General features: G+C 41.9%; 51 protein-coding genes, 1 tRNA gene and 7 pseudogenes (2 of these 59 only partly in view). 25 read left to right on the forward strand and 34 right to left on the reverse strand.

What is annotated here, in order from left to right:
* The 3 genes from KSMBR1_RS19330 to KSMBR1_RS22165 form a co-directional block, all read right to left on the reverse strand.
* On the reverse strand, nucleotides 1–788 hold the 5' portion of the coding sequence (locus KSMBR1_RS19330) for an HlyD family secretion protein (RefSeq protein WP_099326762.1). It extends 211 nt beyond the left edge of the window; only the first 788 of its 999 coding nucleotides appear in the window; the start codon lies at nucleotides 786–788; its stop codon lies beyond the left edge, outside the window.
* 552 nt (nucleotides 789–1,340) lie between these two features.
* Nucleotides 1,341–1,574 (reverse strand): DUF2281 domain-containing protein, encoded by a 234-nt coding sequence (locus KSMBR1_RS19340; protein ID WP_099326764.1) that lies wholly within the window; start codon nucleotides 1,572–1,574, stop codon nucleotides 1,341–1,343.
* Between the two features lie 468 nt (nucleotides 1,575–2,042).
* Entirely contained in the window at nucleotides 2,043–2,165 is a 123-nt protein-coding gene (locus KSMBR1_RS22165) for a type II toxin-antitoxin system HicA family toxin (RefSeq protein ID WP_197705266.1), read from the reverse strand.
* 338 nt (nucleotides 2,166–2,503) lie between these two features.
* Between KSMBR1_RS22165 and KSMBR1_RS19350 the strand changes: the two genes are divergently transcribed.
* From KSMBR1_RS19350 to KSMBR1_RS19385, 7 genes and pseudogenes are all read left to right on the forward strand, one after another.
* On the forward strand, nucleotides 2,504–4,273 hold the full coding sequence (locus tag KSMBR1_RS19350) for a transposase (protein WP_099326695.1): 1,770 nt from the start codon (nucleotides 2,504–2,506) through the stop codon (nucleotides 4,271–4,273).
* Nucleotides 4,274–4,348: 75 nt separating this feature from the next.
* On the forward strand, nucleotides 4,349–4,954 hold the full coding sequence (locus KSMBR1_RS19355; RefSeq protein WP_261341072.1) for an ISAs1 family transposase: 606 nt from the start codon (nucleotides 4,349–4,351) through the stop codon (nucleotides 4,952–4,954).
* A gap of 149 nt (nucleotides 4,955–5,103) precedes the next feature.
* Nucleotides 5,104–5,376, forward strand: a complete 273-nt coding sequence (locus KSMBR1_RS23770) for a transposase (protein ID WP_420886574.1) — start codon at nucleotides 5,104–5,106, stop codon at nucleotides 5,374–5,376.
* A gap of 253 nt (nucleotides 5,377–5,629) precedes the next feature.
* Entirely contained in the window at nucleotides 5,630–6,130 is a 501-nt protein-coding gene (locus KSMBR1_RS19365) for a COG3415 family protein (RefSeq protein WP_099325925.1), read from the forward strand.
* Nucleotides 6,131–6,147: 17 nt separating this feature from the next.
* Nucleotides 6,148–6,957, forward strand: a complete 810-nt coding sequence (locus KSMBR1_RS19370; RefSeq protein WP_099326767.1) for a putative transposase — start codon at nucleotides 6,148–6,150, stop codon at nucleotides 6,955–6,957.
* Nucleotides 6,958–7,206: 249 nt separating this feature from the next.
* Nucleotides 7,207–7,860, forward strand: a pseudogene (locus tag KSMBR1_RS19380) (IS66-like element ISCku5 family transposase); the annotation flags it as partial.
* A gap of 103 nt (nucleotides 7,861–7,963) precedes the next feature.
* Nucleotides 7,964–9,067, forward strand: a complete 1,104-nt coding sequence (locus KSMBR1_RS19385; protein ID WP_099323638.1) for an IS4-like element ISCku3 family transposase — start codon at nucleotides 7,964–7,966, stop codon at nucleotides 9,065–9,067.
* A 226-nt stretch (nucleotides 9,068–9,293) separates the two neighbouring features.
* Here the strand turns inward: KSMBR1_RS19385 and KSMBR1_RS23775 are convergent, their stop codons facing one another.
* The 6 genes from KSMBR1_RS23775 to KSMBR1_RS21350 all read right to left on the reverse strand — a co-directional run bounded on the left by KSMBR1_RS23775 (nucleotide 9,294) and on the right by KSMBR1_RS21350 (nucleotide 12,273).
* Nucleotides 9,294–9,596 carry a CHC2 zinc finger domain-containing protein gene (locus tag KSMBR1_RS23775; protein ID WP_099323524.1) on the reverse strand — a complete coding sequence of 101 codons (303 nt, stop codon included), beginning with the start codon at nucleotides 9,594–9,596 and terminating at the stop codon, nucleotides 9,294–9,296.
* Between the two features lie 11 nt (nucleotides 9,597–9,607).
* Entirely contained in the window at nucleotides 9,608–10,399 is a 792-nt protein-coding gene (locus tag KSMBR1_RS19395; protein ID WP_099323525.1) for an ExeA family protein, read from the reverse strand.
* A 2-nt stretch (nucleotides 10,400–10,401) separates the two neighbouring features.
* Nucleotides 10,402–10,986 (reverse strand): Mu transposase C-terminal domain-containing protein, encoded by a 585-nt coding sequence (locus KSMBR1_RS19400; protein ID WP_099323532.1) that lies wholly within the window; start codon nucleotides 10,984–10,986, stop codon nucleotides 10,402–10,404.
* 165 nt (nucleotides 10,987–11,151) lie between these two features.
* Nucleotides 11,152–11,457 (reverse strand): DDE-type integrase/transposase/recombinase, encoded by a 306-nt coding sequence (locus KSMBR1_RS19405; protein ID WP_230408017.1) that lies wholly within the window; start codon nucleotides 11,455–11,457, stop codon nucleotides 11,152–11,154.
* Between the two features lie 52 nt (nucleotides 11,458–11,509).
* Nucleotides 11,510–11,962, reverse strand: coding sequence for a helix-turn-helix domain-containing protein (locus KSMBR1_RS23780; protein ID WP_164994994.1), 453 nt, complete (start codon nucleotides 11,960–11,962; stop codon nucleotides 11,510–11,512).
* A 38-nt stretch (nucleotides 11,963–12,000) separates the two neighbouring features.
* Nucleotides 12,001–12,273, reverse strand: a complete 273-nt coding sequence (locus KSMBR1_RS21350; RefSeq protein WP_131493604.1) for a hypothetical protein — start codon at nucleotides 12,271–12,273, stop codon at nucleotides 12,001–12,003.
* Nucleotides 12,274–12,378: 105 nt separating this feature from the next.
* Here KSMBR1_RS21350 and KSMBR1_RS19420 point away from each other — a divergent pair, with 105 nt between their 5' ends.
* The 3 genes and pseudogenes from KSMBR1_RS19420 to KSMBR1_RS23785 form a co-directional block, all read left to right on the forward strand.
* Nucleotides 12,379–12,789, forward strand: coding sequence for a hypothetical protein (locus KSMBR1_RS19420; RefSeq protein WP_099323529.1), 411 nt, complete (start codon nucleotides 12,379–12,381; stop codon nucleotides 12,787–12,789).
* A 258-nt stretch (nucleotides 12,790–13,047) separates the two neighbouring features.
* Nucleotides 13,048–13,818 (forward strand): annotated as a pseudogene (tnpC, locus tag KSMBR1_RS19425) (IS66 family transposase); the annotation flags it as partial.
* Nucleotides 13,819–13,861: 43 nt separating this feature from the next.
* Nucleotides 13,862–13,972 (forward strand): annotated as a pseudogene (locus KSMBR1_RS23785) (putative transposase); the annotation flags it as partial.
* 4 nt (nucleotides 13,973–13,976) lie between these two features.
* On the opposite strand, the pseudogene KSMBR1_RS19435 reads toward KSMBR1_RS23785, so the two are convergent.
* From KSMBR1_RS19435 to KSMBR1_RS19450, 4 genes and pseudogenes are all read right to left on the reverse strand, one after another.
* Nucleotides 13,977–15,941 (reverse strand): annotated as a pseudogene (locus KSMBR1_RS19435) (IS1634 family transposase).
* Nucleotides 15,942–16,240: 299 nt separating this feature from the next.
* Entirely contained in the window at nucleotides 16,241–16,606 is a 366-nt protein-coding gene (locus KSMBR1_RS19440; protein WP_099326770.1) for a helix-turn-helix domain-containing protein, read from the reverse strand.
* A gap of 411 nt (nucleotides 16,607–17,017) precedes the next feature.
* A complete protein-coding gene (locus KSMBR1_RS19445; protein WP_099326771.1) occupies nucleotides 17,018–17,755 on the reverse strand; it encodes a SagB/ThcOx family dehydrogenase in 738 nt (245 codons plus the stop codon).
* Nucleotides 17,756–18,284: 529 nt separating this feature from the next.
* A pseudogene (locus KSMBR1_RS19450) lies at nucleotides 18,285–19,007 on the reverse strand (IS4-like element ISCku3 family transposase); the annotation flags it as partial.
* A gap of 71 nt (nucleotides 19,008–19,078) precedes the next feature.
* Here KSMBR1_RS19450 and KSMBR1_RS19455 point away from each other — a divergent pair.
* Nucleotides 19,079–20,116: an IS630 family transposase gene (locus KSMBR1_RS19455; RefSeq protein ID WP_099324671.1), complete on the forward strand. Its 1,038-nt coding sequence runs from the start codon at nucleotides 19,079–19,081 to the stop codon at nucleotides 20,114–20,116.
* 4 nt (nucleotides 20,117–20,120) lie between these two features.
* Here KSMBR1_RS19455 and KSMBR1_RS19460 read toward each other — a convergent pair.
* A pseudogene (locus tag KSMBR1_RS19460) lies at nucleotides 20,121–20,516 on the reverse strand (IS4-like element ISCku3 family transposase); the annotation flags it as partial.
* A 258-nt stretch (nucleotides 20,517–20,774) separates the two neighbouring features.
* Between KSMBR1_RS19460 and amt the strand changes: the two are divergent.
* Nucleotides 20,775–22,814 (forward strand): ammonium transporter, encoded by a 2,040-nt coding sequence (amt, locus tag KSMBR1_RS19465; RefSeq protein ID WP_099326772.1) that lies wholly within the window; start codon nucleotides 20,775–20,777, stop codon nucleotides 22,812–22,814.
* 346 nt (nucleotides 22,815–23,160) lie between these two features.
* Here amt and KSMBR1_RS21355 read toward each other — a convergent pair whose 3' ends face one another.
* Nucleotides 23,161–23,361, reverse strand: coding sequence for a hypothetical protein (locus KSMBR1_RS21355; RefSeq protein ID WP_157820741.1), 201 nt, complete (start codon nucleotides 23,359–23,361; stop codon nucleotides 23,161–23,163).
* Between the two features lie 258 nt (nucleotides 23,362–23,619).
* Nucleotides 23,620–23,796 (reverse strand): hypothetical protein, encoded by a 177-nt coding sequence (locus KSMBR1_RS22550; RefSeq protein WP_230405831.1) that lies wholly within the window; start codon nucleotides 23,794–23,796, stop codon nucleotides 23,620–23,622.
* Between KSMBR1_RS22550 and KSMBR1_RS19470 the strand changes: the two genes are divergently transcribed.
* Complete coding sequence (locus KSMBR1_RS19470) at nucleotides 23,771–24,733, forward strand: O-antigen ligase family protein (protein ID WP_230405798.1); 963 nt, start codon at nucleotides 23,771–23,773, stop codon at nucleotides 24,731–24,733. The two genes, KSMBR1_RS22550 and KSMBR1_RS19470, sit on opposite strands and share 26 nt — an antisense overlap.
* Before the next feature lie 347 nt (nucleotides 24,734–25,080).
* Here the strand turns inward: KSMBR1_RS19470 and KSMBR1_RS23790 are convergent, their stop codons facing one another.
* Together KSMBR1_RS23790 and KSMBR1_RS19480 are read right to left on the reverse strand one after the other, a co-directional pair.
* Nucleotides 25,081–25,416, reverse strand: coding sequence for a transposase (locus KSMBR1_RS23790; protein ID WP_099326467.1), 336 nt, complete (start codon nucleotides 25,414–25,416; stop codon nucleotides 25,081–25,083).
* A gap of 41 nt (nucleotides 25,417–25,457) precedes the next feature.
* Entirely contained in the window at nucleotides 25,458–26,840 is a 1,383-nt protein-coding gene (locus KSMBR1_RS19480) for an ISAs1 family transposase (RefSeq protein ID WP_099326687.1), read from the reverse strand.
* Between the two features lie 414 nt (nucleotides 26,841–27,254).
* Between KSMBR1_RS19480 and KSMBR1_RS19485 the strand changes: the two genes are divergently transcribed.
* From KSMBR1_RS19485 to KSMBR1_RS19495, 3 genes are all read left to right on the forward strand, one after another.
* Entirely contained in the window at nucleotides 27,255–27,455 is a 201-nt protein-coding gene (locus tag KSMBR1_RS19485) for a hypothetical protein (RefSeq protein ID WP_099326774.1), read from the forward strand.
* A complete protein-coding gene (locus KSMBR1_RS23795; RefSeq protein WP_099326775.1) occupies nucleotides 27,456–27,716 on the forward strand; it encodes a type II toxin-antitoxin system RelE family toxin in 261 nt (86 codons plus the stop codon).
* Between the two features lie 434 nt (nucleotides 27,717–28,150).
* On the forward strand, nucleotides 28,151–28,459 hold the full coding sequence (locus KSMBR1_RS19495) for a hypothetical protein (RefSeq protein ID WP_099326776.1): 309 nt from the start codon (nucleotides 28,151–28,153) through the stop codon (nucleotides 28,457–28,459).
* A 204-nt stretch (nucleotides 28,460–28,663) separates the two neighbouring features.
* On the opposite strand, the gene polX is transcribed toward KSMBR1_RS19495, so the two are convergent.
* The 5 genes from polX to KSMBR1_RS19520 form a co-directional block, all read right to left on the reverse strand.
* Nucleotides 28,664–30,400 carry a DNA polymerase/3'-5' exonuclease PolX gene (gene polX, locus KSMBR1_RS19500; protein ID WP_099326777.1) on the reverse strand — a complete coding sequence of 579 codons (1,737 nt, stop codon included), beginning with the start codon at nucleotides 30,398–30,400 and terminating at the stop codon, nucleotides 28,664–28,666.
* A gap of 410 nt (nucleotides 30,401–30,810) precedes the next feature.
* Nucleotides 30,811–30,884 (reverse strand) — tRNA-Asp (locus KSMBR1_RS19505).
* A gap of 167 nt (nucleotides 30,885–31,051) precedes the next feature.
* Nucleotides 31,052–32,221, reverse strand: a complete 1,170-nt coding sequence (sat, locus tag KSMBR1_RS19510) for a sulfate adenylyltransferase (RefSeq protein WP_099326778.1) — start codon at nucleotides 32,219–32,221, stop codon at nucleotides 31,052–31,054.
* Between the two features lie 95 nt (nucleotides 32,222–32,316).
* Nucleotides 32,317–32,634, reverse strand: coding sequence for an adenylylsulfate reductase (locus tag KSMBR1_RS19515; protein WP_099326779.1), 318 nt, complete (start codon nucleotides 32,632–32,634; stop codon nucleotides 32,317–32,319).
* Entirely contained in the window at nucleotides 32,634–34,307 is a 1,674-nt protein-coding gene (locus KSMBR1_RS19520; RefSeq protein WP_099326780.1) for an adenylyl-sulfate reductase subunit alpha, read from the reverse strand. Before KSMBR1_RS19520 ends, KSMBR1_RS19515 begins: the two co-directional genes overlap by 1 nt.
* Nucleotides 34,308–34,727: 420 nt before the next feature.
* Between KSMBR1_RS19520 and KSMBR1_RS19525 the strand changes: the two genes are divergently transcribed.
* Complete coding sequence (locus tag KSMBR1_RS19525; protein ID WP_157820743.1) at nucleotides 34,728–35,201, forward strand: hypothetical protein; 474 nt, start codon at nucleotides 34,728–34,730, stop codon at nucleotides 35,199–35,201.
* A 41-nt stretch (nucleotides 35,202–35,242) separates the two neighbouring features.
* On the opposite strand, the gene KSMBR1_RS19530 is transcribed toward KSMBR1_RS19525, so the two are convergent.
* From KSMBR1_RS19530 to KSMBR1_RS19550, 5 genes are all read right to left on the reverse strand, one after another.
* Nucleotides 35,243–35,581 (reverse strand): rhodanese-like domain-containing protein, encoded by a 339-nt coding sequence (locus tag KSMBR1_RS19530; protein ID WP_230408023.1) that lies wholly within the window; start codon nucleotides 35,579–35,581, stop codon nucleotides 35,243–35,245.
* Nucleotides 35,582–35,761: 180 nt separating this feature from the next.
* Nucleotides 35,762–37,048: a nucleotidyltransferase domain-containing protein gene (locus KSMBR1_RS19535; protein WP_099326782.1), complete on the reverse strand. Its 1,287-nt coding sequence runs from the start codon at nucleotides 37,046–37,048 to the stop codon at nucleotides 35,762–35,764.
* Between the two features lie 32 nt (nucleotides 37,049–37,080).
* The gene (locus tag KSMBR1_RS19540; RefSeq protein WP_099326783.1) at nucleotides 37,081–37,569 is read right to left on the reverse strand and encodes a lasso peptide biosynthesis B2 protein; all 489 of its coding nucleotides are present in this window, start codon (nucleotides 37,567–37,569) and stop codon (nucleotides 37,081–37,083) included.
* Nucleotides 37,562–37,846 carry a PqqD family protein gene (locus KSMBR1_RS19545; RefSeq protein ID WP_099326784.1) on the reverse strand — a complete coding sequence of 95 codons (285 nt, stop codon included), beginning with the start codon at nucleotides 37,844–37,846 and terminating at the stop codon, nucleotides 37,562–37,564. Before KSMBR1_RS19545 ends, KSMBR1_RS19540 begins: the two co-directional genes overlap by 8 nt.
* 145 nt (nucleotides 37,847–37,991) lie before the next feature.
* Nucleotides 37,992–39,023, reverse strand: a complete 1,032-nt coding sequence (locus KSMBR1_RS19550; RefSeq protein WP_099323534.1) for a radical SAM/SPASM domain-containing protein — start codon at nucleotides 39,021–39,023, stop codon at nucleotides 37,992–37,994.
* Nucleotides 39,024–39,290: 267 nt separating this feature from the next.
* Here KSMBR1_RS19550 and KSMBR1_RS19555 point away from each other — a divergent pair, with 267 nt between their 5' ends.
* Entirely contained in the window at nucleotides 39,291–40,307 is a 1,017-nt protein-coding gene (locus KSMBR1_RS19555) for an IS110 family RNA-guided transposase (RefSeq protein WP_099323925.1), read from the forward strand.
* Nucleotides 40,308–41,451: 1,144 nt separating this feature from the next.
* Here KSMBR1_RS19555 and KSMBR1_RS19560 read toward each other — a convergent pair.
* From KSMBR1_RS19560 to KSMBR1_RS19570, 4 genes are all read right to left on the reverse strand, one after another.
* Complete coding sequence (locus tag KSMBR1_RS19560) at nucleotides 41,452–42,438, reverse strand: hypothetical protein (protein ID WP_099326785.1); 987 nt, start codon at nucleotides 42,436–42,438, stop codon at nucleotides 41,452–41,454.
* Nucleotides 42,439–42,658: 220 nt separating this feature from the next.
* A complete protein-coding gene (locus KSMBR1_RS21360) occupies nucleotides 42,659–42,835 on the reverse strand; it encodes a hypothetical protein (protein ID WP_157820744.1) in 177 nt (58 codons plus the stop codon).
* Between the two features lie 96 nt (nucleotides 42,836–42,931).
* On the reverse strand, nucleotides 42,932–44,857 hold the full coding sequence (locus KSMBR1_RS19565; protein WP_099326786.1) for a right-handed parallel beta-helix repeat-containing protein: 1,926 nt from the start codon (nucleotides 44,855–44,857) through the stop codon (nucleotides 42,932–42,934).
* Nucleotides 44,858–44,917: 60 nt separating this feature from the next.
* A complete protein-coding gene (locus KSMBR1_RS19570) occupies nucleotides 44,918–49,612 on the reverse strand; it encodes an SBBP repeat-containing protein (protein WP_172953502.1) in 4,695 nt (1,564 codons plus the stop codon).
* Between the two features lie 813 nt (nucleotides 49,613–50,425).
* Here KSMBR1_RS19570 and KSMBR1_RS19575 point away from each other — a divergent pair.
* A complete protein-coding gene (locus KSMBR1_RS19575) occupies nucleotides 50,426–51,799 on the forward strand; it encodes an IS701 family transposase (protein WP_099326788.1) in 1,374 nt (457 codons plus the stop codon).
* Between the two features lie 157 nt (nucleotides 51,800–51,956).
* Here KSMBR1_RS19575 and KSMBR1_RS19580 read toward each other — a convergent pair.
* Nucleotides 51,957–53,225, reverse strand: a pseudogene (locus tag KSMBR1_RS19580) (IS1380-like element ISCku8 family transposase); the annotation flags it as partial.
* A gap of 257 nt (nucleotides 53,226–53,482) precedes the next feature.
* Nucleotides 53,483–53,893, reverse strand: a complete 411-nt coding sequence (locus KSMBR1_RS19585; RefSeq protein ID WP_099323529.1) for a hypothetical protein — start codon at nucleotides 53,891–53,893, stop codon at nucleotides 53,483–53,485.
* Nucleotides 53,894–53,998: 105 nt separating this feature from the next.
* On the opposite strand from KSMBR1_RS19585, the gene KSMBR1_RS21365 reads away from it, so the two are divergent.
* The 6 genes from KSMBR1_RS21365 to KSMBR1_RS19610 form a co-directional block, all read left to right on the forward strand.
* Nucleotides 53,999–54,271: a hypothetical protein gene (locus KSMBR1_RS21365; protein ID WP_131493604.1), complete on the forward strand. Its 273-nt coding sequence runs from the start codon at nucleotides 53,999–54,001 to the stop codon at nucleotides 54,269–54,271.
* A gap of 38 nt (nucleotides 54,272–54,309) precedes the next feature.
* Nucleotides 54,310–54,762, forward strand: a complete 453-nt coding sequence (locus tag KSMBR1_RS23800) for a helix-turn-helix domain-containing protein (protein WP_164994994.1) — start codon at nucleotides 54,310–54,312, stop codon at nucleotides 54,760–54,762.
* A gap of 52 nt (nucleotides 54,763–54,814) precedes the next feature.
* Complete coding sequence (locus tag KSMBR1_RS19595; protein WP_230408024.1) at nucleotides 54,815–55,870, forward strand: Mu transposase C-terminal domain-containing protein; 1,056 nt, start codon at nucleotides 54,815–54,817, stop codon at nucleotides 55,868–55,870.
* 2 nt (nucleotides 55,871–55,872) lie between these two features.
* On the forward strand, nucleotides 55,873–56,664 hold the full coding sequence (locus KSMBR1_RS19600) for an ExeA family protein (RefSeq protein WP_099323525.1): 792 nt from the start codon (nucleotides 55,873–55,875) through the stop codon (nucleotides 56,662–56,664).
* An 11-nt stretch (nucleotides 56,665–56,675) separates the two neighbouring features.
* Nucleotides 56,676–56,978: a CHC2 zinc finger domain-containing protein gene (locus KSMBR1_RS23805; RefSeq protein WP_099323524.1), complete on the forward strand. Its 303-nt coding sequence runs from the start codon at nucleotides 56,676–56,678 to the stop codon at nucleotides 56,976–56,978.
* Nucleotides 56,979–57,110: 132 nt separating this feature from the next.
* Nucleotides 57,111–57,671, forward strand: the 5' portion of a protein-coding gene (locus KSMBR1_RS19610; RefSeq protein ID WP_099323638.1) for an IS4-like element ISCku3 family transposase. 543 nt of this gene lie beyond the right edge of the window; 561 of the gene's 1,104 nt are visible here — the first part of the coding sequence; its start codon is at nucleotides 57,111–57,113; the stop codon falls past the right edge of the window.

A 57,671-nucleotide genomic window follows, 5' to 3' on the forward strand; every position in this document is an offset into this window, starting at 1 on the left:
ACTTTTTGACCAACTTTAATCCTTCCCAGATCCGTTTCGTTTATATATGCCCTAAGCCAGATATCATTCAGGTTGCCAATGATTACAACAGGTGTGCCGGGAGATACGTATTCACCCGGTTCTACGTTTTTGGACAGGACAATACCGGAAATCGATGATTTAATGGTTGTGTATCCCAGCCGTGTTTTCGCCAATCTCAGTGCCGCTCTAGTCCGCTGCAGATCTGCCCTTGCCTTATCAATTTTTTCCTTGCGAGGCCCTTTTTTAAAGAGTACGAGTCTTTTATTAACCTCACGATACCTTGCTTCTTCCGCATCATAATCCGCTTTTGCAGCATCAAATTCACTTGTAGAAATTATTTTTTCTGCATATAGCCTTTCCTGACGTTTATAATCAGCAGCAAGCCGGTCTAAATCAACCCTTGTTCTTCTGACTACCGCCTCCCACTCCTCGATTTCCTCAGTTCTGTAACCGGTTTCCAGCTCTTCAAAGACGGCCCTGGCAGCATTTACTTCTGCTCTGTAAAGTAAAACTTCCTGTGCTAATTCAGTACTCTCCAATCTGGCAATTATCTGACCAGCACTAACTGTTTCTCCCTCATCAACCAGTCGTTCTTCGACCCAGCCGGAGATTCTAAAACTCACAGCAACATCAGTAACCTCAATATTCCCTGACACGTCAATTTCGTCTTTAACCCTGCCCATCCAGCTCTCAGCATACAAATAAATTACAATCCCTATTACAATTGGTAACAGCATCAATAGCACTATTTTCTTTTTGACTTTCATTAAAACACTCAATTAAATAATTTTTTGGAATCGGATATATTCAATATGTTTATCACTACAGTGACATTTTATTCTTAAGTCCTGATTGTAAAATCCTGATTTCAAACTATGTCCCCCGCTGGCGGGGGTGCAGGGGGTGGACCGGATTTCTCCAGCAATTCAACTACCCCTTTATTATGAAAACAAATTTGCCCCTCTTTCCCACGCTCCGCAGACTGGGTCAAAAGGACAATTTTATCCTGTTTCGCAACATGCATTTCCACGCAGAGCGTAGGAATGAGAAGAAAAACTTATGGCTATTCATGTTATAAGCCTCCCAGATTCCCTACGCAGACAATTCCACCCCCTTAATCCCCCGCCAGCGGTGAACAGGCTTGTCACATCCCTTGCAGCTTTCATGCCCTTGTGGGGTTGTTCCGGGTACATTCCCGGTTTTTTGTGACTTCTGCCATGTTTTAATGAAACGTACAACAGTATTAACCCCTGGCAGTGTTGTTTTGCCCCAATCACATAAACGGTTACAAAAAATCGGGAATGCTCCTATCCTGATCGCTAAAGGGGAAAAGGGACAACGACAATATCCCCTTTATTATAGTTGTCATATATTGTATCCTCTTCGTTATCCCAAATTTTTTGAAATGCTGAAGCGGATAAATCCTGAGAAGCTTTTATAAGGATATTTTTTTCTCTTTTACTTTCTAAAAATTGGATAAAGTCAAAAACTTCTGAGAGAAGATTTTCCGGGAGTTTATCGATCTCCCTTTTTATCATTTCTTTTACCGTCATTTTTCGTCACATCCGCTTCAATAATATTGTTATTTTGCCAGACTCTATTTATTGGATAAATTTTATCACAGAATTGCTACAATTATACCTGATTTTGATAATTATAATAGACTTCACCAAGATACCACGCCTTTAACAACCTTAATTTCTTCTGCTAATCCATACAGCCTATACACAATTTCATCTATTAATTCATCCGTTGCTTTAATTCTGGTTTTTAACGGTTCGAGGATTGGCAGGCTTTCAGCAAATTGCCTTTCCAGCAGTTCCTGCTTCTTTCGGTCTGATGGGTTTATGGATACCTTGTTTTTGTTCTTCCTGAGGACTTCGAGGAGTTGATTGAAGTCGTGTTCGTGATATTCCTTTTCTATAACAACCTTTTAAATTCATAAACGGATAAATGTGCTTGTTTAATGATGTGAGACAGAGTAAACCTTTTGATAGGATTGTGCGTTGGGACTGTGAGTTTTAGTGTTCTTTCTGCCGTATGCTTTTTTGCAGACGTATATGACTGTCTTTTTGCCGGACAATTACCCATCCATCACGATGTAAAGCTTTAACACCGATTTTCACACACACATAAACCATCATAATACACCCCTTAAAGTCGTCTGTGTTTGAAGGCTGCAGAGCGATGAATTTATTTTGCCCTTACCTTGTAAACTTATATTACAAAATAGTCTATGCCTTGTATTTCATTACTTGCCTGTTAGTAGTAACAAATTACATTTTTAAATCAGGGCATTTTTGCATTATTCGGGAATTTCAGCAAATTTTGGGATTTTAGGGTGATAATATGATGAACAAAATGCTTGATTGATGATTATAAGTGTGCTACAATTCTGAATATTAACCAATTAGCAAGCGCAAATACCTCTCAAATAGAAGGTATTTGACGGTATTATCAGTATTCAGCAAGAATATTACAAATGCATAATCATCATAATAACACCCTAATACATGGCAAACTTAATCTAGTTTCATATTTCAATAATCCTGTTTCACAAAGACAAAAACAATATGAAGCAGTAAGGGCCATTGTAATTGACAAACAGGCAGTTGAGACTGTAGCAACAAAATTTGGTTACAAGCCAGGCACGGTTTATTCTTTAATGAGAGACGTTAATGCAGGGAAAATAGAACTTTTCCCTATCGTGCGAAAGGGCCCTAAAAAGAAAAGGACTACTTGTGATGTTCAGGATAAAATTATCAAATACAGGAAACAGGGACTATCGACAACCGACATCCATAGCCGCCTTGCGGAAGAGGAGATCAATATATCTGCAATCACAGTAGAACGTATTCTGAAAACCGCAGGGTTCGGCAAACTAAAACGCAGAACGAATAATGAACTTGGAAAAACTCTTAAAAACAAAATCATACCGGAACGTTCGGAACACCTGGATTTTGAGATACTCGAATATCTTAATGTGGATTGCCCCACGGCCGGGGTTTTCTTTTTTATCCCTTATATCATAGAATCCGGTATCCTTGATTTGTTGCAGGAATGTAAGTTGCCTGAATCAAGCGATATTGGATCGACGCAAGCCTGTCTTTCCATGTTACTGCTGAAATTAATAGGCGAGAGGAGGCTGACCCATATTTGTGCTTATGACCAGGAACCTGGCTTTGGAGTTTTTGCCGGATTAAACGTTCTTCCGAAGCCTACATACATGAACACCTATTCATGCCGTTGCTCTGAAACTCAGTTGATGAATTTGCAAAGCAAAGTTGTTTCGCTTTTCAGGAAAAAGTATCCGGACTTTTATAGTAGCGACTATATAAATCTTGATTTTCACTCGATCCCGCATTATGGGGATGAATCCGAAATGGAAAAGATCTGGTGTGGGTCTAAGGGTAAGACCATGAAAGGCGCTAATACCATCATTGCGTCTGATAGTAAAAGCAATGCAGTTTTATATACAAGAGCTGATATACTACGGCGCGAAGAGTCGCAAGAGGTTAAAAAGTTTGTAAGTTACTGGAAAAATATAAAAGGCAATGTTAGCGAAACACTTGTTTTTGATTGCAAGTTTACGGCTTACAATATCCTTGACGATCTTGAAAATGACAAGGTAAAGTTCATAACGCTTCGTAAACGTTATGCCGGCCTTGTGAAGGAAACATTGGTACTTCCAAAGGAGGTATGGAAAAAAGTTTATATTCCGGTTCCAAAGCGAAAGTATAAAAACGTCTCAGTTTATGAAAGCGAAGTCAGGCTTAAAGATTGTAAAAACATTTTCAGGCAAATAGTGGTGAAAGATCACGGACGGGAGAACCCTACATTTATTTTAACCAATAGCAAAGAGCTGTCCTTACAAAGGGTATTGGAAGTTTACGCTAAACGATGGCGGATAGAAAACAAAATAGCCGAACTGGTAATGTTTTTCAATCTGAACTCTCTGTCTTCACCTATTATGATCCGTATTCATTTTGACATTCTATGGACAATGATTGCTGATACCCTGTATCATCGATTCGCATGCGACCTGAGACGTTTTGAAAATAATCTTGCCCCTGCAATATTCAGGAAGTTTATTGATATGCCGGGGAGGGTCGTTTATGACGGTGGTAAGTTTTTTGTGAAAATAAGAAAAAGAGCACATACTCCGGTTTTGATGGAAGTAAAAAAATTACAAACTCCATTCGCTGTTCCATGGCTTGGAGGAAAATCTATTGAAATTGTCTGGACGGCATGATTAGGGTGTTTTTATGATGGTTTTCATGCCTGTGAAAATCGGTGTTTAAAAGATGCGGAATTTCTTGACGAATTATTGCAGCAAATCCCTGAACATCGCATGCCCAGAGGCGTTCGCCACAGGAAACGTTCTATCCTGGCAATTTCTATCTGTGCTATCATCTGCAATGCCTGGAGCTTTGCCGCCATTGCAGAGTGGGCAAAGCGTTGTCCGCAAAATATGCTAAAACGTCTCTCCTGCCGTTATAATACAAAAACGAAACGATACGAACCACCGAGTGAACCTACCATCAGGCGTTTCTTACAGCAGGTGGATGCAGAAGCAGTTGATAAAGTCCTCTCGCGTTGGTTTCAATCTGTAGGTGATAAAAGCCTGCCCATTGCGGTTGACGGGAAAACCCTTTGCGGTGCAAGACAGCCTGACGGCAAACAGGTACATTTGCTTGCCGCTTTTCTTCATAAACAGGGTATAGTTCTCGCACAAACTCAGGTAGACCGCAAAACAAACGAAATACCGATGGTTCCGGTATTGTTTGATGATTTAGACATAAAAGACCGTGTCGTTACTTTCGATGCCTTACATGCGCAAAAGGAAACCGCCCGTTATCTGGTAGAAGACAAAAAGGCAGAATATATATTCACGGTGAAAGATAATCAAAAAACCATAAAACAAGCCATCTAGGAACTGAATCTCAGTTCTTTTCCCCCCCTCAGCACGAAACAATTGAAAAAGGCCATGGCCGCATTGAAATCCGCAGGATTTGGACCAGCACCGAATTAAACGAATAACTTGATTTCCCCTACGTTAAGCAGGTATTTTGCATTCATAGAATATTTACAAAAGTCAAGACCGGCAAAAAGACCGAGGAAATTGTTTACGGTATTACCAGCCTGACACAACAAAAAGCAAGTCCCAAAACCATTCTTAAGTTTTCCCGCGGACACTGGTCAATAGAAAATGGACTTCATTATGTGCGTGATACCTCCTTCCGTGAAGACCATTCTCAAATACGCACACAAAATGCCCCAAGGGCAATGGCTTCTTTGAAGAACCTTGTGGTTGGGCTGTTTCATTTTCTCAATGTACCAAATATTACCGAGTAGAAAACAGGCGCATTGCTAAACGTTTGAAACCTCTTTCATACTGAAGCGGAGGTATTTACTCAATCTCTTTTTAGTATGTTTCCTGTTCCCTCTCTAAAATTCCTTACGGTCAGAACCCAGGAAGTGCCTTTTTGGTCAAAAAGCATGTAAGCTATTGAATTGTGTAGAGATAGGTGTATATAGAGAGAAGGCATTGCCATACGTGGGTGGAAAATGATATGATCCCTTTTTTTCGGAGAAAGGGCGGGTACTCATGCCACAGTTAGTATTACCCCTATTTTCCCCTGACTGCAAACTGATAAATAATCAGGTAGGTTTTGAGAAAATAGGTAGCAAGATATATTATTTTCACGGAAGACTTCCTGTGTTTAGTCATGAGGAAGACGACCTGGAATCATTTCGGTTCATCACCAGTCAATTAGTAGTCGGCGGTAATGTCAAGCAACAACAAATAGTGAAGGCCTTCGGTGTTTCGGCAATAAGTGTTAAGCGTAGTGTAAAGCGGCTAAGAGAACATGGGCCTAAGGGATTTTTCCGTCAGTCAGCGCGAACAAGGTCAGCCCATGTGCTTACGCCAGAGGTAAAAGCGAAGGTGCAAAAGTGCCTGGAAAGAGGGCAGAGTGTTTCAGAAACAGGTAAGAAGTTCAATATCAAATCAAGTACGATTCACAAGGCAATCCAAAGCGGTCAGTTAGAGAAAAAAAAACGGCAGAAAGCGCTCCGGAGCAAAGAAACAAAAGTGAGCGTGCCGTAACCGATAGTCGTGCTGGTATGGGTCTTGGATGTACACGGGAACAAGAACGTGTAGAAGCCGCATTAGGTGGGCTTAATGAGGCAGTTCCGGCATTTGTTCCCGATCAGGACGTCAAATCGGCAGGGGTATTGTTTGCACTGCCGGCATTATTATTAAATGGTTTGCTAAAGTATGCAAACAACTATCTCTCATTTCCCAAAGGGTACTATGGATTACAATCGTTTCTGCTGCTACTGTCGTTTGCAGCCCTCTTAAGGATCAAATCACTGGAGGCAATTCGCTATTGTGAAGCTGGGGAATTGGGCAAGGCAATCGGGTTAGACCGTATACCTGAAATACGAACACTGCGCAAAAAAGTGAAATATATAACAAACCATGGCGAACCTGAGCAGTGGAGCAAAGAGTTATCAAAATACTGGATGGAAGAGGATCCGGAATTGGCCTGGATCCTTTACGTGGACGGCCATGTACGGGTATATAGCGGAAGCAAGACACCGTTACCGAAGCGGTATGTATCGAGGCAAAAGCTATGTTTAAGGGGTTTAACCGACTATTGGGTAAATGATGCAGTAGGTAAGCCATTTTTCGTGGTAAGCAAAGCGGTAAATCCCGGCTTGCTTTCGGTAATGAGAGAACAGATCATACCCCGGTTGCTCCGAGACATACCAAAGCAGCCTACCGGGGAAGAATTAAAAGCCAATCGTCATCTCTATCGCTTTGGTGTAGTATTTGACCGTGAGGGTTACAGTCCTGAGTTTTTCAAAGAAATGTGGGAGAAACGCATAGCGTGTTATACCTACAAAAAGGTAACTATTCAGCGAAAATAATTTAGAATTTACTTGACAGCAGAAATGTTACAAACAAGCAATTTACCTGGTAGTGTATGTATATGTTTGTAAATGCGTTAAAAACAGGCAGCAAGATGCCGTGCATAGAGACGTGTGTGGGGTCTGTTCAGTTATAGAATTTCGAGCCCTTGTGGTGTGTTATAGAGCGAAAGAAAAGGGTGAAAAAACCTGCAGTATAATAGATGCAGTAGATAATTTCAGGCTAATTATATATACAGGTATCATCCATTGACGATAGAGAATATAGACGTAGACGCAACACTCCAAAAAGTAGAGAAGCTGCTTTCAGAAGAGAAAGGGCTGTCACCGGCGGTGAGGTCAATGATAGAGTTGTTGGTATTATTGATAACACTGCTGGTAGGACGTCTGAACCGGAACAGCCGCAACAGCAGCAAGCCTCCCTCAAGCGATCCGAATCGCAAGAAAGAAAGCAAGGCGAAGGGTGAAAGGAAGGCAGGCGGGCAAAAGGGCCGTGATGGAGTAACGCTCAAAAAGGTAGACAATCCTGATGAGGTGGAAGTAATAAAAGTAGACCGGAGGAAGTATCCGCGCAGCAAATACAAGGTGGTAGGTTACGAAGCACGCCAGGTGTTTGATATAAAGATTTCGCGTGTAGTGACGGAGTATCGTGCAGAGGTAGTAGAGGATGCGAAAGGGAATCGGATTGTAGCGTCATTTCCGGAAGGGGTAACAAAGGCGGTGCAGTATGGTCCGGATTTGAAAGCACATGCAGTCTATATGTCGCAGTATCAATTGATACCCTACAAGAGGATACAGGAGTATTTTGAAGGGCAGATTGGGATACCGCTGAGTGAAGGTTCTATTTACAACTTTAACAGGGAAGCCTACGAGTCATTGGAACCCTTCGATGTGAGAGCCAGGTGCTAAGCCCCATAAGCGCTAACTTGTTTTATTGACAAATTTTATTCATCATGGTATTTTTATGTTAATTATCCCGCTAATCACTCTATAGGAGGATAAAGCCATGATGAGAGAAGATTGGGATCTTCTAAGAACTTTCTTCCCAAACGATTGGAAAAGTTTAGCCGTTGATACAAATGCTTTAAAAGGCTTGCGCAAGGATAAATCTGAAGAAAAGCTTCTTCGAACATTATTAATTCATTTAGGATGTGGCTATTCATTGCGTGAAACAGTAGTTCGAGCCAAGCGTGCTAACTTAGCAGATTTATCCGATGTTGCCTTATTAAAGCGATTAAAAAAGAGCAAAGAATGGCTATATAAATTATGTTTATCTTTATTCCGTGAGCGTGGCCTCCAAATTAATAAACGGAATAATTTTCATCTTCGCTTATTTGATGCAACAACAGTAAAGGAACCTGGGAAAACAGGAAGTCTTTGGCGCATTCATTATAGTATTGAGGTTCCTTCATTATCTTGCGATTTCTTTAAACTTACGGGAACTGAAGGAGAAGGCACAGGAGAATCTTTTCGGCAGTTTCCGATGAAAAAAGATGATTATATTATAGCTGACAGAGGTTACTGTACTGGCCAAGGAATTCATCATGCAACAAGGAAAGGCGCTTATCTTAGCGTTAGAGTTAATTCGCAATCTCTACGGATATTCGGCGAAGAAAAGAAACCCTTTCCTTTATTGAAAGAAATCCAATATTTAAAAAGACCCCTTGCTATAAAATCATGGAACGTTTTTATTCCAAACGTTGATAATACTGAATATGTCAAAGGTCGTCTTTGTATAATACACAAAACAGAAGAAGCCATTAAAATAGCTCATAAAAAACTTAAAAGACATGCAAGCAAAAAGGGCATTGAACTAAAACCGGAGACCCTTATTTATGCCAAGTACGTAATAGTATTCACAACGTTTCCTGAAAATCAATTTACCGCTTTTGATATCTTAGAATGGTATCGAGTTCGATGGCAAATTGAACTGGTCTTTAAAAGATTTAAACAAATAGCACAATTTGGACACTTACCTAAATACGATGATGATAGCTCAAAAGCTTGGCTTTATGGCAAACTATTCGTTGCTCTTTTGACAGAAAAACTAATAGATTTTGCTACGTCTTTTTCCCCCTGGGGATACTTCATTGTCAAGCAAGAAGACTAAAAGCAAATGGCGTGAATTTGCTTTTATGCTTAATCAAGTAAAACGGGCTATAGAACCAGCGTTATCATTACAGGAAGTTCTTAAGTGCTGGAATGACATTGCTTGTTCTTTAGCAGAAAATACAAGAATCCGAAAAACACAGATATCAAAATACTTCGAGCATACCTAAAACAAGTTAGCGCTTATGGTGCTAAGCCCCACAATAAATGAACCTGGAATTCTCAGATTAAGTGGAATTAATATATTGAGGTAAAACGGATTTTAGCAGATAGACAGCATCTGGGAAAGAGGAGTTGGAATCTACCATGACGATGTCGATGGTATTAAAGTTTTTTTTACAACGGAAACACCTGGCGAGGTTCGTATTTGGGTTGGTGGCGGAATTAAATTCAGAACAGAGAGGGCAGAGGAAGCGGAAATAGCCTTCGGAGTATTTATGAGGTATGGAGAGGACATCAGCGATGAGTCGATCGATGGGGATATCGTTTCGTAATGAGCGCAAGAGTTGAGGGGAAAAGAGACGGGCCATGGTAGACCTCCTTAAAAAGATTGAATTTCAGCAAGAGCCTGATGGAAGATATCCTGGGTAATTTTCTGTGATTGTCTGATGGAAGCGTTAATCAGGCAGGCGGTGGAAATGGCGTTGATTTGCCTTGGGATGCCGGCGGAGAACTCATGGATCAGGTCTTTGACGTCTGAGTCAAAGATTTTATCGGATGCGCCGGAAGATTTCAGATGGAAGTCTATGTATGCAGCGGTTTGAGTTTTAGTAAGGGGATGAATGTGGTAATGTACCGAGATGCGTTGTGCGAAGTCGGCATGGATGTCTCTTTTGAGGATATATTTGAGGTGTTCCTGTCCCGAGAGGATGATTTTGAGATGAGTGGAAGAATCAAGCGGAGAGCTGACAAGGAGTCTGAGGTCTGTGATGGCGTCGGTTTTCAGGAGATGAGCCTCGTCGATAACGATAATGGGAGTGAGATTTGAGCGCAAGGATTTATCCATAATTTGGAGGAAGAGCCGGTCTTTGGTGTGTTTTGGTATTTCACCGAGCTGGGAGACGATTAAGGAGAGAAGGCTGGATGATTTTAGGTGGGTAAAATGGAGGTAGATGGGGAGAAACAGGTTTTGGGGGATTTGTGAGAGGAAGAGTTTGAGGAGTGTGGATTTTCCGACTCCCGTCTGTCCGTAGAGGACGGCGATAGAGCCTGAGTGTAAGAGGTATTGGAGTCGTGCAAGCCCCTGGGTAAAGCGTTCGTCTTTCATGATAAGGCTGGTGTTGATTCTTTCAGAGAACGGCTGAGTAGTCATGGAAAAATGAGAAGTAAACATGGTTAAGAGACCTCCTTTTTCGAGTAAGCGATTTGTAATTCACGAATGATATAGGGTAAGGTTTTCACGGAGGCATTTTGGAATGCCTCCGTGAGCAATGATTCGTTGAGAGCGGGGATACGGTTGTAGCATTTTTTAAGCGATTCGAGTTCATGAGAGCTGAAGGCGGAGAGAGAGCCTTTGTGTCCCATGAGGAGTGCGAGTTTCTGGACGAATGCCATGAATGGCCAGGGTCGTTCGGAGATGATTTGGTGGTAATCAATGCCTTTGGCCTGAGCCTGGAGAATGGATTTGTGTTTCTGAGTGATAAGGTCGAGGTAATTATGTTTTGGTTTTGAAGGTGAGGCGGCTGGAGTTTCAGCGCCCTGGTCGCGCAGGTAGAGATTTCCCGAGCCGAGGTATTCACCGTTTGCGGAATAGATCAAGACCTTTTTGAGATCGCCGTATGGGTCGTAACGGACTTCTACTTTATCGCCTCTGAGTTTGGGGTCAACACGGTAAAAGCGGTTATCAATGCGGACATCGGCAAAGGTTCTGTCAACGGTTCTGGGGATGCGTTTCATGAAGAAGGCAAGAGCGGCGTCCATATCGACGTGTCGGATGACGGTAAGCCCCTCGTCGTAGCGTTGTTTTGGAGATTGATTGGTTTCGGAGTGGATTCTTGCGTGATAGACAACGGCAAGGTAAGCGGAGAAGGCCTGGTTAATGGCATCAAGGGTGATAATGTCGCCGGAGCGGACTTCCGACTCGAACTATGTCTGGCTGGTGCCGAAGAAACGTTCGACCAGTCCGCCGGGAGCAGGGTCGCGTGGTGGTCTGTGGATGAGTTTAATGCCGAGGTTGTAACAGGCAGAGCGCAGGGCGTCAGAGTGGTAGACCTTGGCATTGTCGAGGTAGAGTTCTTTGGGCGAGCCGTGGATAGTCCAGGCCCTGATGAGAGAATCGATAAGGATATCGAGGGTTTGTTTGAGATAATACCGTCCTTCGACCACATAACGGCTGTAGCAGTCGATAAAGAGACAGAGGTTTGTGGGAAGCGCCTCGCCGTCAACGAGCACGAAAGGGCCTTCCTGGAAGTCGCCAATCCAGAGGTCGTGGGTATGCTCACGGCTAAGAGCGTATACGCACCTTTTGCTGTGAGACGCCGAGTTTGAGCCGGGTCGCCCCTGCGAGTCTGAGATGGCGGTAGAGGGTGGATTTGGGGATCGTTTTCCCATAGTATTTCTCAAGAAAGCGGTTGAGGCAATCGTCGCTGCGGCGTGGTTGTTCTTTTTTGAGTTCAACGGCTTTGTCGATAATTTCAGGAGAAAACCTTCTGGATGCGCCACGGTCGCTCCTCGCCTTTCTTGCAAGAGATTGAAATCCATCTTTGCGGTAGCGGTTGAGTTTTCTCCTGAGGGTAGAGATAGTGGGTCTTTTCCGCTTTCCGTTGGGGAATACGACCTCCTGAAGGCAGAGTTTTTTCAGAAAAAGGTTGGTCTGCTCCTTCTCAATCTCACCGAAGATGACAGGATGCAGAAGATTGCACCAGAATAAAGCCCATTTTTCGTCTTTCGATTTCATAATTCACCTCCTTTTTTAAGTGTGGAGGTGATTGTAACTCAAGACCAGCCGCTTTTTGTTGCCAGTTCGGGGAAAAATGAATGCCCAAAAATTCGGTGATATTCCGGCTCGGCGCTGAACAATTGAATCGATTGATCGAGGGAGGTTTTTCGTTGTTTGCTTTTATACTTTCCGTGGTAAATGGGAAACATTTGGCGAAAAACCGGAGAGTTGGGGTCGGCCTGCCTGATGAGGTCAAAGGCGTTGCGGAGTGTGTATTTCAGTGAGCCAAAGAAACGCAGCCACCTCCAAACGGTTGACCAGGCAAGCATGCGGTTGTCTATTTCCTGTGTTCGGGTAGTATATCCGATGGCAGAGGAGACACTCCGGTAGGTTTCTGTATCATCTTTGACATAAGCCTGACTGAAGGAGAGACAGTGATCCTTTACGTACCGCTTGTAAGGGAGCGCATACTCAGGATAGGAAGTAAACGTCTTCTTGCACAAGGAACATTTCCAACGTCCCAGGAAAGATTCTATCGTATGAACAAGGGAGTCGATAATAACGTGAAACAACCGATATCTGCATTCATGAAGGGTGAAATTGACATGGGTACTCTTGCACTTTGGACAAAAGCATGGCTTCTGTTTTGTCGCAATAAGCTTTTCATGCTTGTGGATTTTTTCTATAATATTCACGCACTGCCTCCTTTGTATAGGGGGGAAATGGGCAGGAGGATGAAGTTTCCCAACGTTCGGTCCTCCTGCCCTGAGTTTTTTATGTTCCGGAAAAATCTTACAAAACTTGTCCTCGTGAAAACGGGGAACTGGGAAGTAAACCGCCGTTAGGAAGTTTGGAAGTGGTTTTAACCCCTTCCAAACTATTTAATGAGGCTTTACTCCGCCTTACGGACGTAACTTCTTTCTAACGGGGTAAACGATGTATTTTTCTTAACGTGAACAAAAAATCAAGTGAAATACTTACGCAGGATAAAAAAAAGGCGGGGTAGCTGGGTAAGATTTTTCAAATCATTTGCTGGGTATTAGACTCAAATATTCTGAGACTAATTGGGCATTTTTGGAGCATTTATTCTAAGACGTAGCACCAGGGAAGAACTTGCAAAATCAGAGGTGATGCATGTGGATGAAACTAGTATCAACAAGAATGGAGACAGGTATTGGTTGCACAGTGCATCCAATAGTTTGTGGACGTACTTTTTCCCGCATGAAAGACGTGGAACAGAAGCGATAAATAGTATCGGGATATTACCTGAATTTAAGGGGATTCTTTGCCACGACCATTTGAAGTCGTATTACACCTATAGCAACTGTACGCATGCGTTGTGTAATGCACACCACTTGAGGGAATTGGATGGTGTGTGGGAAGATGATAATAAGCAGGAGTGGGCGAAAGAGATGAAAGCATTACTTAAAGAGATAAACCGTGCGACGAGTGATGCCGGGGGAATGCTGGGAACTGATGAGTCAGAAAAATACCGGCAAAGGTATAGGAAGATACCCCAAAACGCAGAAGCCGAAAGCCCTCCTCCTGATGAAACGAACCGTAAGGGAAAAAGGGGGAGGGTAAAAAGGACAAAGGCACGGAATCTTCTGGAACGATTGAGGACGTATGAGGGTGATGTGCTGAGGTTTATGGACAATAAAAATGTCCCCTTTACGAACAATTTAGCAGAAAACGATATCAGGATGACGAAGGTTCAGCAGAAGATATCTGGTTGTTTTCGTTCTTTGGAGGGAGCGAAAATTTTCTGCCGCATCCGGAGTTATCTCTCGACCTGTCGAAAGCAAGGGGTAAATTTGAGTCGGGCATTACAGATGCTATTCCGTGGCGAATTGCCTGATTTTGCTAGCTCGTAGCGACAGTGGGTGAAAATACGCTGAATAGTTACACAAAAAGTATGTAAATGATGTTTGGCCGGAATCAGAATTTATAGAGAAAGAGGTGGTTCTTAACCCAACTTCGACAAGCAGAAATCGTATCTCTTTTATTGCCAATGTGATACGACTTTAGTCCTTCATTTTTCGGCACTACATCTTTGAGTTTTCATGGGTGATTTTATATTTTTTCTGCCTAATGGTGTATGTTTAATTTGTAGTTTATTGTAAATCGTGTGCTGCTTTTCCGTGGGCGCTGTGCAGGTTCTGACGGCAATAACGCAGCCGTCCTTTGTGTTCATGGTCGTTGTTACCCTTATATGGGTGGCAAGGATATTACGAATCGTATTCCAATTATAATGAACCCCTGCGGTTCTTAGCTTTTTTAATATCCCGGCAAGTATGTGATAGGCCAATACAGTGACATGCACGTGGGCAATGGTTGGGGTATCTGTGTGGTGAAAGTTTGGCCGTAAACCAAGGTTGCCTTTCATTGTTTTAAAACTTTCCTCAACAGTACTCAACGACCTATGGAGCTTTGATATCTCTTCCCCGCTAAGATCAAGTCGGTTTGTCCGTAATATAGTCAAACAAGTCAGGTTTTTGAAACTTAAACCGGCAAATGCAGGCGATTCGCACTACATTTTTAGAAAATCAGAAGCTTTTGGCTATACATACGTGCCTATGGCTTCTTCCTTTGCTTGCGCCTGAGCATTTTTCTTAAATTTGATATCGGTCGCTTTGCCATCCGTCTGTTCCACTTTGATCGTATATAAATTGCCCACCTTGTAGCGTTCTTTTAACCGGCCTATCCTCTCTATGATCGTATCATATTTTTTCTGTCTTTTTGGCTTCTCTAATCCTTCTTTTATTGCCGAGAGCGCCTCTTCAAACCTTTGTTCTTTCAGGGAAAGGATGGACTTCTCTTTTGCCTCTTTTGCCTCTTTTGCCTCGCTGTGGCATAAAAGGAATGCCTCTTCTTCAGTACGGACTAATTTCATGCCCAACGTTGTTTTCCCGTCTGATAACATAATCTTCTCTTCGTCCGTTTCAGGCCAAAAAGTATCTTCAAAAGATTTCTTGCGCGAGACGACCACATATTTATAGCCACTCTTCCTGATAAGCGCAATGTTCTCTTCCGTTGCTATCCCCGCGTCCATAACAATCGTTCTATCATTTGAAAACATACCGTCTTCTTTTTTTAATCCATCCAAAATATCTTTTAGGGTACCAGGCTCCGACACATTGCCCTCAAAAACCTTGCTCTGCTTGGGAAATCCCTCTTCATCAACGGTAAGGGATAGCGTAATTAACGGACAATCATTACGGCTCTCTTTTGATTTGTAGCGCCGGGCCACCTTACTCCCTCTTTTGCTACCCTCAAAATAGGTATTTGTTAAATCATATAAAATCACCGTCTCTTTAAGGGAAAATATCTCTCGCGCCCGCTTTGACAACTCTTGCTCTATGGCGGCATGATTCTCCCAAAGCAAGACTGCCGCGCGATGCAGCGCTTTATCATACAGTTTAACCCCGGAGTCCAACAGCTCTCCCGCCCCGCTTGTTTCAGAAAGCCATCGCACGGTATCACGCTCGCTGCCGGGATGAACCATTCTCCCCACAATGAGCATCTTGGAATAGGCAATCTGGTCATCTGTAAAATCAAGCCCTTGCAATATCTTATCAAACCCGTATTCATTCATTTGGCTTATGGCCACGTGTTCGGCGCCTACGGTCTTTGCATCATTTGTTATCAGGGAATTAATATTCACGTGCTCGTATTGAGCAGGTTCTTCCCCTGCTGATTCACCGCCGGTAATACGTTCTTGCGCCCTGTCCAACCGCTCCTGTCTTATCTGGCTGGCATAATGCCTTGCTTTCGCCTCTATTTCAGGATCTTGAGTAAACAATGTTTTTTGATTTGCTAAAAATCCTTCAATGCAATTGGCAAGGGTCTTCCACTTCTCCTCGGGCAGACTAAGCTGCCCAAGGTTTAAGACTATTTGCTGTCTTGGCCCTGAAGGGGTGCGAATGGATTCGATGAGTTGGTGTTGTATGTAGCTCTTCCCGCCATTCACTTTTTTGATCTTTTCACGGATAAACACACCGGTATTTTACCATGTAAGCAATGGCGCCGCAAGCATAAACAATAATATTCAGGCACTACATTAAACGCCGAAAGCAACATTCAACCATACCAATAGGTTACGACTATTACATGCTCAATTTCTTGCCTTTTTCAGGATAAATTTGTCGAAGTTGGGTTAAGGCAGCATGTGGAAATACAGTCTCTATTTTCTTTAAAAAGCAGGGGCGAAGCATTTGTCCGGTTAGGTATGAACGCATTTATGACAATTTTTAGCAAATGCTTCGCCCCTACAATATGCGTGGCAAATTATTGTTTTTATCTCGGCTTTTTATTCTTTTTGAAAAGGTCCAATATTTTTCCAGTGTTTGAGGATTTTTTTATGAGTGAAGTTATTGCCGCCCCCCATGGGTTCGTTATGACAAACCCTGCGATTACTGCCGTGGCAATAACGCCGCCTATGCCCATCAATCCCAGCATCTTCCTGAGTTTTTTCTGATCTACGTCTTTATTATCAACCAATTGCTTCAGCGCAATGAGCTGTTCTTCCTGTGTATAATCAGGCTGTGAAATGCCGCTTTCCCACCTGCTCACTGTTGAAAAGCTGATTCCCAATGCCTTTGCAAACTCGGACTGGGTTGCTCCCAGTTTTTCACGAAGTTCCTTAATTTCTTTTGCACCCATTATGCCACCTCTCTTTCACTAAATTTAAAAGGTATTCATAGTGAATACCTGTGGAAGTATATCACGAATTAACTATTATGTAAGGCAAATAATTTGCATATGCAAACTATTTGCGGCTGATTTAACGTTTCTTCTTCTTGTTCCTACGCTCCTGCGTGGGCATGCGTGGAAAAGGAACAAACCCACCCTTACCCCTCCCAAGAGGGGAATTTGATGTAGAGACGCACGGCCGTGCATCTCTATGTGGGAGATTGAGGTGTGGATTAAAATGAATGCCATGGTTTTATTCTTTTTTCCATGTGAAGCCGGGGCTTCTCAAACAATTGCGTTTCCAAGCCGGAGCTTGGGAACGAGTGTATAAATGTTTTATCTCGTGCTTGTTTTGTTCCGGCTATGAAGGGATGGCTGGTGTTATTTTTTACCTGCTGCTGCCAAATATATTACAAATTCCTCATCGCCATCGAGAGAGAGTAAATCGTTTATATTATCATCAGAAAACGCCGCAATTGCGCATACCCCGCAATCAATGGATTCTGCGCTTAAATACAAATTCTGGCAGACGTGTCCTGCATCCAGATGCATATACCTGTATCCGCGTTCTCCATATCGCCATTTCATACGGTAAGCTACCGCAGACCAAATGAAAACAACATCGCATAGTTTTATTATATTCTGCCCCAAACACGCTTCTGTAATTTTATCAGCAATATCCGGTTGTAAATTTACTTCCATCAGCTTATGTTTAGATGCAAGAAATCTGTATGCGCCTGGCAACAAGCCCGTTATGTTATTTACCAATAAATATGTTTCCAAAGAATGCCGTGCCCCCGCTGACGGCACGTTTCGATACGTTGCAGTCCCGGGTATCACTTCTTTTACCCCCTGAGTACACCACAGCAGGTAAGATAATTCTTCAAGGGTTAATGGTTTTTTAGAATAATTACGTATACTCGTTCTTGATTCTATCACTCTTCGCACATCAGCATTTTTTACAACAATATCCTCCGGTTTCGGTAAATCAATAATCGGTTTTGACCGGTCATAAGGAAGCTCCAAAGGTGGCTGCTGTATCCCTTTCATCTGATCCGATGCCGCTAAATATTGATATTTCGTCATGTGCATAAACTCTTTTCCAATTCCGTTTGACATAATCACACTCCTTTTTTGGCAACAATTTATTTTTTTAGAAAAAGCATGGGGCGAAGCATTTGCCTGCGTACAGTATACTCGTTCAGTGGAACGGTGCCGGCGCATATACAGACAACGTTTTACGTCTTTGTTCCCTGTGCAGGCAAATGCTTCGCCCCTACAATCTATCATTTTGTGAATAAAAAGCTATAGCTTTATGCAGTGAAAAACATGTACAATTTGCTTCCACTGTATTTGATGTATAGGAATTTCAATATTTTTAGTTAAGCAATGCATAAACCCACCCCCTGCCCCTCCCAGGAGGGGAATTTGATAAGTCCCCTCCTGGGAGGGGATTGAGGGCATAAGCGCTAACTTGTTTTAGGTATGCTCGAAGTATTTTGATATCTGTGTTTTTCGGATTCTTGTATTTTCTGCTAAAGAACAAGCAATGTCATTCCAGCACTTAAGAACTTCCTGTAATGATAACGCTGGTTCTATAGCCCGTTTTACTTGATTAAGCATAAAAGCAAATTCACGCCATTTGCTTTTAGTCTTCTTGCTTGACAATGAAGTATCCCCAGGGGGAAAAAGACGTAGCAAAATCTATTAGTTTTTCTGTCAAAAGAGCAACGAATAGTTTGCCATAAAGCCAAGCTTTTGAGCTATCATCATCGTATTTAGGTAAGTGTCCAAATTGTGCTATTTGTTTAAATCTTTTAAAGACCAGTTCAATTTGCCATCGAACTCGATACCATTCTAAGATATCAAAAGCGGTAAATTGATTTTCAGGAAACGTTGTGAATACTATTACGTACTTGGCATAAATAAGGGTCTCCGGTTTTAGTTCAATGCCCTTTTTGCTTGCATGTCTTTTAAGTTTTTTATGAGCTATTTTAATGGCTTCTTCTGTTTTGCGTATTATACAAAGACGACCTTTGACATATTCAGTATTATCAACGTTTGGAATAAAAACGTTCCATGATTTTATAGCAAGGGGTCTTTTTAAATATTGGATTTCTTTCAATAAAGGAAAGGGTTTCTTTTCTTCGCCGAATATCCGTAGAGATTGCGAATTAACTCTAACGCTAAGATAAGCGCCTTTCCTTGTTGCATGATGAATTCCTTGGCCAGTACAGTAACCTCTGTCAGCTATAATATAATCATCTTTTTTCATCGGAAACTGCCGAAAAGATTCTCCTGTGCCTTCTCCTTCAGTTCCCGTAAGTTTAAAGAAATCGCAAGATAATGAAGGAACCTCAATACTATAGTAAAAAGCATTTATTTTTATAAAAATCTGTTTTTTTCTTGCATTTGAATTGTTTCTAGAGTATTAAATTCTGCATGAATCCATTTCTCAGTGAAAAAACCCGAATAGAATTTAAAAAAGCACATAAGAAAGAGCCTCATAGACGTCATGCCGACCGAATCAAAGCTATACTTCTTCTTGATTCAGGATGGAGTTATGAAAAAGTAGCAGAGGCGCTCTTGTTAGACGATCAAACAATCAGGAATTACGAAAAACTATACAAAGATAAAGGTTTTGACGGGCTTTTATCTGACAATTATATTGGCTGTGTGCCAAAACTCACCTGCGAACAAGAAGAACAATTAAAAGATCATATCAGGAAAAACAACTATAGTGCGGCAAAAGAAATTGTTGAATATGTAAAACAGACATTCAATAAAATCTATACACCCGAAGGAATGGTACATACCCTCGATAGATTAGGCTTTACTTACAAGAAAACTACAATAGTTCCAGGCAAAGCAAACCCTGAAAAACAAAAAGAATTTATCGAAAACTACAAACAACTCAAAGAAGAGAAAGCCCCTGGAGATAAGATACTTTTTATGGATGGAGTTCATCCACAGCACAATTCTACGTCTGCATATTGCTGGATAGAGAAAGGCAAAAAGAAGGAAATACCCTCTAATACCGGCAGGAAAAGAATAAATTTAAACGGGGCTATTGACATAGAAACCTTTGAAGTAACAATCCGGGAAGATGAAAGCATCAATGCTCAATCAACAATAAAGCTTTTCCATGAAATAGAGTCAAGGTATGCTCAAGCCGGTACTATTTACATAATCTCTGATAATGCTAAATATTACAGGTCTAAGTTGGTCAAAGAATACCTTGCAAATTCGAGAATAAAGATCAAATTTCTCCCTTCCTATTCGCCCAATTTAAATCTCATTGAAAGATTATGGAAATTCTTTCGCAAAAAAATATTGTATAACAAGTATTATGATACTTATGAGAAGTTTAAAAACAAATGTTTAAGTTTTTTCAAAAATATTAACGAGTATACAGATGAATTGTCTACTCTTTTAACTGAAAATTTTCAAATTATTGGCGAGCAAATTTCGAAAATCTGATTTGTTTGACTATATAATGAATGCGCCAAAGACTTCCTGTTTTCCCAGGTTCCTTTACTGTTGTTGCATCAAATAAGCGAAGATGAAAATTATTCCGTTTATTAATTTGGAGGCCACGCTCACGGAATAAAGATAAACATAATTTATATAGCCATTCTTTGCTCTTTTTTAATCGCTTTAATAAGGCAACATCGGATAAATCTGCTAAGTTAGCACGCTTGGCTCGAACTACTGTTTCACGCAATGAATAGCCACATCCTAAATGAATTAATAATGTTCGAAGAAGCTTTTCTTCAGATTTATCCTTGCGCAAGCCTTTTAAAGCATTTGTATCAACGGCTAAACTTTTCCAATCGTTTGGGAAGAAAGTTCTTAGAAGATCCCAATCTTCTCTCATCATGGCTTTATCCTCCTATAGAGTGATTAGCGGGATAATTAATATAAAAATACCATGATGAATAAAATTTGTCAATAAAACAAGTTAGCGCTTATGGGGCACCGCCCCCGCAGCTCCTTATGAAGCAAATTATGTAATCGATCATTTTCTGAAAATTCTATGCTTTACCATCGTGCGTATCACCAATGAATTGCTGCCTTTCATCGGTGTTCAGGCAATTTGCAATGGTAATGAAAAGAATACACCGAAGTAAAATAATTTATGGAAAACATACAAATAAATATTAACCATTTGTGGGTGATTATGGCGGCCTGCATGGTATTCCTGATGCAGTTGGGTTTTACCTCTTACGAAACCGGATTTTCCCAGTCCAAAAATGCCATCAGTATTGCATTGAGAAATCTCGTAGATACCCTTATCTCATCACTCGTTTTTTTCAGTGTGGGCTTTGGGTTCATGTTTGGCAAAAGCTACATGGGATTGATCGGAATAGATCTTTTCTTCGCAAATGATTTGGCATTGCATCCCAATACGTTATCGTATTCATTCTTTTTTTTCCAAATGGTCTTTGCATCCACAGCCGCCACAATATTAACAGGCGCCATAGCAGAACGCTCCGGTTTTATTCCCAATATAGCAGGTACCGCATTTATTGTTGCCATTATCTATCCAATCTTCGGGCACTGGGCATGGGGCAATCTCTTTTCCCCCGATCAAACCGGCTGGTTAAAAGAATTGGGTTTTATTGATTTTGCAGGTGCAACGGTAGTACATTCCATCGGCGGCTGGTTTGCCATGGCGGCGGCTATAATGGTAGGGCCAAGAATAGACAAATACAATCCTGACGGATCTTCTAACCGGATTGGGTTACATAATGTACCACTAGCCACATTAGGCACTTTTTTTCTGTGGTTTGGTTGGTTTGGTTTTAACGGCGGAAGTCTTTTGAGAGTGAGCGCAAATATCGGATTGGTAATCCTGAATACGAACATGGCCGCCGCCTCTGCCGGGGTTTCCGCCCTCATATTTATTTATGCAACAAGAAAAAGGATCGAAGCAGGAAGTCTCTTCACTGCGATACTTGCCGGATTAGTTGCCATAACGGCAAGTTCAAATATGGTTACCCCAGTCAGCGCAGTAGCTATCGGCCTCATTACCGGCATACTGGCAATCATTGCAGAAGGTTTTATTGAAAAGACTTTGAAAATCGACGACCCCGTAAGCGCCATTGCCGTGCACGGAGTCGGCGGGGTAATAGGTACGCTCTGCGTCGCAATATTTGCGCAAAAATCGTATCTTCTTGCGGAAAACGGAAGCAGAATGCATCAGTTAGGCATACAGGCGTTAGGCGTTATCGTCGCCTTTTCGTGGTCATTCGGGCTGGGCATGCTTTTCTTCTTATGCCTAAAGAAAGTAAAGAGATTACGGGTAACCCCTGAAGAAGAAAAGAGAGGACTGAATGTCGCCGAATATGAAGACGTTGCGTCGTGGCTTGATTTTATAAGAATAACACGGCTGCAGGATATAAATACAATACTTGAAAAAAGGGTGCAGGAAAAGACAGCAGACCTTCAAATGGCAAATGTTGCTTTAGAAAAGGCAAACAGGCTGAAATCTGAATTCCTGACAACAATGTCACATGAGCTGCGCACTCCTTTAAACGCAATCATTGGATTCGCAGAAGTCTTACGTGACGAAATCGCCGGTTCTCTCAGCAAAGACCAAAAAGAATACGTAACCGATATTCACAGCAGCGGCCATCATCTGCTTGATATGATTAACAACATATTGGACCTTTCAAAAATTGAAACGGGGAAAATGCATCTTCAATACGAGGAATTTTGCATTGAAGATGCAATTAATGACACACTGACAATTATAAACGCATCCGCCAACAATAAAGGAATTTCCGTTCATACAAATATACAGGATAACACGCCACTGCTATCCGCTGACAAAACAAAATTCAGGCAGATTCTTTATAATTTGCTATCAAATGCAGTGAAATTTACCCCTGAAAATGGCAAAATTACTATAAACGTTTTCCAAAAAGACAACTCTCTGCAATTTGAAATAGTTGATACCGGCATTGGTATAAAGCCTGAAGACAAAGAGAAATTATTCGAAGCATTTCACCAGGCAGATGCATCGCTTACAAGAGAATATGAGGGTACAGGGCTTGGATTGCATCTGACAAAACGTCTTGTAGAATTACATGGTGGCAAGATATGGGCAGAAAGTACCTTTGGAAAAGGAAGCACCTTCTTTTTTATCTTGCCCATAAATCCAGTGAACAAGTAAGATATGCGACGCACTACGTTAAAGTTTAAATTCCTTCCCGTATCTTGCGGAGAAAGAAACCGGAAGGAGGCATTATTTCATAACCACCCCTTAATCCCTTCCTTGCATAGGAGAGGAAAGCTCTCTCTGTTCGTACCTTTGACAAAATGATTTGAAATGCTAAGCAAATGCATCTTTTGTATCTCGCATTTCGTGCTTCATAATTGTTGTATGTTTTGGATTTGTTTTGAATTTTATGCTTTGTTATTCGGATTTGTTTCGTATTTCGTACCTCGAGTTTCGTATTTTTTATTTCGTGCTTGTTTGGTTCTGGCTATGCCAGCTTAGGTATGACCAATAAATTTAACTATATACTCCTCTTAAGTGTTTTAATTATCACCCCGTTATTCTTTTTGCCATTTACTCCGGAAGACCCTTTTCTGCTTCCCAAAAGAGCAGTTTCTACCTTACTTTCATGCGGTGTAATTATTTTTGTTTTCTTCCCTGCGAACAAATTATTAACGACTTTATCATCTTCACTCTTTTCAGCAACGTTGCTATTACTCACCTGTTTTGCCGTAACTATTCCATACAGTACAAATTATCATGAGGGCTTCGATGAATTAAAAAGATGGGCATGCCTTTTCACTCTTTTCCTTGCGGCTTCACAAATAAGGTGGTCCCGAAATATACTTCTGCCACTGATAAAGATCTGCATGGGAATAAGTTGTTTTATCGCACTATATGCATTGTTAGAGTATTTTGAAATACTCTCCTTCTATCCATGCGGTTTTTCAAAAAAAAGAATATATTCTTTTTTTGGTTATCAAAATATACTGGCGCAATATTTATCCATCATGGTTTTGTGGAGCCTTGGAATCCTGGTAAATTGTTCATCAATTAAAACAAAAATAACGACCATTTCCTGCATATCCATATCCTTGCTAGCCTTGTTTTTTACTTTTTGCAGAGGGGCGATGGTTTCAACTATAATTGGAGGCATATTCTTTTCAGTTTATTATCTCAGCATAAAATTAAAAACCTCGTCTATTTCCCCAATAGTCTCACTATGTTCATCAAAGAAAAGAGTAATCTTTTTTTTGTGCATCATATCGTTTATGTTTGCACTGCCTGTTGCCGCTTTATGGGGAAAAATTCCAATTAAACACAAAAAAACATCACGCCATATTTCAACGATAATCAGCAGAAAAGATAATTTACGTTTTACTCTTTGGAAAGACTCGGCAAAAATGCTGATTCAGGAACCTGTCAGGGGAGTGGGTTTAGGAAATTATTTTATTAAATACCCTCTTTACAAATCGGGAAAATGGAAATGGATGACCATGTATGCACACAACGAATTATTACACATGGTTACAGAAACAGGTATCGTGGGTTTTTGCGGCATTTGCATTTTCCTCTTTGTTATTATAAGGGCTATTTTGCGGAATTTTCTTTTTAAATATACTACTGAAACAAAACTATTATTCCTTGCGCCTGCCGCAGGATGCATTGCTGCGTTGTCTCAATCGATGGTAAGTTACAACCTGCACTCATCTACCTCTTCCGTGTATTTTTTCATCGGACTGGGAATTATTTGCTCAGGGAAATTTGAAGAAACAAAAACCGAAACGCTCTTCTTTAATACTTTGTTTAAAAAAATCCTTGTTATCGTTCCCGTTATTTTTATTTCGATTTGGGGGATGTATGGCGAATACAGGAAAATTATCGGTCATTATTATTACAATAATGCTTTAAACGCATTGATTGAAGAAGACCCTCAGGAGTGCATTGAATATTCTTTAAAGGCGATAGAACTTCAGCCATACAATTCAAAATACCATCGTTTAATAAGCATTGCCTATGAAGATTCAGATCAGCAGGAACTTGCAGAACAACATTATAGAAAAGTCCTGACACTGACACCGAATCATAAATAATGAGTAACAACATGTAATGCATATAAAGACGGCTGACGCCTGCCTATGCGATGCATGCAGACAGGTGCGATCAACTAACAGGCAGGCAATACCAAACCCACAGTGTACCTTTTTTCGTCAAGCAATGAATACCCCCCTACACGGCAACGTCAAAGTCACCCTACGAAAGACGCGGATCAAGAATTTGTGCCAAAAGCTCCCGTCAATAAGTGGAGAAGAAAGTAAAAAACGATAGAATTCCCATATAAATCGGCAGAAATGAGCAAAACAAGCAAAATGTAACGGGAGTATCCCTGTGGTAACGAAAGAGATAGTAAAAAAATAAAGGCTTTTTTTTGTTCTCTACATTACAAGCGAAGCATTTGAAGTGCAAGAAAAGGTCTTGCCGCAAAATTTCTGAGCGTCTTTGCAATATTTGGTACATTGAGAAAATGAAACAGCCCAACCACAAGGTTCTTCAAAGAAGCCATTGCCCTTGGGGCATTTTGTGTGCGTATTTGAGAATGGTCTTCACGGAAGGAGGTATCACGCACATAATGAAGTCCATTTTCTATTGACCAGTGTCCGCGGGAAAACTTAAGAATGGTTTTGGGACTTGCTTTTTGTTGTGTCAGGCTGGTAATACCGTAAACAATTTCCTCGGTCTTTTTGCCGGTCTTGACTTTTGTAAATATTCTATGAATGCAAAATACCTGCTTAACGTAGGGGAAATCAAGTTATTCGTTTAATTCGGTGCTGGTCCAAATCCTGCGGATTTCAATGCGGCCATGGCCTTTTTCAATTGTTTCGTGCTGAGGGGGGGAAAAGAACTGAGATTCAGTTCCTTGATGGCTTGTTTTATGGTTTTTTGATTATCTTTCACCGTGAATATATATTCTGCCTTTTTGTCTTCTACCAGATAACGGGCGGTTTCCTTTTGCGCATGTAAGGCATCGAAAGTAACGACACGGTCTTTTATGTCTAAATCATCAAACAATACCGGAACCATCGGTATTTCGTTTGTTTTGCGGTCTACCTGAGTTTGTGCGAGAACTATACCCTGTTTATGAAGAAAAGCGGCAAGCAAATGTACCTGTTTGCCGTCAGGCTGTCTTGCACCGCAAAGGGTTTTCCCGTCAACCGCAATGGGCAGGCTTTTATCACCTACAGATTGAAACCAACGCGAGAGGACTTTATCAACTGCTTCTGCATCCACCTGCTGTAAGAAACGCCTGATGGTAGGTTCACTCGGTGGTTCGTATCGTTTCGTTTTTGCATTGTAACGGCAGGAGAGACGTTTGAGCATATTTTGCGGACAACGCTTTGCCCACTCTGCAATGGCGGCAAAGCTCCAGGCATTGCAGATGATAGCACAGATAGAAATTGCCAGGATAGAACGTTTCCTGTGGCGAACGCCTCTGGGCATGCGATGTTCAGGGATTTGCTGCAATAATTCGTCAAGAAATTCCGCATCTTTTAAAGATAATTTCATAGGCTTTGTCTCCTTTCTTAATTGTATGGTAAGATTAAGGTTGTTAAGTTGTTTTTGGACTTGTGCTTTCAATGAGCGAACAAAGACCATCTTTGGCTTATTGTGCAGAAGATAGCCTTGTGATGATCTGGCAAAACCGGTTGAATGTCCTAAAAAAATCCATCCTGCGGCCTTATAGCAGACGCCTTTAAAAAAACGAGGATCGACAAAGGTCTCCACAAGCCAGATTGGATGCCCATAGACCTTAGTCCAGTCTTGTGATAAGCGCTTAAGGTTAAGAGAAAGAATACGGGAGGCAAGGTTTGGTACGTGTATCTGAGGAAGGATCAGGAAACGTGAGTTGTTTGCTATGAGTTTCAGTCGTTGCGATTTTAAAAATGGCGGCCATCCAATCCACTTATCGCGAACGGTACATTTTAATGCTGCGGCAGCCCAGCCGATCAAGGCAAGCCATTGTCCCTGTGATTCCGCTACGTAGCGAATTGATTCTCCTACGAGAGAATGAAATCCAAGGTAATGATGCTGGCGCATCAGTGTGTCCCAATTTGCCTGGTCGTTTTGTGAAACAGGACGAACGGTAATTGAATGAAGTAGTTCGTTGTGTGTGTTATCGATTGGTGTTGTATGCTGGTTCATGCCCTATAATATAAAATATTTTAGGGGGAATGTCCACGTTTTTTTACATATCTTTGTATATTATGCGCTTATGGAAAACTTTGACAGCGCCGTGGTAGGAAGATAGTCTTCCTCTTTCATGACGAAGTCGATAGATATACCCTAAGGGGCTCTCTTAGAGATGCAGAGATTGATATTGATGAGTTTGTGAAGAATCTGTAGGGTTAGTTTTTTATGAAGGGGTGATTGGTAAAAAGTTTCTAACTTAATAAGGTACAAGGATCACAAATAGAAAACACCTAACAATTCAATACAGCGGACGGCAAAAACCGCTGCCGCTGATTTCTGCGTTAGCCCAAAAAACAATACTTCTATTATTCATGTGACGTGCTATACTACTAAAAACAATAACCTTGAATTTGAGGGGAGAACAGAATGTCAACAGTAAGCAAAATCAAAGAAGCGATAGAAACCCTTCCAGAGAATGATTATGTACAATTGAGGCAGTGGTTTTCGGAAAAAGACTGGAAAAAATGGGATAATCAGATTTTAGCGGATTCAGAAGCAGGAACGCTGGATTTCCTGATTAAGGAAGCCCTTGAAGAAAAATCGAAGGGAAAGCTTAAAGAACTATAAATGCATCGGACAACAAATCGATTCTGGAAATATTTTGAGAATCTTCCACCACTTGTTCAAAAGAGAGCTAGGAAGAATTTTGAGCTTCTCAAAAAGAACCATTCGCATCCATCTCTTCATTTTAAAAAAGGTGGAGTGCTTTGGTCAGCCAGAGTCGGAATGAATCATAGGGCACTTTCAGTTGAAGATGGTAAAGATTATATTTGGGTTTGGATAGGTACTCACGATGAGTACGAGCGTATGATTAATAAAAAGGGCTAACAAGCGCATTAAGCCAACCACCAATAACTATGCGATTTAATATTTATTGAGGCTGCCGCTTCAAGCCTTTCTTGCAAGCGTTACGCACAGGTGGTGGTTGCTTATGCGAGACGTTAGCCGTACTAAACAAAAACAGGAACCAATCAGGTTATACCTGAAAGAGTTCTTTATTTCCCATCATAACTTCATGCATTAGACCAAAATTGTTTTATGGGGGTATCCGCTTGACTCAAGTAGAGCCATATCTTGTGGTTTACGTATGTAATCGGTCACCACGAATATTTCGTCCCTTTACTGGCTCACTGGTTCAATGTTAACAGCCTTTAGTGGGTAATCTTCTATACCCACCTATACTATATGTTGTATCTACTTGAGTCAAGCGGATACCCCCATTGTTTTATTTATAAGACTTTCTACAGAAAGGAATCGGAACGATGAATATGCATAACTACCTGTTACCGTTACTGCTGACTCTTGCATTTGTATTTTTTTTATCAATGCCAGGGAGCAAGGCGAGTAATTGTTTTGCCGGGGATGCATATGCAGGAGATAAATATGAATACAAGGTGGCGCGTATCACTACTGTGGGAATCCCTGAAGAATTGCTTAATGCTTCAGGTGATGAGGGATGGGAACTTGTACTGATCCATCAGGAACAGAGATTTAAATACTTAATATTTAAAAGAAAGGTTGTTGATGATTATGAGAAAAACAAACAGGTTGCTGTTCCTTCTGGGAAATAATACCTCCTTATCGTATCGCATGAATTGAACACCTCTGGGATAAACCAATCATAAAGCCTTTGAACCGCAGAATCCCCCCCCCTCCTCTTTCCCCAGCTTACGAAGGAATGTATTAAGGGGTGGCAAAAAACTTATTTTAAAAAAGAGGTTTTACCGGATAATACTATCCGATGTTTTCGTTTCGTTTCATTTCATCGCATCCCTTTACATAGTACGTTTCCCATGCTTTCGTTTCTTTTTACAAAAGGACTTTAATTTCTCCAGCGAAAACGTATTTATCACATCTTGCGATTCCAGCCAACCTCTTCTGGCAATTCCTACTCCCAGTTCCATCATCCACATTTGATCTGTGTGGTGGGAGTCGGTGCTAATAGCTATCTTCACTCCCCTCTCTTTTGCCTTTTTACAATATATGTCATTCAGGTCAAGCCGGTCATAATAGCAATTAATCTCCAGCGCCGTGTCGGTTTCCGCACATGCATCCAGAACTTTTTCGATATCAACATCATACCCAACGCGTTTGCTGATAAGGCGTCCCGTTGGGTGTGCGATAATGTTGACAAATGGGTTTTGTATGGCGGCAATCATTCTTTGCGTAATCTTCTCTTTTTCCTGTTTAAAACCGCTATGTATGGCCGCTATCACTACGTCAAGTTTTTCGAGCATTCTGTCTGAAAAATCAAGGGAACCATCCGTCCTGATATCAACCTCAGAGGCTTTCAATAATGTAAAGCCTTTTAAATTTTTATTGAGTTTGTCTATTTCATCAATTTCCTTAAGTAATCTTTCCTCAGTTAAACCGTTTGCTATATGGAGTGATTGTGAATGATCGGATACCACCATATATGCATATCCCCTCTTCATCGCATGTTCCGCCATCTCCTCAAAGGTGCAGTGCCCATCGCTCCAATTGGAATGATTATGAAGATCGCCTTTTATATCGGAATACTCGATCAATTTGGGTAGTGTTTTTTCAATGGCGGCTTCAATTTCCCCCCTGTTTTCCCGCAATTCCGGAGGAATCCAATCCATCCCCAATATTTTGTAAATATCAGATTCATGCCTTCCGCCTAATTTCTTTTCTCCCTCGAAAATGCCATACTCACTGATTTTATAACCCTTTTTCTTTGCCAGTTCCCGGAGATGAACGTTATGGTCCTTTGACCCGGTAAAGTATTGCAGGGCAGCCCCATACTCCTCTTCATTTACCACTCGCAGGTCCGCCTGAACGCCCTCTTCCAGTCTGACGCTTCCCTTTGTAGTTCCGGAGGCAAGTATCTGCGTCACTTCCGGCATGGTGACAAATGACTTTATTATTTCTGCCCCATCATTTCCTGTTGCAAGGATATCAATATCGCCAACAGTTTCCTTCATCCTTCGCAAAGAACCGGCAGCCTGTATTTCCTTAACCTTTGGGTTTTGTTTTAATCGTTCAATAATCCTCTTTACTATCGGATATGCCATCCCTATGGAAATGCGTTGCTGGCTTGTTTTGTATAATTCTATGCCTTTTACGATATTCTCAATCTTTTTTTCTCCAATACCGAACAGACCCTTCAACTTCCCATCCCGGATTGCATTTTCTATATCAACAAGATTCACAATACCCAATTCCTTATTGAGCATCGCAACCGTCTTTGGCCCTAAACCTGGTATCTGCATGAGTGCGACCGTTTCTTCAGATATCCCCTTTGCAACCTCCTCGTATTTTGACATTTTTCCCGTTGTAATATATTCAATAATTTTATCTGCCGTGCCTTTACCTATTCCGGGAATATTGGTTAATTTATCGTCCCTTGCGAGGGCTTCAATATCTTCCGTTAAGTCCTCTATTACCCTTGCCGCCTTGCGGTAAGAGTTGATACGAAAGGTATTTTCGCCTTTCAGTTCCAGTACATCAGCAATTTTTCCGAAGAGTAATGCAACTTCGTGATTCTTCACACATAAATCCTCATATATTTCTATAAATGCTCTGTTAGTACCTTAACAGTAATTTCTTTGCATACTTCCATTCGTCAGTACGTGCTTTTTTGCAAAATATTTATTGGTGAAATACGAAATCCTATAACAATTTAGTTTTTTGAAAATTCCAGTAGGTGCGAAGCATTTGCCAGTACGAGTATGAATGCATTTATGATAATTTATAGCAAATGCTTCGCCCCTACAGTTTCAAAAAACTAAAGTGTTACTAAATACGAAACAAATTCTAATGACAAAATGATTTGAAATGTTAAACAAGCATATCTTTCATTTTCAAGCTTTGTATTGTTGGATGTTTTGAATTTGTGTTGAATTTTATGTTTGTTTGGTTCCGGTTTGTCAGGATTTTAGGCATGTAAAAAAATAAAAAACGAGGCCGACGGGAATCGAACCCGCAACATCCAGATCGACAGTCTGGTACTCTAACCAATTGAGCTACGGCCCCTTAAAAGATGTTTTTTATTTTTCAAAATTGCAGTATTTTCAACTAATTGTATATTGCTTATTGAAAGGCATTCAAGAGATGATACTGCCTTATTTCCCAATAAGCAGAAAGGATATTAGCAGGTTTTTGTATCAATTTCAAGCCTTTTGTTTTGTCTGATTTAATCGTTACCGTGTACTTTGGTAATATTCACTTAATATCTTTGCAACTTCGTGCCTTGTAAAGGTTGGAGGAGGCGCCTCTCCCTCGCTTAACATTCTTCGCACCTCAGTGCCGCTTAAGATGACATGATTTGCTGAGTCATGCGGACATGTCTTATAAGACGCCATACCATTGCACGCTTTACAATAAAATGTATGGTCAAAAAAGAGGGGAGTAATTCCTATTTCATGCGCATCAAATTCATCAAATATATAATGTGCGTCAAACGTCCCGTAATAATTCCCGACCCCTGCATGATCCCTTCCCACAATGAAATGCGTACAGCCATAGTTTTTTCTCAACAGCGCGTGGAAAACTGCTTCGCGCGGGCCCGCATACCTCATTGCCGCAGGAAAGACGGACAACATCGCGCGGTCTTTCGGATAATATTTTTCTAAAAGAACTTCGTAGCTCTTAATCCTGACGTCTGCAGGGATATCATCGCTTTTTGTCGCCCCTACCAGTGGGTGCAAAAGGATGGCGTCAACAATCTCAAGAGCACATTTTTGAATATATTCATGCGCCCTGTGAACGGGATTGCGCGTCTGGAAACCGACAATTCTCTTCCAGCCTCTTTTTACAAACAACTCCCTTGTTTCGGCAGGATCGAGTCTGTAAGCGAGGAAGTCTCCGGGTTTTGCCCTGTTAACAACACTCACTTTACCGCCAAGAAGATAATCATCCATCTTGTAAACATAATCAACACCGGGGTGTTTTTTATCGTCCGTTCCATACACTTCAAGCGATTCTTTCGTCTTATCATGATGGAATATCTCTTCCAAATGTAATATGGCAATTACTTCATTTGCTTTATCGATAAGGGCAACATCATTCCCGGGCTTAAGCCCTTCAATTTCTTCCTTACTCGCCGATAACGTCACGGGAATAGACCAAGGGAGTCCGTTTGCCAGACGCATATTATTCACAACAGTATCATAATCTTCTTTGCACATGAACCCCTCAAGCGGACTCATTGCGCCAACTGCAATCATATCGAGGTCCGTTATTTCACGGGAATCGAGTTGGATTTTTTTCATGGCGTAATTTTTCGCTTTATCCAACAACACTTCTCTATCTTCTGCGGAAGCTATCCGGTTTATAAGTTTACCCCCATGTGGAGGGATGTTCTTGACCATAGTTCACTCTTTCTCCTTTCAAAACTGTTTAAATGTATGCGATTTCTCCTGCTTTGCACCTGCTTTTATAAGGAACTAAAATTGTTGCGATAAAATTAATTCCTTACCTTTATCACAAATTCTTCTTTTTTCCCATGCGAATTCCAGATTGTCCAGATTGTTTTATCCTTAGTCATCCGTGCTTTTAATGAGGCGCTTTCGCTGCAAATCTGAAACGGCAATCTCAGTTCGATTGCCTGGACGGGGCATTCCTTTACACAGCAAGCACACGTCCAGCAAGCCGATTGGTCGCGTATTTCCGCTTTCATATTTTCCGTACGGTAGCAGAGATTTCCCGGACATATGCGTTCGCAGCGTGCTTCCGGTAATCCTTTACAGCCATTGCAGATGGTTTTGTCGATAAAAATGCTCATTATTGTAAGGGCCGTTCTTTCATCTTTATTTCATTTGTTTCAACGTCATAGACAGAATTTACATACTTAAGCCAGCGATTATCGTCTTTTTGGGGATAGTCCAATCTGGTTTGATAACACGCCCATCGGGTCTCCTTCCGGTAAATGAGATGTTCCACCAATGTCCTGGCAACATCAATCCGATCGATACACTCCAAGGCTTCTACGAGGTTGTAACTATCCGCCGCCATCAACTCCGTTGTATGGTTGTGCAAACATTTCAGCAATTGCCGGGCTTCCAGCAATCTGTTTTCATGCAACATGTAATTAAAGGAAATACCCCCGGCATATTCATCCATGATTTTTTGAAGCCGTTCTCTCACATCCAATGGTGTTATCCCGTTAGTTCTGTTTAATAAATTAAAAATCCTTGCCTTTTCCTTTTCAATACTATTTTCGTCAATTTCTTCTGAAGAGACGTTATCAATGTCTTTTAGCGCCGTTAGCGCCGCAATAGCGCCTTCAGCCCAACAGCCACTGACATATTTTTTAGGAGCCCCACCGGCGGCTTCGCCAGCGGCATAAAGCCCTGGAATGGTAGTTCTCCTTTCCGTATCAATCCAATATCCCGCCTGGCAATGACCACCCACAACATAAGGTTCCGTACCGCGTATTTCAACGGGTTTTTTTCGCGGCTCCATTCCTTCGCTTGCCCACATAAGAACAATCTGAGGGTTCATATTCAAATAATCTTCTTTTAGTTTCCTTTCTTCTTCTTCATTCAGGTGCGTTGTGTCAAGATAACAAGGCCCACGGCATGCCCTCATTTCCTCAAGCGTGGCAAAAAGTCTGTGTTGAGTCAAACATTTTCTTCCGCCCAAATGCTGATAATGGCAGCCAAGATAGTCTTCCCCCAGCGCATTAACCTGTTTTGAACAAACACCGATCGCAATTGTGCCTGTAGGGGCATTTACGTCTTTTACGCGCAAAGGGATAAACCTGTTCTCAAAACCTGTCATTTCGGCGCCAATACGAATCCCCATTGCATAGCCCGTCCCGGCATTCCATGGGCAATACCACATCAAATGCCTCGCGCCGCCGGTATTATTAGGTTTATATATCCCGGCAGCTCCTCCGGTAGCAACAATAACGGCTTTTGCCCGAACTACATATAAATTACCACCCCTGACGTCATAACCAAACGCACCACAAACCCGTTTTCCATTATAGATAAAATTTGTCGCAACGACGCGGTTTAACACCTGAGCCGCCGTTTTCCTCACCGCTTCAGCAAGCATAGGCTTCAGCCTTTCGCCAAAAATGCGAATACTGCGCGTTCCCCGGTTTTTGTAAGAGCCGTCATCATTTTTTTCAATAGGCAGCCCTAACGCTTCCACCTCCTTTACCACGTCATTAAATCTTTCCGCCATGGTAAGGACTAAATCTTTCCGTATAACCCCTTCAAACTCCCTCGCAACAAAATCAACGTATGATTCAGGGGTTTGTCCCGGATGAATATACGCATTAATAGCATTAAGCCCCATCGCCAAACAACCGCTGCGTTCAATATGTGCCTTTTCCATGATAACCACTTTGCAGCGGGAAGATTTTTTATAAATTTGCATTGCTGCAAAGCAGCCGGCCGCACCTCCGCCGATAATTAATATGTCTGCATCAATATTTTTAATATCCATTTATGGTAACACTTCTGGAGAAAACATTTTTAGGAAACATCAACATAATCAGAATGAAGCTGGAAAATTAATATGCTATGGATATTTTAATCTACTTTATGAGCGGTAATTTCGATTGTTCTTACACAAAGACCTTGAATTAAAGCAAGATTCCAGAGTTCATCTTTTCAAAAAATAACAAAGTGCCAATGGTACTTATATTTTATTAATATGTCAAATTGAAAACGCCCTTCTTCATCAATGTAAATTCGTATTTTTGATTTGTTAAGAAATTATGTAACTTATATTTCTTTATAAATGAACAAATCCTCCTCTATCCTTCCTGAGAGGTGATCTATCAAATTCTATTCCTGGTAAGGCCTTAAGGGATTGGTAAAATAAAAAATTGATAATGTTTCATGATATTTGTATAATGTGCCCATGCCTATAACGAAAGAATTAGAGAATATACGAAAGTTTGAATCTGTCGGGTTTACTCACGATCAAGCGGAAGTTCTTACAGAGACCCTTGAACAATCGCATGTTAACGGACAGCAAAACCTTAAGGATTTTCTTAACATTAAATTTAATGAGATGGACGTCAAATTTAATGCGATGGATGTCCAGTTTAATGCTCTTCGTAACGATATGGATGTAAAATTTAACGCTATGGATGTAAAATTTAATGTTCTTCGTAATGATGTGGATGTCAAAATTAAAGATTTCCGTAGCGATGTGGACGTTAAGTTTAAAGACCTTCGTAACGAAATTGACTTCAGGTTTCTGGAAACCCGTAATGAGATTGTCAACCTTGAGTTTCGCATAAGGGCTTCTCACGCAGATTTGCTTATGAAGATATTTGCAATCGTAGCCGGTTGTACCACTATTGCCGTTGCTGTAGCCAAGTTATTTTAACCCCGCCAAAGGCGATATATTCCCATTGCCTTTCGAGAGTTTCACTCCGCTTTATTCTGCCTTTTTTTGATCTCCTCATAGCCGCCTGCATTTATTACATTTAGATATCCCATTTTATCCAGAATCTCTTTTGCAATACCAGACCGCCTCCCGCTTTCGCAATAAAGGAAAATTTTTTCATCCTTGTTTTTTGCAACCGACTCAATTTTCCTTCCAATTTCTTTATATGGAATGTTTATAGCATCCTCAATATGTCCCGACTTGTATTCCCCGGCAGTTCTTACGTCAATCCAGATTCCCTTCACATCGTTCACTTGCCCCCCAATTACACAATTAATTACGACAGTTAAAAAACATAAAGCCATAACTAGTTTTTTCATAATCAACTCCATTTCTAAAATAATGTATCTATAAAAATTGATACCCTCTCAAATCCGGTATGCCTTTCCCTGAGTTTAGTGATTGATTAGCATTTTATTTGGAACATCTCAGTAAATTATAGCAGTAGATAGCTGTCAGTTGATAGAAAAAGAACGCCCAACTACCACCCTTGAGCTGGTTTAGTCATCTACGATTGGACAGACTTGAGAATTTATCCATGTATTAAGGATTACCTCTTCCTTAACTCGTGGGATCATTAGTACTATCTTTCCGGATTTTAAAATGAGGCGAAAGGGACGAATTAAATAGTATAGACAGAGCCTCTTTGAGGACAAAGGTACTGAAAACCTGTTTGAGAGAACTTTTGGATGTGGAAATATTTCTTTAAAGAGAATCTTCACCTTCGTTTGAAATGTATCCGCGATTTGTGACTTGATAAAACTACCGGGAACGACGGGAAGAGTATCTTCTCTGATAAGTATTCTTTTATTGATAAGCCGCACTAATTCTTTATTTAAATCCTCTGATTTAAAGCTACTAAGGGCATTATGAAAAACGTCATCGTGCTCCCCCATGATTTCCCTTACAATGGAAAAGGTAGTATACATTAGGGTATCTATTCCGTATTTTTCGGTTTCAGACTTAAACCTTACCCAATCAATATCATCTCTATAATATTTAAGGGTTTGAAAAATATCACACAACTGGATAAGTGCACCTTTGCTACTAAAACCTCCATTTTGATTTATAAACCGGTGTTTTAAAAAATGTAGACAGAGGTGAGTAATTAAATCCTCCGGACTGAGTATCTGTACTTTATTGCCAGAAAATTCTATCGTTCTGGCCTCTTCCCACCACCTTTCAATAATGTCATTAATAATACGAATTCTTACTGGGTGTGCCTTCCTTGCTATGTGCCAGTGAATCTCCACCGGGATATTCTTATCTGAATGAACATAACTTATATGCTGGTGATTTTCTCTGTACCAATCCGGTTGCATTTCACCCTGGAAACGATAGTCTAATCCGGACATTATTTTCTCTGCACAAAGAAGGTCTTCTTTTTTAACGAGAAGGTCTATGTCATTCATTTGCCGTAAACCAATATCGCCATAAACAGTTTTCGCTAAAGTCGCGCCCTTTAGAACAATAACTTTCACACCTTTATCACAAAATGTCTCTAAAATCCTCTTTAATTCCGCATAAAGGTACATATTCCTGGCTAAATTTCCATGATAAGCCGTTCTCAACTGAGCCATGACCTCTTGAGGTATACAATGTCTCTTACTGATATTCTTTAAGTTGTGATACAGTAATGGGGCGATACCATGCCAAAAAGCAGAAGCTAAAACCTCTTCCCAGTTTAACGGAATGTTTATTACATCCTTAATTTTCTCTCCTGTATTCCCTGAGATGCTTGCCTGAAGACAATGGAGTAAGAGCCTATTTTCATGTGATATGTTCATTATCAGCCTCCAGGATAATTTTATCCAATTTACTATATCTTATCAGGGAAACAATACGTCATCGTATAAGTTTTAGTTACTTCTGCATTTCTTTCCAGAAAAATATCCCCATGATAAAGAAGCCAGGCATGGCCCTCCAATTTCTTTTTTGCCTCTCCATCAGAGAACCTCCCGTTATATCTCACTCCAAAACAAACAAAGACGTTTATTCCCAATTTACGTAAAAAGTGATAAAGAACTAAAGACCGCCTGAGACAGATATTTTTGTCTGTCCAAAGGTTATGCCTCAATATGTAGTCTGTAAATTTTACGATCTTATCTTTCATGTTTTCCAGGTCTTTGTTACGGCAAACTCTAAAGTTCCGTGGTGCAAGCATCTTCATAACCCTGGGCAGGGACAAAAATCTGAACAGGAAAGGCAAAACGTTAATCAGGAGAAAAATTCGGGTAAAAAGCCATATCTCCCCGAAGGAGCTAAAATGAGTCCTGAATTTTTTAATAGCACAAGTTTTGTTACCCATCTACAACCTTCACTAATTTTTCACGGATAAGTTCATGAATAAGTTTCAGTACACTTTCTCTGGCCTTTTCAGGTAAAACATCAAATTCATTTTGAATTATTTCGCTTATCTCTCCAGCCGTAAGACCGCTACTGAGCATTTGCCAGATCCGCAGTCCTGTTTCATTTAAGGTGAAGTACATCTTCGTGCCCAGATGGAGAAGGACGGCCTCTTTGCCCTCTAATTCAGTAATAACAACATCAGGGTCAGGCGTTACCCTATAATTTAACTCCAGCATCTTTTATCAACCTCCTTTTCAGTATTTCTCGTAATTATTCAATATGAAGTGAAAGACCTCCCATCCCTTCCTATCTGCGAAGGAGGGGAGATAAGAAGTCCCCCCTTCAAGAGGGGATTTAGGAGTGTGTTTAATAATCTTGATATTATGCAAATATCACTTCCGTCCAAACCATGCGAGACCAGGGGTTTCCCGAAAACTCTTTCAGCCAGTCTACCTTCTTAAAATAATTCAAACAGAACCAACAGGGAAAATAATCTGAATCTCTAAATTTACCATTGCTGTAGTGTTCAAGCTTCTCTTTTTGAAATTTCCCACTAGCCTCAACCAAACTTACATAAGCCTCAGAAAAACTCATCTCATTCAAATTGCCTATTATATCATCGTTTCCCACATCTTCTCCATGTCCCGATAAATTACAGCACATGGTGACATTGCCTCGCCAGTCGATGTTAATCTCTTCCATTTTAAGCGAAGCGCAAGGAAAGAGTTCGGTCGTATAGTATCCCGATGCCATAACAATAGGAATGGAAAATGTTTTCTGGAGCTGACAGATGATAGTTTCTGTTTGCCTTCTTTCTATCGGCGAAATGTCCATATTTTCTGATACGATTCGGGGAGTTGAAATAAGATGGCCAAGCCTGAGTCCCCGGCCTCCCAGTTTTGCTGCAAGCATGGCTATTTCATTTAATTCACCCCGACTGTGGGACGTAATGACCGTATTGAAGGTGAAGGGAATATCTTTTACCACGCAAATGCTTACTGCCTGCATCACCCGGCGATACGAACCCTTTCCACGAAGCATGTCATGTGTTTCCTCCCTTGCACCTTCTAAACTAAAGGTAATTCCAGTAAGACTATTAAGATGCGGGAGCAACTTCTCATAAATTCGGGTAAAATTCCAACCATTTGTTACAAAGCCAAAGTTATATCCAGCTTCTGATACCATCGTGAGCATCTCGGTAAATCCGGGATGCAACGTTGGCTCTCCGCCAGTAAAGGAGATGTAATCAAAGCCATGCCCCCTGGCATTCCGGAGAATTCTTTCTAAGATTTCTATTTTCAGGTCTCCGTCACCACTATGCCTTCCATCAAGGCAATGATGGCAACTTAAATTACAGCGATTGGTAAGTTCTATCAATATTCCCGGCATTGTAGTATTACTGTATAAAAGCATCTCTTCAGCGTAAATATTACACGATTCCCAACGGTTTCAGGTTTACAACCGTTCGGCTGGGCTCACGACGAAGCCTGAACCTATCTGTAATTTATTTGTCATTTGTTCTGCTAATAGAAGGCTGGATTGAAAGTATAAAACATTTGGTTCAGGTTACAAACCTGATAATCATATAGAAGGCACCTCCGAGCGCACTCTTCATGGTAAAATGGAGGATACCGTGAAAGGCGATTGTTAAATAATAACAAAGTAAGGAGGGAGCGAGCAATGGGATATTTCGTAGGAATAGATTTACATGGTGATAATAATTATATTGGAATACTCGATGAGGAGGATCGGAAGGTATTCAAGAGGAGAAACCGTAATGACATCAATGAAATAAAGCGCGTATTAGAGCCATACAAAAAAGAAATAAAGGGTATAGTAGTAGAATCGACCTTTAACTGGTACTGGATAGTGGATGGTCTGATGGAGGCAGGCTATCAGGTACACCTGGCAAATACATCGGCAATGCAGCAGTATGAGGGATTAAAGTACATTGACGACACGAGGGATTCGTTTTGGTTGGCAAAGATGTTACGGTTAAAGATATTACCAGAGGGATATATTTATCCCAAAGAGACGCGGTCAGTGAGGGATTTACTGAGGAAGCGGATGATGTTGGTACAACAAAGGACAGCGCATATATTGAGTATGCAAACGATGGTAAACCGTAACAAAGGAGTACCGATAAGCGGTGATACGATAAAGAAGCTGAGTAACGAAGAGGTAATGGGGATGTTCAGCGACGTGCATTTGACCATGTCAGCACAGTGCGATCACGAGGTAATAGAGGTATTAAATAAGCAGATATACAAGATAGAGAAAGCGGTATTAAAGGAGGTGAAGCTAAAGAAGCCGTATAAGAAATTGCTCAAGGTGCCAGGGATAGGCGAAATCCTGGCAATGACGATAATGCTGGAGACTGGGAACATAGAGCGATTTAGTGATGTGGGGATGTATTCATCTTATTGCAGATGCGTATCGGCAAAAAAATTATCGAATGGTAAGAGCAAAGGGAAAGGAAACCGTAAGAACGGGAATAAATACCTTGCGTGGGCGTATGTGGAGGCAGCGCATTTTCACGTAAGATTTTGCGAAAAGGGAAGGAAATGGCATCAGAGGAAGGCGTCAAAGAGCCATGTAGTTCTGGCAACGAAAGCCTTGAGCAATAAGCTGGCCAGGGCATGTTATTACATAATAAAGGAGCAAGTAAACTACGACGAGAAAAAAATGTTTGGGTAGCAAGCAGATTAGGTGGTGCAAGGAACCGGTTGCGGGTTAGGTAACCAATCCATGAAACCTGATTGGAAGTTGTTCCACCTTTTATTATGAGTTGTGCCGGTAAAGGAATCGGCGAAAAAGAATATTCCATTCTGATCTGCCCATACCATGAGCCGTGAGGTTTTGGCCGTAGAGCCGAATATTCTGTGAATAACGATTGGACACTGGTATGGAACCGATGGTTTTCTGGGACAGAAGATAAGTCAGGGGCGGTGAGAAAGTCTTTCACAAAGCCTTGATCCCGATGGGTGAATGGTGCGGATGAGAACGATACCAAAACAATTGCGAAATACCACGGGCGTAGATAAACGTGAACGGTATAGTCATTTTCGTAAACAGCAGTAAGAGCGATTCCGTACTTGGAGGGGTATTCAAAACGTGAAAATGTAGATATTTTTGCGACCGGAGATATTTTGTCCTTGACAAAAGCCTTCTAATGAGTGTGAATAACGATTGGACACTGGTATGGAACCGATGGTTTTCTGGGACAGAAGATAAGTCAGGGGCGGTGAGAAAGTCTTTCACAAAGCCTTGATCCCGATGGGTGAATGGTGCGGATGAGAACGATACCAAAACAATTGCGAAATACCACGGGCGTAGATAAACGTGAACGGTATAGTCATTTTCGTAAACAGCAGTAAGAGCGATTCCGTACTTGGAGGGGTATTCAAAACGTGAAAATGTAGATATTTTTGCGACCGGAGATATTTTGTCCTTGACAAAAGCCTTCTAATGAGTGAACCCGCGAAAGTATCTATGCAGCGTAAACGACGCACGGCTCGTTCCAAAACCTTGTACTAAACATAGTGAAGTATCCAGTTTGGGAATGCTTATGGATAAGCCTCCTGGATTTTCTACGCAGACAATTCCACCCCCTTAATCCCCCGCCAGCGGGGGACAGGCTTGCCACGTCTCTTGCAGCTTTCATGTCGGGGGCATTCCCGGTTTTTTGTGACTTCTGCCATGTCTTAATGAAATGTACAGTAGTATCAACCCTGTCAGAGTTGTTTTACCTGTGTTACGTGTGTTCCGTGGTTCCGTTTGAAACCCTGGCCACATGAACGGTTACAAAAAATCGGGAATGCTCCTATTTGTGTCTTGGTAGCTAAACAATTAAACCTGATAAAATTTCTGAAATTCTCTCCGGCTCTTCATACAAATCGCGTCCTGCAAGGAGTTCGTAACTATCTGACTGAGATACAAGCCGCTTAATGGCCTCTAAATGTACATTGACCGCCTGACGTTTAAAAAATAGCGATGAACTTTGCCTCATCAATCTTATAAAAGCAGTTGTTTTATCTACGGGTATCAACATACTCTCAGGTTGAAGAACTATTTGGGTGTAAATCAATACCTTTGGAAAACAGCTTGGTTGAAATCGACCGGGGTAGACCGATTCTACATCTAAAAATCGTTTTGTATGGTTTCCCATTGCTGATCCCTTAAGATGAGGATCTATTTCAGGGAATTGCCGGGACAAGGCAGGATCAAGATAAAAATGCTTCCGAAAGGCCAGGGATTCTATCCCGTCCGCAGATGATCTAAGAAAAAGGGCATCGTCTGAGACATAGTGCCAGCCCTGACTGACCAAACTAAGGGCAGTGCTGGATTTTCCGCTCCCTGACTCCCCTAAAAACAGATAGCCCATCCCATCCCTGACAAGCCCGGCAGCATGAAGGTCGTAGAAACCCCGGGAAGAAAGGAGATGGATAAGGCCGACAAGAAAGAAGTTATACTTCGATAAAGGAGGTTTTTCCTTAAAAGAGCGATGAAGGGTTACGAGCCCTGTTCCCGCTTGAAGTTGGAGCTGAAAAACGGATAATCCGTCGGTGAGGTAAACGTGACCATCTGCCTCGTAAATCGAAGAATCATAGCCGTTGAGTGGTTGTGATGCCGTATATGGGATATGCGAGGGGACATCTGTCGCTACGAATTTCAATTCAATGTGAGCAGGCTTACCGCCATTGTATATTTGAGTAAAGGGGAAGGAATAGAAGAACTGCTCAATTTCATATCCAATCCCTTCCCCTTTCCACTGAACCCCAACGGTTATTTCGTATAAAGAATAGAAATTAACCCCTGCTTCAGTCATCTCAACTTCTTATCCTCCCAACCTCTCATCTTCCTATCTTCCCATCCTCTTTTTTATGAGTTTACTTATTATAACTAAATAAAGGCCAACAATATAATTTACCATAATAAGTTGCTTTTATTTATCCTGAGGGAAACGAAGGATCTTTCAGAGAAGACCCTTTGCGTTGTCATGGGTAAATGAAACCTTACATTATGATAAAATATTTCTTTATTTTCATTTACGGTGTAAAGGTACCAAATAGCCCATTGCCGGTAATTTTGGTTGCATCCCCGTGTTTCGTAAGCTTTGGTTCTACGAAGGTTAATTTGGGTTCTGCAAAAGGCTTCCTGGCGTGAGAATCACCTATCCCTGTAACTACCTGGCCTATGTGTCCTGCTGAAATTTTTTCTAACATTTTTCATTCTCCTATCATTGTTTTTTGTGAAGAATAACCACAGGGTACGCAGGGTATTTCTCCGTGCACCCTTCTGTGTTCAAAACATATTTCTGATTAAGGACGGAATCTGCCAAAGAATCTCTTACCCTTAGTCCTGGATTTTGTTTTCTTTAATTGCTTTTTGACTTGTGATGCATCTGCGCTCGTCACTTCCTGATCCGTTTGTTCTTCCGTCTCAAACCCCAACACGTCCACAACAAAAACAAACGACTTGCTCTCCGTTAAGCAAATAATGAAAGTGACATCTACCGATTCTCCCGGGCTTAGTACACCATCCGCATAAGCATCTGCTGTCAATGGAATGGTCATTGTTGCCCCTTCTCCACCATCCCCTCCGTCTGCATTATGGAGTAGATTTCCATTTGTCAATGTTTTAACCAAAACCACAAGGCCTGTAAGGGGCGGACTGCTGCTCTTGTTTGTAAGTTTGGCACCAAAGCTAAATTTTCCAACAAATCCAGGTGGACAATCGGTGGTATCAGTAGTAATCACGTAAGTTGAACGATCCCTTACAAATCTAACAAAGTCATTAACAATCCCTGGGTACTCTACTGCACCAATGTCGCATACAACACTACCATCGCCATTGCCATCTGTGCGAGGATTCCCAAGCTGGTCAGTTTGTGTATCAGGATAATCCTGATACACGTCATTGGCGCCTGCATCAATGGCAGGGCTGGTTGATAGCAGTGGGAAGTGGCCATTGCCAGGTGTCCCGTCATCGGTGAAGGCGCCCAAACCTGAGTCCCCTGTGAGGTCGCTTGGTTGAAGGATGATGTTGACGTGGCTACCAGTAGTATTGCCAATAAGATTATTGCCCAGTGATATGATATCACCGAAACAATCTTGCGCCGCCCCTTGTGACGCTGTATTTCCAGCAATGATGGTGTTTTGTATTTTTACGCTTGTGTTTCCTACGGGTGAAGCAATTCCGCCGCCGCCACGGCCAGCACTGTTTTCGCTGACGGTGCAGTTGATGAGCAAGCATTGTGCTAGAAAATTAACCCATATGCCACCACCATCGTGGTATGGTACAGTGTTATTAGCGATTGTGCTGTTAATAATTGTCATCGTGCCGGTTCTGTGGTGTATTCCGCCCCCCTCGAAAACAGAATAATTACCACTAATATCGGTGTTATTTATCGTCAGGTTTCCAGAATGATTGATGATACCACCACCGCCGCCACCAGTGCCGCCATTGTCAGCATTGTCTTTGACTGTGCAACTGCTTAACGTTAAATCTCCATTGTTTCCGATTCCACCACCAGCACTAACAGTTCTTCCTATGCTCTGATTGCTGCTGATGGTGCTGTTGATGATTGTCATCGTTCCCAGGTTCCATATGCCACCACAACTGGAATGGGCTATATTGTTGCTGATGATGCTACTGGTAATTATTGCCGTGCCTGCGTTATAGATGCCTCCAGCATCGTCACCGGCCATATTGTCGCTGACTGTGCTATTTTTTATTGTCAGTTTGCCGAGATTCCTGATACCACCGCCGTCATGTTCTGAATCCTCAGGAACTCGTTCAGTAGCAGTAGCACCTCTCATAACGGTTAGTCCATCTAACTCCAGAGTTCCTGTATCAGCAACATGAAAAATACGAAAAAAAGGTTCACTATCGCTACGTTCGATGATGGTGGTGTCAGCACCAGCACCTTTTATGGTGATATTGCTTCTGATAGAAGGTAAGCCCGTTGGTCCGTCGGTATGGGTGGTATCGTTATACACATCCGGCAGGGTATAGGTGTCAGCCGCCATGGTAATCGTATCGGTTCCCGGATGTTCAACTTCATTGTTAGCGTCATTGATTGCATTAATCAATTGTGAAACGTTACTGACAAGAAAATCAGTAGCATTAATGGTACGTGGCACAGATAGTGCGAAGACTGTGAATGAAATGAATAGCACCTGCGCATACCCCAAATAAGCAAAACTTCCATATCCCCTTTCCCTTTTGTTCCTTACCGTGTTCATATGCCGCTCCTTTTACGCTACGTGCGTTATGTGTAGTATGTGTTCAAAACATATTTCCAATTAAGGATGGAATCTGCGAAAGAAACCTTTTCTCATAAGTCCTGATCCTTTCCCGAATTTTGCAAGACCTGGTTTAATGTCTGTTGATTGGAGTTCTGCAACTTGTAAAGAATCTGTTTGTCCTTCCTTAATCCCCAATACATCCACAACGAAACCAAACGACTTGCTCTCAGTTAAGCAAATAATGAAAGAGACATCTACCGATTCCCCCGGGCTTAGTACGCCATCGGCATAATCACCAATATTTGGAACAGTCAACCTTGCTCCCACCCCGCCTGGTACTCCATCGGCATTTTGCAATACGTTGTTATTCGTTAATTCTACAACCTCCATCACGAGATCCGTAAGCGGAGGGTTATTTCTTTTGTTTTTCAGCGTTGCATCGAAACTAAACTGCCCCACAAACTCATCCCCACAACCGGTTGTATCAGAAGTAGTCTGATATGTTGATCGTACAGGTTTAAAGGCAACAAGGTCATTAATAATTTCCGGGCTTGGCGCTGGTGCTTCTCCAAGGACAATGTCTCCCAGTGCCGATGTATCCAAATAATTATTTGCCGTTCCTATCCAGACAACCTGTCCTTCACGACCCGACCAATCGTCGTCATCATTGTATCCCACACTAAAGCCAATGGTCATACCTGCCGTGGGGGTAATTCCCAGATTGCTCCATGGTATGGCCAGTTCTATACTATACCCGCCAGTAATTGTCGCCCAGGCATGCAATACGTCCGTTTTCTTACCATTTTTTTCAAAAAGTGTTTCATCATTCCATCCTTTAATGAACTGACGATCGTAACTATCGTATGTCGTACCGTGATTATGGTCGCCGTCAATATAGATCTCCACACTGTCATTTTCATGCACAGACGTTGAGTCATTATAGAGGGTATCATCCAGCACCTTAACACCTACGTAGAGGTAGGTATTATCCCAGAGTACCCCGAACGTTGCGGTGTTGTTCGTAGTCCCAATGACCACATTACTCACATCGGTTGCAATGTCCCATGCCGATTCGTCTAAGTTTCCATCCACGGCTAGATTCAGGCTCACATAAGGCACGGTCACCGGATTTGCGGAAAGATTACTGTCAAACTTTGATACAAAGGCATCAGTAGGACCGCCACTATAACCAGCAAGAGAAGGATCATATGCATCAGTGGTTGTTGGAAAGTCTGAAGACCAAGTCGCACCAGTCACATAGACATCTCCATTTGGGGCTATCGCTATAGACATGCAAAATTCACTGCTAGCTCCTCCAAGATATGTGGATGCAAGGAGGCTGGTTAAATCACTATTGAGCTTTGATACAAAGGCATCTTCGTTACCAGTGAGGATGCCGTTAAACGAAGTATCATAGGCGCCTCGAGTTGTTGGAAAGTCTGATGATGAAGTACTGCCAGCCACATAGACATTTTCCCATGAGTCTATGGTTAGAGAATAGCAAAACTCACCGGAAGACCCTCCAAGATATGTTGATGCAAGGAGTTTTGTTAGATCACCGCTTAACTTTGATACAAAAGCATTTGTCCAACCATCTTTAAAAGTATCATAAGCGCTAGCGGTTGTCGGAAAGTCTGCTGAGTTAGTCCAGCCAGCTACATATACATTCCCCCCTGAATCTATAACAATAGAACGGCCATAATCCCAATTAGTCCCCCCTAAATACGTGGATGCAAGGATGCTGGCTAAATCACCGCTGAGTTTTGATACAAAGGCATCTTCTCTATAAGTACTACCATTGTAAGAAGTATCATAGGCACCCGTAGTTGTTGGAAAGTTTGGTGATGAAGTACTGCCAGCTACATAGATATTTCCCCCTGAGCCTATGGCAATATCCTGGATCACCCCTCCGTTCAGAGATTTGGAAGCAATGAGGTTTGTTAATGTATCATTTAGTTTCAACACAGCAGAACCACGAGCCACATAGATATTTCCCCCTGAGTCTATGGCTATCGAATCGCCTGAACCCCAGCCAGATCCCAAATATGTTGAAGCAAGGAGGTTGGTTAGATCATTACTGAGCCTTGCTAGAAAGGCACTACCGGAAGTATTATAAGCGCCCGGGGTGGTTGGAAAGTCCGATGACAAAGTTTCACCCGTCACATATACATTCCCGCTTGCATCGAGGGCGATAGCATTACCATAATCATCGTCAGAACCCCCCAGATACGTGGATACAAGGAGATTTGTTAAATCGCTACTTAGCTTCGATACAAAGGCATCATGACCACCATTAAAAGAAGTGTCATAAACACCCGAGGTTGTTGGAAAACCTGACGTACTAGTCGAACCTGCTACATATACATTCCCACTTGAGTCAATAGTTACAGAAGTACCGTAATCAAAGCCACCGGAAGACCCTCCTAGATATGTGGATGCAAGAAGGTTGGTCAAATCACCGTTGAGCTTCGATACAAAGACATCATAACCATCATTAAAAGAAGTATCATAAGCACCCGGAGTTGTTGGAAAGTCTGATGACCAGGCCGAACCAGTTAAATATATATTCCCGTTTGAGTCTATGGCTATAGCGCTAATATATCCTCCACTATCTCCATATCCTCCACCCAAATATTTTGAAGCAAGGGGGCTGGTTAAATCACCAGTAAGCTTCAATACATTAGAACCACCCGTAATATATACATTCCCCTCTGAGTCTATGGCTATATCATTGCCAGCATCACTGGCAACCCATTCCAGATATGTGGATGAAAGGAGAGTGGTTAAATCACTATTGATCTTTGATACGAAGACATTAAAATCATAATAATCATCAAAATAAGTATCATAAGCACCTGGAGTTGTTGGAAAGTCTGTTGATCCTGTTGAACCAGTCACATAGATATTTCCCCCCGAATCTATGGCTATAGCATTACCAGAATCTTCGCCATCTCCTCCCAGATAGGTGGATGCAAGGAGGCTCGTTAATGCACTATTAAGCTTTGATACAAAGACATCGCTACCGCCATTAAAATAATCATCATAGACACCCGAGGTTGTTGGAAAACTTGATGACCCGGTCGAACCAGTTACATAGACATTTCCATATGAATCTATGGCTGTAGCACTGATAGATCCTCCACTCAAAGATGTGGAACCAAGGAGACTTGTTAACGCCCCATTGAGCTTAAATACGGTGTCACCCCCCCCCACATAAATATTTCCTCCAGTGTCTATGGCTATTGAAGTGCCTGCGTTTCCCAAATATGTAGAAGCAAGGAGGCTGGTTAGATCATTACTTAGCCTTGATACAAAGCCACTACCGGAAGTATTATAAGCACCCGGGGTAGTTGGAAAGTCTGTTGACCCGGTTGAACCAGTCACATAAATATTTCCCCCAGAATCTATGGCTATAGCATTGCCAGAATCTTCGCCAACTCCTCCCAAATAGGTGGATGCAAGGAGGCTGGTTAAGTCACTATTGAGCTTTGACACAAAGGCATAATCACTACCATTAAAAAAAGTATCATAGGCGCCGGGAGTTGTGGGAAAGTCTGGTGACCCAGTCGAACCAGTCACATAGATATTTCCCCCTGAATCTATGGCTATAGCATTACCATAGTCCGCACCAGATCCTCCGGATCCTCCCAAGTATGTGGACTCAAGGAGTGGGTCAATTACAACCTCCCGTGACCTGTCATAGTCTTCAAGTTTAAAACTATACTCATTACCTATTACAACATAAGCAGCCTCAATGTATTGTCTGTCACTGAGATCCCCCTCACCCCTACCCTTTCCCGCAAGGGGAGCGGAAGAACGGCTTTTTTTTGTAGTGGTAGAAGGAACTTTGGATTCCTGATAGACTATGGGCTTTGTGAACTTGACGATACCTAACGCCGTCTCCGCCTCAAGCAGTCCATCTTCATTTACTTTTAATGTCTTTGCACCGCTCAGTCTCAGTTTTATCGCCGTGGGGTCTGCGCCAGGCTTTACATAAAAGAGTTTTTCGACGTTATTCCCGTACGCCTTCAGTTTTAGTTCTATTCCATTATAAACTTCCCCAAGCGTCACCACATCATACGTCTGGATATTGGTCTTCCACTTCGATTGATCATTTCCTCTGAAGTCGTTCACAGTTGTGGTGGCCTTCTTTTCCCCTTTTATCTTACCAATCCAGCCGCCTACCATCTCCTCTTTCAATACTACTCCCCTTGTCCCTTGTTTCTTTTTATTTTCGGAATGGCCTTGTTTACCGTCATCCTGCTTCGTATCATTCTGTCCGCCAGCCTTTACTGACGGGCTATTTGCAGGCGAGTGATGATGCATACCGTCAAATCCCCCTGCATTTCCCTTTTCCCCTTTGTTAATGGGGGATTTATGAGGATTTACCGGTCTGTTGTGGGCATGGACGTCGGCCCCTCCATTTTTTCGTTGGGGCAGGGAATAGACAATCTCTCCATTCTTCGTTACAAATACCGTTCCCCCAAATGTGTTAGCATAGAACATTACCCTTTCATCGGTTTGCCCTTCATTGGCTATAAAAGGCATCTGAAGTTTCCTTGTCCTTTGAACAACCTCTGCCATACTCAATTGCTCATCCCCGGTCGAAGCCGGAGAGAGGTTTTTGATTACAGATTGCGGACTTATTGGTTTAGACAATGGTTTACCTGTATCAGCCAGGAGGATTTTGAAGAAAAAAACGACCGGCAAAAGAACCGCAAGTAATACAAAAAACTTGTTCTTCTTTTTCATTTTACCATCCTCCATTATTGATTATATGAAAACCCGTATCTCACAACGCACACTACTTTGAAACTACAAAATACTTTGATACGGAACATTGGCCAGCCACAAGGGTTGCGGCGCTACATTTCCATGCTTCCCCATGCGCCCTTAGGGAATGAGGTTTTTTGCAAATATTCATTAAAAAACCTATAGCATATAGCATATTAAAAATAATTCATTTGTATATACCCTATTTTGGGTGTATACAAATGGATGCCTACTTTTGGGTTAATGGATACATGCGTTTGCGCTTCTGTCAAACTACCGAAATACGACAGGCCTGAAGGATTGAAAGCATATAGCCAAGGGCTTGGGTCATACGCATCAACCTAACTTGGCAGTAGTTGTAAAGGTTAGCATTGCAAGAACATGTGATATTAAGTGTGGGTAGGTGAAGCGTTATCGTGCTTATTTATTTGTGCGTTGTACGCTGAGAGGATATAAAAAACCGGCATTTAAAGCAAGGGAGAGGTTAAAAACAACAATTTTTCAAAGAGAGGGCAAAATTTTTTTTAAATAAACACATTTTTTTCGGGACATACCTAAATTTTTTTGATATAAGGAAAATATAACTTACACCTAAATCCTGCAAACGATTTTCGCAATGCGAAAATCAGTATTTTCCACTACCAAGATTGGCAAAAAGCGATAACAGATATCCGTTTTTTAGCAATTGTGGTAGCGCTATTGTACTACTTTAAACATTACTTTGTTAAAGAAAGCGTCTGAAAAAATATTTTTAAGTCGTAAGTCGAGTCGGCCACAACTTATGACTTAGCAATGCTTTGCGATAAATATTTACTCTTGATTTTGCTCGTTACTTCCGGTATTAATTGCACTTGTAAATTTTTTACACAATCAATTACCGGAGCAAAGGATTTGAGTATTTTCAGAACAAACATACCGTTATTAAATAAATTTCTTGAACATTTTGCATCGTGTTTTACTAAAAAACAATTTGCAATGTTTCTACTTGTCGTCTACGCAATGTTTAAAGACTATAAAAGAAATTCACTGGAGGCCATGGCGCAAGCCGTTCATACGGATTACCAGAAATTTCAATGCTTCTTTTCTGAATCCAAATGGGATTTACCCGCATTAAAGCAGAAAAGAATGGACATTATCCAAAAACAAAGAACCACGGCATTGACAAAAGACAGCATCCTTACCATAGATGATACCGGATGTCCAAAGCCCTATGCTAAAAATACAGAGGCAGCCAAATGGCAATATTGCGGTCCGCTTAAAAGGCCGGAAACCTGCAATGTTGTTGTTGGCGCGGCATTTGTCTCAAAAACAAAACATTTTCCCCTGGATGTTATTCCCTACCTTCCTGCCGATGAGTTCGGGGAAGGGAAAAATGATCCCAAATTTAAAGACAAAATACAAATAGCAATGGATATGTTTGATGCTGCTTCTAACGTCTTTGATTTTTCAGCTATTGCCTTCGACACATGGTATGCCTCTCAACGGTTTCTCGAACATATTCACGCAAAAAAGAAACACTTTTTTTCAGAAATAAAATCAAACAGAAATATCTCCATGTACCATCCGGAAAAACAAAAATATTGCATAATCAAACCAGATGAGCTCGTGACCCTCATCAAAAAGCATTATGCCGACAAAACCAAGTATGTTACTTTAAAATCCGCGGATGGAAGTGAAGTTTCCTATAAAACCTACACGTTTGACGCCAAACTGAATGGTTGCAATGTCCCGTTGAAGTTTGTGGTAATTTTGGGAAAATGGAACAAGGAAGATGATAAAAAATATCATGTCCTTATCACCAATCAACTCGACGCCTCTGTAAAAACGGTTATCACAAACTATCTGTTGCGTTGGGGTATTGAACACTGTTTCAAGGAATTGAAGGATACTTTTTATTTCGATCATTATCAGGTAAGGCACATTGACAAGATTGAGCGATATTGGAATATTTGTCTGATCTCATGGACATTCGTTTACTGGATAAAACAAAACGCTTATCTGGATAAAATCATGGAAACAAAACCTTCTACCTTTAATGAATTCAAAAAAGCAATCAATTCCCTGCTTGAATTCTCATCAACAAACGCTTTATCAAAGAACGAAAAACTCTCACAAGAATATTTTAAAATTAAATCCGCTCGATTTAAGAAAAAAATCGCCGCTTAATTTTTAACAAAGTAATGCTTTAAACAAAAAGACATGAGAAATTGCCGGAAACGTGCTCCCTGATGCAATGAAAATCAAGGTAGGGATGTACTGTCTCCATCTGCGGTATACTTACCACTCTCAAAAGACTAAAAAAACGAAATACAACGTCGGTTTTCTACTGAAAAACTACATCCAGTGACATGCGTTCCCACTTTTCCCATTCCTCCTGATGGAGAAATTTCTCCGGCAATTTTAATGTCATCTGCCGGCTTCTCTCCACCAGTTTCCCTGCCACACGGATTAACCACAGTCTCATCGTCTTTACTTCCCACTGTTGTATCACTCCACCACTGAGCAATCCCATCCACTTCAAAAGATTATACGCTAACACCGCACACTGAAATAGCGCAGCATTGGCCAAAAATTCACCCGTACGTATGTGCCCCGCATTCATCTGTCCTTTACTCTCTTCTATCAAAGTCTCGCAGGTAGCCCTCTTTCCATAACAACGATGCGCTTCCATCGGACTTAACCGCTCCGTTGTAACGTAACAAAAATACTCATACACGGACACTTCTACTAATTTCTTTTCTCTTTTGACCAATTGCCGCACTGCCACAAAACGTCTCGCACGATCCCACCCTGCACATCGATACCAAAATTCAGCCTGTTCCCATCCTGGCTCCCCTTTCACCTCATTCCATTTCTGCCCTTCAAGCAATCCTTCCAGATTCTTCAGCTTTACCTTAATCAGATATCCCGCCAATATTGACTCAAGGTATTCAAGTAATTCTCCGGTAAAAAAACCGCTGTCTCCCCGAAATACCACCCTTACCCCCTTATTCATGTACGCCATACATTCCTTCATGAACTCTACTACTCCGTTACTCGTGTAGGCGCTTCCACAGCGGAACCAACTATGTAATACCTCCTTTGTTTCTGCAATAAATGCCATTAAGGGATGATACGCCTTCTGCCCCTTCTTGTGCGGATTATATCCTACCTCTGCACCCTCCTGTTTCCCATATACACCATCTACGGTAGAATCAACATCTATCCATACTTCGCAAAGAGCACTCCTGAGTTTATGGCCTGATCTCACCGCACGCTTCCATATCTTTCCCCTAAACCGGTGGATCACCCCCGTCAGTTCCACTATATCTCCCTGACTCGCCAGCTTCATAATACGTCCTATCGTAGTATCTACAGGTACCTCTTTCCACCCGGACATCTTCTTCAATACCTCATCTGTACACACCTTCATCACCTCTACCATCGATGTCGCCCCTGCTATCAACCCTATCACTACCATTTGTACCGCATCGACAAACTGATACCGGGCATTTGCTCCACGATCCTTATGGACCGCTTCATGGACTCTCTCCCGGAACATCAGCTTACCCATAAAATTCAATACCGGTAAAAGCCCTGCATGTACCGTTAAGTGCTACGTCTTAGAATAAATGCTCCAAAAATGCCCAATTAGTCTCAGAATATTTGAGTCTAATACCCAGCAAATGATTTGAAAAATCTTACCCAGCTACCCCGCCTTTTTTTTATCCTGCGTAAGTATTTCACTTGATTTTTTGTTCACGTTAAGAAAAATACATCGTTTACCCCGTTAGAAAGAAGTTCCGTCCGTAAGGCGGAGTAAAGCCTCATTAAATAGTTTGGAAGAGGTTAAAACCACTTCCAAACTTCCTAACGGCGGTTTACTTCCCAGTTCCCCGTTTTCACGAGGACAAGTTTTGTAAGATTTTTCCGGAACATAAAAAACTCAGGGCAGGAGGACCGAACGTTGGGAAACTTCATCCTCCTGCCCATTTCCCCCCTATACAAAGGAGGCAGTGCGTGAATATTATAGAAAAAATCCACAAGCATGAAAAGCTTATTGCGACAAAACAGAAGCCATGCTTTTGTCCAAAGTGCAAGAGTACCCATGTCAATTTCACCCTTCATGAATGCAGATATCGGTTGTTTCACGTTATTATCGACTCCCTTGTTCATACGATAGAATCTTTCCTGGGACGTTGGAAATGTTCCTTGTGCAAGAAGACGTTTACTTCCTATCCTGAGTATGCGCTCCCTTACAAGCGGTACGTAAAGGATCACTGTCTCTCCTTCAGTCAGGCTTATGTCAAAGATGATACAGAAACCTACCGGAGTGTCTCCTCTGCCATCGGATATACTACCCGAACACAGGAAATAGACAACCGCATGCTTGCCTGGTCAACCGTTTGGAGGTGGCTGCGTTTCTTTGGCTCACTGAAATACACACTCCGCAACGCCTTTGACCTCATCAGGCAGGCCGACCCCAACTCTCCGGTTTTTCGCCAAATGTTTCCCATTTACCACGGAAAGTATAAAAGCAAACAACGAAAAACCTCCCTCGATCAATCGATTCAATTGTTCAGCGCCGAGCCGGAATATCACCGAATTTTTGGGCATTCATTTTTCCCCGAACTGGCAACAAAAAGCGGCTGGTCTTGAGTTACAATCACCTCCACACTTAAAAAAGGAGGTGAATTATGAAATCGAAAGACGAAAAATGGGCTTTATTCTGGTGCAATCTTCTGCATCCTGTCATCTTCGGTGAGATTGAGAAGGAGCAGACCAACCTTTTTCTGAAAAAACTCTGCCTTCAGGAGGTCGTATTCCCCAACGGAAAGCGGAAAAGACCCACTATCTCTACCCTCAGGAGAAAACTCAACCGCTACCGCAAAGATGGATTTCAATCTCTTGCAAGAAAGGCGAGGAGCGACCGTGGCGCATCCAGAAGGTTTTCTCCTGAAATTATCGACAAAGCCGTTGAACTCAAAAAAGAACAACCACGCCGCAGCGACGATTGCCTCAACCGCTTTCTTGAGAAATACTATGGGAAAACGATCCCCAAATCCACCCTCTACCGCCATCTCAGACTCGCAGGGGCGACCCGGCTCAAACTCGGCGTCTCACAGCAAAAGGTGCGTATACGCTCTTAGCCGTGAGCATACCCACGACCTCTGGATTGGCGACTTCCAGGAAGGCCCTTTCGTGCTCGTTGACGGCGAGGCGCTTCCCACAAACCTCTGTCTCTTTATCGACTGCTACAGCCGTTATGTGGTCGAAGGACGGTATTATCTCAAACAAACCCTCGATATCCTTATCGATTCTCTCATCAGGGCCTGGACTATCCACGGCTCGCCCAAAGAACTCTACCTCGACAATGCCAAGGTCTACCACTCTGACGCCCTGCGCTCTGCCTGTTACAACCTCGGCATTAAACTCATCCACAGACCACCACGCGACCCTGCTCCCGGCGGACTGGTCGAACGTTTCTTCGGCACCAGCCAGACACAGTTCGAGTCGGAAGTCCGCTCCGGCGACATTATCACCCTTGATGCCATTAACCAGGCCTTCTCCGCTTACCTTGCCGTTGTCTATCACGCAAGAATCCACTCCGAAACCAATCAATCTCCAAAACAACGCTACGACGAGGGGCTTACCGTCATCCGGCACGTCGATATGGACGCCGCTCTTGCCTTCTTCATGAAACGCATCCCCAGAACCGTTGACAGAACCTTTGCCGATGTCCGCATTGATAACCGCTTTTACCGTGTTGACCCCAAACTCAGAGGCGATAAAGTAGAAGTCCGTTACGACCCATACGGCGATCTCAAAAAGGTCTTGATCTATTCCGCAAACGGTGAATACCTCGGCTCGGGAAATCTCTACCTGCGCGACCAGGGCGCTGAAACTCCAGCCGCCTCACCTTCAAAACCAAAACATAATTACCTCGACCCTATCACTCAGAAACACAAATCCATTCTCCAGGCTCAGGCCAAAGGCATTGATTACCACCAAATCATCTCCGAACGACCCTGGCCATTCATGGCATTCGTCCAGAAACTCGCACTCCTCATGGGACACAAAGGCTCTCTCTCCGCCTTCAGCTCTCATGAACTCGAATCGCTTAAAAAATGCTACAACCGTATCCCCGCTCTCAACGAATCATTGCTCACGGAGGCATTCCAAAATGCCTCCGTGAAAACCTTACCCTATATCATTCGTGAATTACAAATCGCTTACTCGAAAAAGGAGGTCTCTTAACCATGTTTACTTCTCATTTTTCCATGACTACTCAGCCGTTCTCTGAAAGAATCAACACCAGCCTTATCATGAAAGACGAACGCTTTACCCAGGGGCTTGCACGACTCCAATACCTCTTACACTCAGGCTCTATCGCCGTCCTCTACGGACAGACGGGAGTCGGAAAATCCACACTCCTCAAACTCTTCCTCTCACAAATCCCCCAAAACCTGTTTCTCCCCATCTACCTCCATTTTACCCACCTAAAATCATCCAGCCTTCTCTCCTTAATCGTCTCCCAGCTCGGTGAAATACCAAAACACACCAAAGACCGGCTCTTCCTCCAAATTATGGATAAATCCTTGCGCTCAAATCTCACTCCCATTATCGTTATCGACGAGGCTCATCTCCTGAAAACCGACGCCATCACAGACCTCAGACTCCTTGTCAGCTCTCCGCTTGATTCTTCCACTCATCTCAAAATCATCCTCTCGGGACAGGAACACCTCAAATATATCCTCAAAAGAGACATCCATGCCGACTTCGCACAACGCATCTCGGTACATTACCACATTCATCCCCTTACTAAAACTCAAACCGCTGCATACATAGACTTCCATCTGAAATCTTCCGGCGCATCCGATAAAATCTTTGACTCAGACGTCAAAGACCTGATCCATGAGTTCTCCGCCGGCATCCCAAGGCAAATCAACGCCATTTCCACCGCCTGCCTGATTAACGCTTCCATCAGACAATCACAGAAAATTACCCAGGATATCTTCCATCAGGCTCTTGCTGAAATTCAATCTTTTTAAGGAGGTCTACCATGGCCCGTCTCTTTTCCCCTCAACTCTTGCGCTCATTACGAAACGATATCCCCATCGATCGACTCATCGCTGATGTCCTCTCCATACCTCATAAATACTCCGAAGGCTATTTCCGCTTCCTCTGCCCTCTCTGTTCTGAATTTAATTCCGCCACCAACCCAAATACGAACCTCGCCAGGTGTTTCCGTTGTAAAAAAAACTTTAATACCATCGACATCGTCATGGTAGATTCCAACTCCTCTTTCCCAGATGCTGTCTATCTGCTAAAATCCGTTTTACCTCAATATATTAATTCCACTTAATCTGAGAATTCCAGGTTCATTTATTGTGGGGCTTAGCACCATAAGCGCTAACTTGTTTTATTGACAAATTTTATTCATCATGGTATTTTTATGTTAATTATCCCGCTAATCACTCTATAGGAGGATAAAGCCATGATGAGAGAAGATTGGGATCTTCTAAGAACTTTCTTCCCAAACGATTGGAAAAGTTTAGCCGTTGATACAAATGCTTTAAAAGGCTTGCGCAAGGATAAATCTGAAGAAAAGCTTCTTCGAACATTATTAATTCATTTAGGATGTGGCTATTCATTGCGTGAAACAGTAGTTCGAGCCAAGCGTGCTAACTTAGCAGATTTATCCGATGTTGCCTTATTAAAGCGATTAAAAAAGAGCAAAGAATGGCTATATAAATTATGTTTATCTTTATTCCGTGAGCGTGGCCTCCAAATTAATAAACGGAATAATTTTCATCTTCGCTTATTTGATGCAACAACAGTAAAGGAACCTGGGAAAACAGGAAGTCTTTGGCGCATTCATTATAGTATTGAGGTTCCTTCATTATCTTGCGATTTCTTTAAACTTACGGGAACTGAAGGAGAAGGCACAGGAGAATCTTTTCGGCAGTTTCCGATGAAAAAAGATGATTATATTATAGCTGACAGAGGTTACTGTACTGGCCAAGGAATTCATCATGCAACAAGGAAAGGCGCTTAT

This window comes from Candidatus Kuenenia stuttgartiensis (assembly GCF_900232105.1).
Lineage (GTDB): Bacteria > Planctomycetota > Brocadiia > Brocadiales > Brocadiaceae > Kuenenia > Kuenenia stuttgartiensis_A.

Excerpts from the sequence above, each read along its gene's own strand:
- KSMBR1_RS19515 (WP_099326779.1), bottom strand. The coding sequence starts at position 32,634 with ATGAGCATTTTTATCGACAAAACCATCTGCAATGGCTGTAAAGGATTA.
- KSMBR1_RS19370 (WP_099326767.1), top strand. The coding sequence starts at position 6,148 with ATGGGTCTTGGATGTACACGGGAACAAGAACGTGTAGAAGCCGCATTA.
- KSMBR1_RS19365 (WP_099325925.1), top strand. The coding sequence starts at position 5,630 with ATGCCACAGTTAGTATTACCCCTATTTTCCCCTGACTGCAAACTGATA.
- KSMBR1_RS19480 (WP_099326687.1), bottom strand. The coding sequence starts at position 26,840 with ATGAACCAGCATACAACACCAATCGATAACACACACAACGAACTACTT.
- KSMBR1_RS19530 (WP_230408023.1), bottom strand. The coding sequence starts at position 35,581 with ATGAAAAAACTAGTTATGGCTTTATGTTTTTTAACTGTCGTAATTAAT.
- sat (WP_099326778.1), bottom strand. The coding sequence starts at position 32,221 with ATGGTCAAGAACATCCCTCCACATGGGGGTAAACTTATAAACCGGATA.
- amt (WP_099326772.1), top strand. The coding sequence starts at position 20,775 with ATGGAAAACATACAAATAAATATTAACCATTTGTGGGTGATTATGGCG.
- KSMBR1_RS23805 (WP_099323524.1), top strand. The coding sequence starts at position 56,676 with ATGGCCCGTCTCTTTTCCCCTCAACTCTTGCGCTCATTACGAAACGAT.
- KSMBR1_RS19455 (WP_099324671.1), top strand. The coding sequence starts at position 19,079 with ATGAATCCATTTCTCAGTGAAAAAACCCGAATAGAATTTAAAAAAGCA.
- KSMBR1_RS19560 (WP_099326785.1), bottom strand. The coding sequence starts at position 42,438 with ATGACTGAAGCAGGGGTTAATTTCTATTCTTTATACGAAATAACCGTT.
- KSMBR1_RS19540 (WP_099326783.1), bottom strand. The coding sequence starts at position 37,569 with ATGGGTAACAAAACTTGTGCTATTAAAAAATTCAGGACTCATTTTAGC.
- KSMBR1_RS22550 (WP_230405831.1), bottom strand. The coding sequence starts at position 23,796 with ATGCCTCCAATTATAGTTGAAACCATCGCCCCTCTGCAAAAAGTAAAA.
- KSMBR1_RS19570 (WP_172953502.1), bottom strand. The coding sequence starts at position 49,612 with ATGAAAAAGAAGAACAAGTTTTTTGTATTACTTGCGGTTCTTTTGCCG.
- KSMBR1_RS23800 (WP_164994994.1), top strand. The coding sequence starts at position 54,310 with ATGAAATCGAAAGACGAAAAATGGGCTTTATTCTGGTGCAATCTTCTG.
- KSMBR1_RS19565 (WP_099326786.1), bottom strand. The coding sequence starts at position 44,857 with ATGAACACGGTAAGGAACAAAAGGGAAAGGGGATATGGAAGTTTTGCT.
- KSMBR1_RS19445 (WP_099326771.1), bottom strand. The coding sequence starts at position 17,755 with ATGTCAAACGGAATTGGAAAAGAGTTTATGCACATGACGAAATATCAA.
- KSMBR1_RS19520 (WP_099326780.1), bottom strand. The coding sequence starts at position 34,307 with ATGGATATTAAAAATATTGATGCAGACATATTAATTATCGGCGGAGGT.
- KSMBR1_RS19350 (WP_099326695.1), top strand. The coding sequence starts at position 2,504 with ATGCATAATCATCATAATAACACCCTAATACATGGCAAACTTAATCTA.
- KSMBR1_RS22165 (WP_197705266.1), bottom strand. The coding sequence starts at position 2,165 with ATGATGGTTTATGTGTGTGTGAAAATCGGTGTTAAAGCTTTACATCGT.
- KSMBR1_RS19395 (WP_099323525.1), bottom strand. The coding sequence starts at position 10,399 with ATGTTTACTTCTCATTTTTCCATGACTACTCAGCCGTTCTCTGAAAGA.
- KSMBR1_RS19495 (WP_099326776.1), top strand. The coding sequence starts at position 28,151 with ATGAATATGCATAACTACCTGTTACCGTTACTGCTGACTCTTGCATTT.
- KSMBR1_RS19485 (WP_099326774.1), top strand. The coding sequence starts at position 27,255 with ATGTCAACAGTAAGCAAAATCAAAGAAGCGATAGAAACCCTTCCAGAG.
- KSMBR1_RS19575 (WP_099326788.1), top strand. The coding sequence starts at position 50,426 with ATGCTTTGCGATAAATATTTACTCTTGATTTTGCTCGTTACTTCCGGT.
- KSMBR1_RS19535 (WP_099326782.1), bottom strand. The coding sequence starts at position 37,048 with ATGAACATATCACATGAAAATAGGCTCTTACTCCATTGTCTTCAGGCA.
- KSMBR1_RS23775 (WP_099323524.1), bottom strand. The coding sequence starts at position 9,596 with ATGGCCCGTCTCTTTTCCCCTCAACTCTTGCGCTCATTACGAAACGAT.
- KSMBR1_RS19525 (WP_157820743.1), top strand. The coding sequence starts at position 34,728 with ATGCCTATAACGAAAGAATTAGAGAATATACGAAAGTTTGAATCTGTC.
- KSMBR1_RS19400 (WP_099323532.1), bottom strand. The coding sequence starts at position 10,986 with ATGGACGCCGCTCTTGCCTTCTTCATGAAACGCATCCCCAGAACCGTT.
- KSMBR1_RS19550 (WP_099323534.1), bottom strand. The coding sequence starts at position 39,023 with ATGCTTTTATACAGTAATACTACAATGCCGGGAATATTGATAGAACTT.
- KSMBR1_RS19555 (WP_099323925.1), top strand. The coding sequence starts at position 39,291 with ATGGGATATTTCGTAGGAATAGATTTACATGGTGATAATAATTATATT.
- KSMBR1_RS19440 (WP_099326770.1), bottom strand. The coding sequence starts at position 16,606 with ATGGGTGCAAAAGAAATTAAGGAACTTCGTGAAAAACTGGGAGCAACC.
- KSMBR1_RS21360 (WP_157820744.1), bottom strand. The coding sequence starts at position 42,835 with ATGTTAGAAAAAATTTCAGCAGGACACATAGGCCAGGTAGTTACAGGG.
- KSMBR1_RS23780 (WP_164994994.1), bottom strand. The coding sequence starts at position 11,962 with ATGAAATCGAAAGACGAAAAATGGGCTTTATTCTGGTGCAATCTTCTG.
- KSMBR1_RS19385 (WP_099323638.1), top strand. The coding sequence starts at position 7,964 with ATGATGAGAGAAGATTGGGATCTTCTAAGAACTTTCTTCCCAAACGAT.
- KSMBR1_RS19340 (WP_099326764.1), bottom strand. The coding sequence starts at position 1,574 with ATGACGGTAAAAGAAATGATAAAAAGGGAGATCGATAAACTCCCGGAA.
- KSMBR1_RS19470 (WP_230405798.1), top strand. The coding sequence starts at position 23,771 with ATGGTTTCAACTATAATTGGAGGCATATTCTTTTCAGTTTATTATCTC.
- KSMBR1_RS21350 (WP_131493604.1), bottom strand. The coding sequence starts at position 12,273 with ATGCTTGCCTGGTCAACCGTTTGGAGGTGGCTGCGTTTCTTTGGCTCA.
- KSMBR1_RS19545 (WP_099326784.1), bottom strand. The coding sequence starts at position 37,846 with ATGCTGGAGTTAAATTATAGGGTAACGCCTGACCCTGATGTTGTTATT.
- KSMBR1_RS23795 (WP_099326775.1), top strand. The coding sequence starts at position 27,456 with ATGCATCGGACAACAAATCGATTCTGGAAATATTTTGAGAATCTTCCA.
- KSMBR1_RS19600 (WP_099323525.1), top strand. The coding sequence starts at position 55,873 with ATGTTTACTTCTCATTTTTCCATGACTACTCAGCCGTTCTCTGAAAGA.
- KSMBR1_RS21365 (WP_131493604.1), top strand. The coding sequence starts at position 53,999 with ATGCTTGCCTGGTCAACCGTTTGGAGGTGGCTGCGTTTCTTTGGCTCA.